At 65.1% G+C, this 56,847-nt stretch carries 48 protein-coding genes and 1 pseudogene (2 of these 49 cut by a window edge); 22 read left to right on the top strand and 27 right to left on the bottom strand.

What is annotated here, in order from left to right; genetic code table 11:
- Positions 1-816 carry the 3' portion of a hypothetical protein gene (locus ACFPFG_RS33275; protein ID WP_380110142.1) on the top strand. It extends 669 nt beyond the left edge of the window, so 816 of the gene's 1,485 nt are visible here — the last part of the coding sequence; the start codon falls outside the window, past its left edge; it ends in the stop codon at positions 814-816.
- Between the two features lie 78 nt (positions 817-894).
- Here ACFPFG_RS33275 and ACFPFG_RS33270 read toward each other — a convergent pair whose 3' ends face one another.
- Both ACFPFG_RS33270 and ACFPFG_RS33265 read right to left on the bottom strand, forming a co-directional pair.
- Positions 895-2,016, bottom strand: a complete 1,122-nt coding sequence (locus tag ACFPFG_RS33270; RefSeq protein WP_380110140.1) for a helix-turn-helix transcriptional regulator — start codon at positions 2,014-2,016, stop codon at positions 895-897.
- Positions 2,017-2,020: 4 nt separating this feature from the next.
- Entirely contained in the window at positions 2,021-3,160 is a 1,140-nt protein-coding gene (locus ACFPFG_RS33265) for a helix-turn-helix transcriptional regulator (RefSeq protein ID WP_380110138.1), read from the bottom strand.
- Positions 3,161-3,282: 122 nt separating this feature from the next.
- Between ACFPFG_RS33265 and ACFPFG_RS33260 the strand changes: the two genes are divergently transcribed.
- On the top strand, positions 3,283-4,083 hold the full coding sequence (locus ACFPFG_RS33260; RefSeq protein WP_374617748.1) for a SprT-like domain-containing protein: 801 nt from the start codon (positions 3,283-3,285) through the stop codon (positions 4,081-4,083).
- On the opposite strand, the gene ACFPFG_RS33255 is transcribed toward ACFPFG_RS33260, so the two are convergent.
- Together ACFPFG_RS33255 and ACFPFG_RS33250 are read right to left on the bottom strand one after the other, a co-directional pair.
- Positions 4,084-5,517: an ATP-binding protein gene (locus ACFPFG_RS33255; RefSeq protein WP_380110136.1), complete on the bottom strand. Its 1,434-nt coding sequence runs from the start codon at positions 5,515-5,517 to the stop codon at positions 4,084-4,086.
- Positions 5,517-6,281 (bottom strand): response regulator, encoded by a 765-nt coding sequence (locus tag ACFPFG_RS33250; RefSeq protein ID WP_183021449.1) that lies wholly within the window; start codon positions 6,279-6,281, stop codon positions 5,517-5,519. Before ACFPFG_RS33250 ends, ACFPFG_RS33255 begins: the two co-directional genes overlap by 1 nt.
- A 152-nt stretch (positions 6,282-6,433) precedes the next feature.
- Between ACFPFG_RS33250 and ACFPFG_RS33245 the strand changes: the two genes are divergently transcribed.
- From ACFPFG_RS33245 to azu, 5 genes are read left to right on the top strand one after another with little or no spacing between them, the layout of a single operon-like run.
- Complete coding sequence (locus tag ACFPFG_RS33245) at positions 6,434-8,764, top strand: TonB-dependent receptor (RefSeq protein ID WP_380110134.1); 2,331 nt, start codon at positions 6,434-6,436, stop codon at positions 8,762-8,764.
- Positions 8,765-8,777: 13 nt separating this feature from the next.
- Entirely contained in the window at positions 8,778-9,989 is a 1,212-nt protein-coding gene (locus tag ACFPFG_RS33240) for an ABC transporter substrate-binding protein (protein ID WP_380110132.1), read from the top strand.
- The gene (locus ACFPFG_RS33235; RefSeq protein ID WP_380110131.1) at positions 9,986-11,074 is read left to right on the top strand and encodes a FecCD family ABC transporter permease; all 1,089 of its coding nucleotides are present in this window, start codon (positions 9,986-9,988) and stop codon (positions 11,072-11,074) included. Before ACFPFG_RS33240 ends, ACFPFG_RS33235 begins: the two co-directional genes overlap by 4 nt.
- Positions 11,071-11,925: an ABC transporter ATP-binding protein gene (locus ACFPFG_RS33230; RefSeq protein ID WP_380110129.1), complete on the top strand. Its 855-nt coding sequence runs from the start codon at positions 11,071-11,073 to the stop codon at positions 11,923-11,925. The genes ACFPFG_RS33235 and ACFPFG_RS33230 overlap by 4 nt, the downstream gene beginning before the upstream one ends.
- 50 nt (positions 11,926-11,975) lie before the next feature.
- On the top strand, positions 11,976-12,467 hold the full coding sequence (azu, locus tag ACFPFG_RS33225; protein ID WP_380110127.1) for an azurin: 492 nt from the start codon (positions 11,976-11,978) through the stop codon (positions 12,465-12,467).
- A 22-nt stretch (positions 12,468-12,489) separates the two neighbouring features.
- On the opposite strand, the gene ACFPFG_RS33220 is transcribed toward azu, so the two are convergent.
- The 5 genes from ACFPFG_RS33220 to ACFPFG_RS33200 form a co-directional block, all read right to left on the bottom strand.
- Positions 12,490-12,927: an OsmC family protein gene (locus tag ACFPFG_RS33220; protein WP_380110124.1), complete on the bottom strand. Its 438-nt coding sequence runs from the start codon at positions 12,925-12,927 to the stop codon at positions 12,490-12,492.
- Positions 12,928-13,084: 157 nt separating this feature from the next.
- Positions 13,085-14,488 carry an MFS transporter gene (locus ACFPFG_RS33215; RefSeq protein WP_380110122.1) on the bottom strand — a complete coding sequence of 468 codons (1,404 nt, stop codon included), beginning with the start codon at positions 14,486-14,488 and terminating at the stop codon, positions 13,085-13,087.
- Positions 14,489-14,608: 120 nt separating this feature from the next.
- Entirely contained in the window at positions 14,609-15,781 is a 1,173-nt protein-coding gene (locus tag ACFPFG_RS33210; RefSeq protein ID WP_380110120.1) for an RICIN domain-containing protein, read from the bottom strand.
- Between the two features lie 122 nt (positions 15,782-15,903).
- Complete coding sequence (locus ACFPFG_RS33205; RefSeq protein WP_380110118.1) at positions 15,904-18,360, bottom strand: hypothetical protein; 2,457 nt, start codon at positions 18,358-18,360, stop codon at positions 15,904-15,906.
- Between the two features lie 65 nt (positions 18,361-18,425).
- Positions 18,426-19,664, bottom strand: a complete 1,239-nt coding sequence (locus ACFPFG_RS33200; RefSeq protein ID WP_380110116.1) for an alpha-xenorhabdolysin family binary toxin subunit A — start codon at positions 19,662-19,664, stop codon at positions 18,426-18,428.
- Positions 19,665-20,151: 487 nt separating this feature from the next.
- Between ACFPFG_RS33200 and ACFPFG_RS33195 the strand changes: the two genes are divergently transcribed.
- The gene (locus ACFPFG_RS33195) at positions 20,152-21,093 is read left to right on the top strand and encodes a restriction endonuclease (RefSeq protein WP_380110379.1); all 942 of its coding nucleotides are present in this window, start codon (positions 20,152-20,154) and stop codon (positions 21,091-21,093) included.
- 342 nt (positions 21,094-21,435) lie between these two features.
- Here ACFPFG_RS33195 and ACFPFG_RS33190 read toward each other — a convergent pair whose 3' ends face one another.
- Positions 21,436-21,555, bottom strand: a complete 120-nt coding sequence (locus tag ACFPFG_RS33190; RefSeq protein ID WP_197956168.1) for a Gp49 family protein — start codon at positions 21,553-21,555, stop codon at positions 21,436-21,438.
- 392 nt (positions 21,556-21,947) lie between these two features.
- Here ACFPFG_RS33190 and ACFPFG_RS33185 point away from each other — a divergent pair, with 392 nt between their 5' ends.
- The 3 genes from ACFPFG_RS33185 (at position 21,948) to ACFPFG_RS33175 (ending at position 23,675) form a co-directional block, all read left to right on the top strand.
- Positions 21,948-22,322: a hypothetical protein gene (locus ACFPFG_RS33185; protein WP_197956167.1), complete on the top strand. Its 375-nt coding sequence runs from the start codon at positions 21,948-21,950 to the stop codon at positions 22,320-22,322.
- Between the two features lie 118 nt (positions 22,323-22,440).
- A complete protein-coding gene (locus ACFPFG_RS33180; protein ID WP_380110113.1) occupies positions 22,441-22,845 on the top strand; it encodes a hypothetical protein in 405 nt (134 codons plus the stop codon).
- Positions 22,846-23,210: 365 nt separating this feature from the next.
- Positions 23,211-23,675, top strand: a complete 465-nt coding sequence (locus tag ACFPFG_RS33175) for a hypothetical protein (RefSeq protein ID WP_380110110.1) — start codon at positions 23,211-23,213, stop codon at positions 23,673-23,675.
- Between the two features lie 173 nt (positions 23,676-23,848).
- On the opposite strand, the gene ACFPFG_RS33170 is transcribed toward ACFPFG_RS33175, so the two are convergent.
- The gene (locus ACFPFG_RS33170) at positions 23,849-24,100 is read right to left on the bottom strand and encodes a hypothetical protein (protein WP_380110109.1); all 252 of its coding nucleotides are present in this window, start codon (positions 24,098-24,100) and stop codon (positions 23,849-23,851) included.
- Between the two features lie 750 nt (positions 24,101-24,850).
- Here ACFPFG_RS33170 and ACFPFG_RS33165 point away from each other — a divergent pair.
- From ACFPFG_RS33165 to ACFPFG_RS33150, 4 genes and pseudogenes are all read left to right on the top strand, one after another.
- A complete protein-coding gene (locus ACFPFG_RS33165; protein ID WP_232245783.1) occupies positions 24,851-25,171 on the top strand; it encodes a hypothetical protein in 321 nt (106 codons plus the stop codon).
- Positions 25,159-26,509 (top strand): annotated as a pseudogene (locus ACFPFG_RS33160) (dihydroxy-acid dehydratase); the annotation flags it as partial. The gene ACFPFG_RS33165 and the pseudogene ACFPFG_RS33160, both read left to right, overlap by 13 nt.
- A gap of 375 nt (positions 26,510-26,884) precedes the next feature.
- Positions 26,885-28,576 carry an aspartate-alanine antiporter gene (aspT, locus tag ACFPFG_RS33155; protein ID WP_380110107.1) on the top strand — a complete coding sequence of 564 codons (1,692 nt, stop codon included), beginning with the start codon at positions 26,885-26,887 and terminating at the stop codon, positions 28,574-28,576.
- Positions 28,577-28,640: 64 nt separating this feature from the next.
- A complete protein-coding gene (locus ACFPFG_RS33150; RefSeq protein ID WP_380110105.1) occupies positions 28,641-30,236 on the top strand; it encodes a bifunctional aspartate transaminase/aspartate 4-decarboxylase in 1,596 nt (531 codons plus the stop codon).
- Between the two features lie 41 nt (positions 30,237-30,277).
- Here the strand turns inward: ACFPFG_RS33150 and ACFPFG_RS33145 are convergent, their stop codons facing one another.
- Complete coding sequence (locus ACFPFG_RS33145) at positions 30,278-31,216, bottom strand: DMT family transporter (protein WP_380110102.1); 939 nt, start codon at positions 31,214-31,216, stop codon at positions 30,278-30,280.
- A 75-nt stretch (positions 31,217-31,291) separates the two neighbouring features.
- Between ACFPFG_RS33145 and ACFPFG_RS33140 the strand changes: the two genes are divergently transcribed.
- On the top strand, positions 31,292-32,179 hold the full coding sequence (locus ACFPFG_RS33140; protein ID WP_197956160.1) for a LysR family transcriptional regulator: 888 nt from the start codon (positions 31,292-31,294) through the stop codon (positions 32,177-32,179).
- On the opposite strand, the gene ACFPFG_RS33135 is transcribed toward ACFPFG_RS33140, so the two are convergent.
- From ACFPFG_RS33135 to ACFPFG_RS33115, 5 genes are all read right to left on the bottom strand, one after another.
- Entirely contained in the window at positions 32,176-32,652 is a 477-nt protein-coding gene (locus tag ACFPFG_RS33135) for a hypothetical protein (RefSeq protein ID WP_380110100.1), read from the bottom strand. The two genes, ACFPFG_RS33140 and ACFPFG_RS33135, sit on opposite strands and share 4 nt — an antisense overlap.
- A gap of 150 nt (positions 32,653-32,802) precedes the next feature.
- The gene (locus tag ACFPFG_RS33130; protein WP_197956158.1) at positions 32,803-34,071 is read right to left on the bottom strand and encodes a TolC family protein; all 1,269 of its coding nucleotides are present in this window, start codon (positions 34,069-34,071) and stop codon (positions 32,803-32,805) included.
- Positions 34,072-34,148: 77 nt separating this feature from the next.
- Entirely contained in the window at positions 34,149-37,265 is a 3,117-nt protein-coding gene (locus ACFPFG_RS33125) for an efflux RND transporter permease subunit (RefSeq protein WP_197956157.1), read from the bottom strand.
- Complete coding sequence (locus ACFPFG_RS33120; RefSeq protein WP_380110097.1) at positions 37,265-38,416, bottom strand: efflux RND transporter periplasmic adaptor subunit; 1,152 nt, start codon at positions 38,414-38,416, stop codon at positions 37,265-37,267. The genes ACFPFG_RS33125 and ACFPFG_RS33120 overlap by 1 nt, the downstream gene beginning before the upstream one ends.
- Before the next feature lie 102 nt (positions 38,417-38,518).
- Positions 38,519-38,935: a hypothetical protein gene (locus ACFPFG_RS33115; RefSeq protein WP_183022066.1), complete on the bottom strand. Its 417-nt coding sequence runs from the start codon at positions 38,933-38,935 to the stop codon at positions 38,519-38,521.
- Between the two features lie 233 nt (positions 38,936-39,168).
- On the opposite strand from ACFPFG_RS33115, the gene ACFPFG_RS33110 reads away from it, so the two are divergent.
- The 3 genes from ACFPFG_RS33110 (at position 39,169) to ACFPFG_RS33100 (ending at position 41,349) form a co-directional block, all read left to right on the top strand.
- Positions 39,169-40,062 carry a nitroreductase family protein gene (locus tag ACFPFG_RS33110; RefSeq protein ID WP_183022051.1) on the top strand — a complete coding sequence of 298 codons (894 nt, stop codon included), beginning with the start codon at positions 39,169-39,171 and terminating at the stop codon, positions 40,060-40,062.
- Positions 40,063-40,191: 129 nt separating this feature from the next.
- Positions 40,192-41,103: a bestrophin family protein gene (locus ACFPFG_RS33105; RefSeq protein ID WP_380110094.1), complete on the top strand. Its 912-nt coding sequence runs from the start codon at positions 40,192-40,194 to the stop codon at positions 41,101-41,103.
- Positions 41,104-41,139: 36 nt separating this feature from the next.
- Positions 41,140-41,349, top strand: a complete 210-nt coding sequence (locus tag ACFPFG_RS33100; RefSeq protein ID WP_380110092.1) for a DUF4287 domain-containing protein — start codon at positions 41,140-41,142, stop codon at positions 41,347-41,349.
- Positions 41,350-41,366: 17 nt separating this feature from the next.
- On the opposite strand, the gene ACFPFG_RS33095 is transcribed toward ACFPFG_RS33100, so the two are convergent.
- The 3 genes from ACFPFG_RS33095 to ACFPFG_RS33085 are packed head-to-tail and all read right to left on the bottom strand — an operon-like array spanning position 41,367 to position 44,341.
- Entirely contained in the window at positions 41,367-42,347 is a 981-nt protein-coding gene (locus tag ACFPFG_RS33095; RefSeq protein WP_374617730.1) for an alpha/beta hydrolase, read from the bottom strand.
- A gap of 2 nt (positions 42,348-42,349) precedes the next feature.
- Positions 42,350-43,246 (bottom strand): alpha/beta fold hydrolase, encoded by an 897-nt coding sequence (locus tag ACFPFG_RS33090; protein ID WP_380110090.1) that lies wholly within the window; start codon positions 43,244-43,246, stop codon positions 42,350-42,352.
- Between the two features lie 39 nt (positions 43,247-43,285).
- Positions 43,286-44,341: a sugar phosphate isomerase/epimerase family protein gene (locus tag ACFPFG_RS33085; protein ID WP_183022047.1), complete on the bottom strand. Its 1,056-nt coding sequence runs from the start codon at positions 44,339-44,341 to the stop codon at positions 43,286-43,288.
- Positions 44,342-44,483: 142 nt separating this feature from the next.
- On the opposite strand from ACFPFG_RS33085, the gene ACFPFG_RS33080 reads away from it, so the two are divergent.
- On the top strand, positions 44,484-45,098 hold the full coding sequence (locus ACFPFG_RS33080) for a TetR/AcrR family transcriptional regulator (RefSeq protein ID WP_380110088.1): 615 nt from the start codon (positions 44,484-44,486) through the stop codon (positions 45,096-45,098).
- A 4-nt stretch (positions 45,099-45,102) separates the two neighbouring features.
- Here the strand turns inward: ACFPFG_RS33080 and ACFPFG_RS33075 are convergent, their stop codons facing one another.
- The 5 genes from ACFPFG_RS33075 to ACFPFG_RS33055 form a co-directional block, all read right to left on the bottom strand.
- On the bottom strand, positions 45,103-46,218 hold the full coding sequence (locus ACFPFG_RS33075) for an acyl-CoA dehydrogenase family protein (RefSeq protein WP_312371815.1): 1,116 nt from the start codon (positions 46,216-46,218) through the stop codon (positions 45,103-45,105).
- 82 nt (positions 46,219-46,300) lie between these two features.
- Complete coding sequence (locus ACFPFG_RS33070; RefSeq protein ID WP_380110085.1) at positions 46,301-47,632, bottom strand: c-type cytochrome; 1,332 nt, start codon at positions 47,630-47,632, stop codon at positions 46,301-46,303.
- Positions 47,633-47,649: 17 nt separating this feature from the next.
- Positions 47,650-49,950: a xanthine dehydrogenase family protein molybdopterin-binding subunit gene (locus ACFPFG_RS33065; protein WP_380110083.1), complete on the bottom strand. Its 2,301-nt coding sequence runs from the start codon at positions 49,948-49,950 to the stop codon at positions 47,650-47,652.
- Positions 49,947-50,534, bottom strand: coding sequence for a (2Fe-2S)-binding protein (locus ACFPFG_RS33060; protein ID WP_183022042.1), 588 nt, complete (start codon positions 50,532-50,534; stop codon positions 49,947-49,949). Before ACFPFG_RS33060 ends, ACFPFG_RS33065 begins: the two co-directional genes overlap by 4 nt.
- Positions 50,535-51,160: 626 nt before the next feature.
- Positions 51,161-51,448 (bottom strand): hypothetical protein, encoded by a 288-nt coding sequence (locus ACFPFG_RS33055; protein WP_197956148.1) that lies wholly within the window; start codon positions 51,446-51,448, stop codon positions 51,161-51,163.
- 513 nt (positions 51,449-51,961) lie between these two features.
- Here ACFPFG_RS33055 and ACFPFG_RS33050 point away from each other — a divergent pair.
- Entirely contained in the window at positions 51,962-52,237 is a 276-nt protein-coding gene (locus tag ACFPFG_RS33050; RefSeq protein ID WP_183022040.1) for an H-NS histone family protein, read from the top strand.
- A gap of 144 nt (positions 52,238-52,381) precedes the next feature.
- Positions 52,382-53,281: an Hpt domain-containing protein gene (locus ACFPFG_RS33045; RefSeq protein ID WP_380110080.1), complete on the top strand. Its 900-nt coding sequence runs from the start codon at positions 52,382-52,384 to the stop codon at positions 53,279-53,281.
- 11 nt (positions 53,282-53,292) lie between these two features.
- Here ACFPFG_RS33045 and ACFPFG_RS33040 read toward each other — a convergent pair whose 3' ends face one another.
- On the bottom strand, positions 53,293-53,988 hold the full coding sequence (locus ACFPFG_RS33040; RefSeq protein ID WP_259649366.1) for a response regulator: 696 nt from the start codon (positions 53,986-53,988) through the stop codon (positions 53,293-53,295).
- Between the two features lie 63 nt (positions 53,989-54,051).
- Positions 54,052-56,847, bottom strand: the 3' portion of a protein-coding gene (locus ACFPFG_RS33035; RefSeq protein ID WP_380110078.1) for a response regulator. 135 nt of this gene lie beyond the right edge of the window; the window shows 2,796 of its 2,931 coding nt (coding positions 136-2,931); its start codon lies off the right edge, out of view; it ends in the stop codon at positions 54,052-54,054.

Genomic DNA, 56,847 nt, shown 5'->3' with positions numbered 1-56,847 from the left:
TATGCCATCGTCAGTTGGCCGTCGGCGCAGGCAGGCAGCGCGCGCAACTCGCTCAAGCTGCTGTCGCCCCGCATCATGCGCGATGCACCCGAAATGCAAGGCGTGCGGGGCAACGCCAGCTATGCGGACACCAACAACTTCCGGCAGTGCCGATCGAACGCCAACAACGACGTGGCCAATGCCGTCACGGCAGATTGCACCAACGCGCAACTGGGTGTGGCCAACGACTATTGGGGCTCCACCGTGCGCAGCGGGTTCGACGCCGCCGCGATGGCGGACGGGGACAACCGCTTCGCAGCCCTGGGCCTGGCAGCGGGAACCCAGGTGCGATTCGACATCCATGCCGACGAGGGCTGGAAAGCCGTCAACGGACAGCAAGGCAAAACACCCATCGCCACCTACCAGGTCACGCTGAAGAACGGGTCTTATCCGTTTGCGCAGATACCTGTCAATGCCTATCCCCAGTTCAACACCATCTCGCCCTCCGAGGCCGAAATCGTGGCAGCCTTCAAGGCCGGCGGCGGCAGCGCGCAGGTTGTCTGGTCGGCTGCGCAACCGCCAGCGGGCAGCATGCCCATGGCACTTTCCGTACTCAGTTCCTACCGGCAGGGAGCTGCGGCGGGATCTGCCTCAGGCCTGCCCACGGTACGCACGCCCAACCTGACCGTGGCCGTGCCCAAAGGAGCCACCTCGGCCACCATACCTTTTGGAGGCAGGCCGGACGGCGCATCGGCGACGAACTATGCCGAGTTCCTCCTCGTCTACGCTGACCGCAACGGCAGGGAGATGTACTACAACCTGCAATACAACCCCTGAGGCCAGGGATGCGTGACCATGCAGCGCCCAATCCATGACCCAGCCCGCAAGTCGCTGAGCGATGGGCAGGGAGACTGGTCACGCAATTGCCCACCCCCGCAGCAGTTGCACCAATTCCACCTGCCGATGGCAACCCGTCTTGCGCATCAGGTTCTTCATGTGGGTGCGCGCCGTGTGCCAACTGCATCCTTCCACCAGGGCATAGTCCTTCACGGTCTTTCCGCCTGCCAGAAGCAACAGAAGGCGGGTCTCGCTGGGTGACAGGCCCAGCATCTCGCCCACCAGGCCTTGATCCCGCAAGACCATGGAGCCGGGCAACGTCAGAAAGATCAGGGCCAGGGGCTGTTGCCATGGCGCGGCAAACGCGTGGCTGGCCGCCAGGGGCAACGCGGTCAGCATGAGCCGGGACTGGCTTGGCTGGCTGCCTTGGAGCTCCAGGGCCGCCGCCTTTGCGGGATTGGCGCAAGCTGCGCAGACCAATCTCTGCAAGCGCGCATGCGCCTCGCCCGATGTGCATTGCAGCCCGCCGTGCACACATTGCAACGCGCCGAATGTCGCGAGCAGGCGCTCTGCCGCCGGATTGGCATGCTGCAGCCGGCATCGGGAATCCACGACGAGCAGTGCCTGCGCCAACGCATCCAGTGCCGCGAATCCGAATGCGGCCTGGCGGCATAGCTGGCCCATGCGCGCGCGCAGGCGGCTGGCCCGCTCGATGTGCGGCATCACATGCTCAAGGAATGCCTTGTCCTGCGCACCATAGGCCCCGGCATCCCTGGGACGCATGAAGCTGATGAAATCACGCGCATTGCCTTCCATGCGAACGCTGGCAGCAGCGGTATGTCGCAGTCCCAGCGGAACCAGCCAATCCGTATAGACACTGTTCTGTGACGCCTGCCTGGCGCTTATGTGCTCGTGGTCCAGCATCACTTGGGCCACGGGCAGCCGCTGCACGGTCTCCATCCGCAGGTCGTTATGCGCGTAGTGTGTCTCGTACTCATGCATCAAGCCGTCATGCAAACCGAAGCTTTCCAGATTGCTTGCGCTTTGCGGAACGGCTGCCTCGCCAGCATTCAGCGTGAAATAGTGGAAGACGCCCGCCTGCAATTGCGCACACATGCCCGCGAGCGCCTCGCTCCAAGCCTGGGGAGCGAGCACCCCCTCATACAGCTGACCGGCGATGGTTTCAACGCGTTGTTGCATGGACTCACCTCGGTTGCAGGGATTGCAGCAGCCCCACCAATTCCACCTGCCGGTGGCAACCGGTCTTGCGCATCAGGTTCTTCATGTGTGTACGCGCCGTGTGCCAGCTGCACCCCTCTATCCGGGCGTAGTCCTTGACGGTCCTGCCCGTGGCAAGCAGCACCGCCAGGCGCGCTTCCGAGGGCGACAAACCCAGCGCCTCCTGCACGAGTCCGGGACTCGGGCCAGAAAATGGCGTACCGGCATCCGCCATTACCAGCAAAGCCATGGGCTGCTGGCGGAACGCAGCGGCATGGCTGGGCTTGAGCGGCAGGACCGTCACCATCAACCGTAACGCAGAGCCTGCCGTCAGGCACAGCGCCCCGGCCAGGCCCTGCGCATGATGGCCGCAAGCCTGGGCCACAAGACGCAGCAGTTGCGCCTGGGCCTGCCCGTCAACGCAGCGCAGCAGGCCGTGGCGCACAGACAAGGCCGCGCAAAAAGCTGCCAGCAGGCAGTCGGCCGAGGGGTTGCTGTAGTGGATGCGGCAATCTGAATCCACAAGTGCGATGCCTTGCGGCAAGTTGCCCAGGGCTGTGAGTCCCAAAGCCGCCTGCCGCGCCAGTCCACCCATCTGCATGCGCAGGCGGGTGGCACGCGCCAGATCGGGCATCAACTGCTGCATGAAGACCCGCTCCTGCGCGCCATAAGGCCCACGGTCCGTGGGACGCATGAAACCCAGGAAGTCCTGCGTCCCCCCCTGGTCGCGCACCATGACACCCAGCGTGTTGCGAAGTCCGTGGGGCGCCAGCACATCGGCGTAGACCGCGTTGCGCGACATGTCCCATGCGCTGAAATGCTCGTGGTCGAGCATGAACTGGCCCTGCGGCAGGCTCGCCACGACGGACATGCGCAGGTCCTCGCCAACATAGTGGGTTTCGTACTCGCGCAATTTATCGGCGTCTATGCCCGCCAGGTCGTGGTTGTGCACGCTCTCGATCACCCCGACATCAGTGCCGCCCAGCGTGAAGAAATGGAAAACGGATGCGCCCAGCGCCTCCCGCATGGCGTCCAGTGCGGACTGCCAATCCTGGGCGGAAAGTACTCCGTCATACAGCAGTCCCGCTACATGGCCCCTGGCATCTTGCTCATGAATGTTTTTCATGAAATGGAATTATTTATTGGCTATGGCTATTCTCAATCAGATCGTTCTGAATTCCGATGAAGGTTTTGCCAAGTCGATCCGGGGCAAATGTCCACTGGTTTTATGTATTGCACAATCCATCAATGCCCGCCGCCCCCGTACGCTCCGCCCCCACGCGCGAAACCTATTCCGAACTGCAGCAGGCCTACGAGCACTTCAACCAGCGCCTGTTCGACGATGCCCTGCCCCATTGCCTGATCACGCTGCAGCGCGAAAAGCGCACCTGCGGCTACTTCTCTGCGGCACGCTTTGCGTCGCTGGACGGCAGCACCACGGACGAGATTGCGCTCAACCCCGCCTACTTCGCGGCCGTGCCCATCATCGAGACGCTGCAGACCCTGGTGCATGAGATGACCCACCTGTGGCAGCACCACTTCGGCAAGCCGGGCCGCGCGCGCTATCACAACGAGGAATGGGCGGACAAGCTGGAATCGCTGGGCCTCATGCCCTCGTCCACGGGCCGGCCCGGCGGCCGGCGCACGGGCGACATGATGGCCGACTACGCCATTGCGGGCGGCCCCTTCCTCGTGGCCTGCGAGCAGTTGCTGACCACGCGCTTCCAACTGAGCTGGTACGACCGCTTCCCGGCCATCGAGCATGTGGTGACGGGCCAGTGGAGCATGGCCACGCAGATCCAGGGCATGCAGGGCACGCAGCCGCCCATGTCCTCCGTGCCCGCCCTGGCCGAAGCCGTGCGGCCCGTGGGCACCTCGGTGGCTGTGCCGGGCTCCACCACCGGCGAGACCATGGTGCAGCCCGTGAACAAGTCGCTACGTGTCAAGTACCGCTGCGGCGGTTGCGCGGCGCCCGTCAATGTCTGGGGCAAGCCTGGGCTGAACCTGATCTGCGGCGATTGCGGCAAAGGCTTCACAGCCCAGGATTGATCAGCGGGCAGGAGTCTTGCGCGGCAGCTCCAGCATCGCCTCCAGCCCGCCCCCCTCCCGATTGCCCAGCACGATGCGCCCGCCATGCGCCTTGGCCACGGCATCGGCAATGGACAGGCCCAGGCCAAACCCGCCCGAGCCCGCGTTGCGCGAGGCCTCCATGCGGTAGAACGGCTCCAGCACCTGGGCCAGTTGCTCCTGGGCAATGCCCGGCCCGCGGTCCAGCACGTCGATGCGCAGCAGATCGTCGCTGTCGCTGATGCGCAGTTCGGCGTCGCGGCCATAGCGCAGCGCGTTCTCCAGCAGGTTCTGCAGGCAGCGGCGCAGGCTGTGGGGATAGCAATCGAGCGGGCGCAGCGCGCGGCCCGTGATGGGGATGTGCACTCCATGCGCCTCGCCCAGGTCCTGGGCCACGCCCTGCACCAGGGCGTTGATGTCCAGCGCCTGGCGCTCGCCGCGCGCGTCGGCGCCGGTGAGCATGTCCAGCGTGGCGGTGACCATGGCCTCCATCTCCTGCAGATCGCGGCGAAATTTGTCGCGCAGGGATGCCGGCTCCAGCATTTCCGAGCGCAGGCGCAGCCGCGTGATGGGCGTGCGCAGGTCGTGCGAGACGGCTGCAAAGAAACGCGTGCGCTCGGCCACGCCATCGGCAATGCGCTGCTGCATGGCATTGAAGGCCTGCGCCGCCTGGCGCACCTCGCGCGGGCCGTCCAGCGGCAGCGGCGGGCTTTGCAGGTCCTTGCCCAGCGCGTCGGCCGCGCTGGCCATGCGGGCCAGCGGGCGCATGGCCAGGCGCACGGCCAGCAGCGCCACCACCACGACCACGACGATGCGCAGCAGGTAGATGCGCAGCACATAGTCGGCCAGCGCCCGGTAGGGCCTGACGGGGTAGCCTGCCTCACCCTCCACGGCCTGCACCTGCAGCCACTGGCCGTTGCCCAGGCCCAGCAGCATGCGCACATGGGCTTCGGGCTCATGGGCGGTGAGCAGGGTTTCCGCGCCGCCGTGCAGCTCCAGCGCCAGCAGGTGGAACGGCACGGCCGCGCCCACTCGCCGCGCCAGCACATCGGCCAGCAGATCGCTGGCCATGGCGTCGGCCGCATCGGCGGGATCGGACGCCTTGTCTTCCATCAGGGGACGAGCACGGGCCGCATCGATCAGGGTCAGCTGATAGCCCTGCGTGCTCAGCGCGCCCACGGCGGCGGCGCGCGCCTCGGGAGGCAGGCAGGACAGCAGCAGCAGCGAGTCGGCCGCGCGCGCGCCCAGCAGGCGCAGCGGCACTTCCAGCAGCTGGCCGCGCCGGCTTTCCCACCAGATGGTGCCCGTCAGCGCCTGGGCCGCCAGCATGCCGGCCACCAGGATCAGGGCCACGCGCCCGGACAGCGTCTGCGGCCACAGGCGCTGCAGCAGCGCGCCGGTCTGTGCCCAAGCCATCACGATGCCTGCGGCACCACGTCGCAGGTCAGCACGTAGCCGGCGTTGCGCACGGTGCGGATCAGGCTGGCCTGGCGGGCGGGGTCTTCAAGATGCTGGCGCAGCCGGCTCACGCAGACGTCGATGGCGCGGTCCTGCGCCTGGCGCTCGCGGCCGAACACATGGTCGGCCAGGTAATCGCGGCTCAGCGTGCGGTGCGGGTTGCTGGCCAGCGCGCAGAGCACGCGGTAGTCGGATTGGGCCAGCGGCACCAGCACGGCCTGGGGCGAGCGCAGCTCGCGCGCACGCATGTCCAGCGTCCAGCCGGCAAAGCGCAGCACGGGCAGGTGCTCCGGCTCGCTGGCCGGTGCGGGCGCCTGCGCCACGCGGCGCAGCACCACCTTGATGCGGGCCAGCAGCTCGCGCGGATCGAAAGGCTTGGGCAGGTAGTCGTCAGCCCCCATCTCCAGGCCCAGGATGCGGTCCAGCAAGGCGCCGCGCGCCGTGAGCATGACCACGGGGATATGGGTGCGCTCGCGCAGGCTGCGGCACAGGGCCAGGCCGTCGGTGCCGGGCAGCATCAGGTCCAGCACGATGAGGTCGGCCGCATGCCGGCCCAGCCAGTCCCACATGGCCAGGCCGTCACCCACGGCGGCCGGGCGCATTCCCGAGGCGCGCAGGTAGTCGCACAGCAGTTCGCGGATGTCGGGATCGTCGTCCACCACCAGGATGCGCGGCCCCTGGGCGGCCGGGGATGCGGCGGTTGGTGCGCTCATGGATTGCATTGGCGCATGGCGTTTTGTAATGGAATGTTGTGGCGGCGGCCTGTGCAATGGAGCATTGCATTTGCCCGGCGGCCGCTGGCCTGTCTGCGCTGTCGCGTCACTAGAGTCCTGCTCGTCAATAAGAACGATTTTCATTCTAGTGATTCGCTGCCATGTCTTCCCGTCACTCCAACAGTTTCCCTCCCGCCCTGTCCACCAGCCTTGCGCTGACGCTGGGCGCCTTCTCCTGCCTGGCCGTGCCCTCGCTGGTCGTGGCCCAGACTGCGACCAAGGCCACGGCCGAGCTGGACGCGATCGAAGTCCGCTCCACGCGTGAGACCCCGGCCTACCAGCCCGCCGCCGTACAGTCCCCCAAGCTCACCCAGCCGCTGCGCGACACGCCGCAGAGCATCAGCGTGGTGCCTGCCGAGTTGATCCGCGAGCAGAACGCCCAAAGCCTGCAGGAGGTGCTGCAGAACGTTCCCGGCATCACCTTCACCTCGGGCGAGGGCAATCTGGGCTGGGGAGATTTCTTCACCATCCGCGGCTTCTCGGCCGAGCAGGCCATCACCATCGACGGCGTGCGCGACGCGGGCATGGCCAGCCGCACCGATACCTTCAACCTGGAGCAGGCCGAGGTCTACAAGGGCACGGGCTCGGTGGAGTCGGGCGTGTCCGCCGTGGGCGGCAGCGTCAACCTGGTCAGCAAGGAGGCCGGGCGCGACACCTTCTACAACAGCTCGGCGGGCGCGGGCAGCGATGGCTACCGCCGCGTCACGGCCGACCTGAACCGCAGCGTGGGCGAGACCGGCGCCGTGCGCCTGAACCTCATGAAGCACCACAACGACGTGGCCGGCCGCGACGTGGTGGACTACGACCGCTACGGCGTGGCGGCCTCCTTCGCCCACGGCCTGGGCACTTCCACGCGCACCGTGGTCAATATGTTCCACCAGGTGGACGACAACATGCCCGACGGCGGCCTGCCCATACAGCGCGGCACGGGCGGCCGGGCCATGCCGGGCGTGCCGCGCCATGCCTGGTACGGCGCGTCTAACCTCTACACCCAGCAGTCGCGCACCGACACGGTGACGGCGCGCATCGAGCATGACCTGTCCCCGGACACCACGGTGCGCAACCAGTTCCGCTACGAGCGTGCCGACAACTGGAGCGTGCTGGCGCCTGCGCGCTTGAACAGCGGCAGCAGCAAGAACTCGCTGGGCTATGTGGGCCTGGGGCCGCTGATCGCCGGGCCGGGCGGCGTGCTCTCGTATGGCGACTACGGCCTGGTGGACACCACGGGCGCCAGCGCATCGTTGCGCCTGGCATCGGTGCCCGTGTCCAAGCGCTACACCATCGCCGATAACCAGACCGATGTGCGCACCCGTTTCGAGACGGCAGGCTTCAAGCACGACCTCACGGCGGGCCTGGAGCTGTACCGCGAGACCTATGGCGACCGCGAGCGCAGCATGGACCTGCCCACGGGGACGCTGGGCTTCGACATGGCCAACCCGTCCACCGTTTTCCCGGGCACGCCCACCGTGGTCGGCGCAGGTAGCGCCAGAGCCTCGGTGCAGAACGCGGGCGTGTATGTGAACGACACCATCACCTTCTCGCCGCAATGGCAGGCCCAGACCGCCCTGCGCTATGACCGCTGGCAAGCCGGCAACGGCAGCGCCAGCCGCACCGACGGCGCCCTCAGCGGCCGGCTGGGCCTGGTCTACAAGCCCGCCAGCGAAGGCTCCATCTATGTCTCGTACAGCCGCGCGGCCCAGCCCTCGGCCGTGGGCGTGACCACCAACAATGGCGTCTATGGCACGGCGGCGCAGCTGGCTTACGCACCGGCCCTGTCGCGCACCTGGGAAGCCGGCAGCCAGTGGGATGTGCTGGGCGGTCGCCTGTCGCTCACGGGCGCCGTGTTCCGCACCGAACTCAGCGACTCCTGGGAGTACAACGCCGACAACGCCTCGCCCATCCGCGCCCTGCCGTCCAAGCGCGTGCAGGGGTTCGAACTGGGGGCGCAGGGCGAGATCACGCCGCGCTGGTCCGTCTCCGCAGGCCTGTCCCACCTCAAGAGCCGCATCACCAAGGGCGCGAACGAGGGCGCCGAGGCCAGGAATGTGCCGGACTGGAGCGGCAGCGTCTGGACCTCCTTCCTGGTGACGCCGGCCGTCACCCTGAGCTGGGGCGCGCAGTACGTGGGCGAGCGCCGCTATGCCGACAACGTGATGGTGGGAGGCCAGAACAACACCTCCAGCACGGCACCCGGCGCCAACGGCGCCCATCCCATCTACGTGGCAGACCACGAGAAGGCACCCAGCTACCTGGTGCAGAACCTGGCGCTGAGCTGGCGCATCAACCGCCAGCTCACGGCCCGCTTCAACATCAACAACCTCACCAACCGCTTCTACTGGAGCCGCATCGGGGCCTCGCTGGACGGCTTCCAGCTGTACGGCGTGCCGGGCGCGGGCCGCACCTACACGGCGGGCCTGGACATGTCCTTCTGAGCCGGGCCTTCCCATGAAATCCATTCCCCGTTTTCCCACACGCCGTGCCCTGCTGGCGCTGGCCGCAGCCTGCGCCGCCGCCCTGCTGTCCGCCTCCGCGCTTGCGGCCTCACCTGCCGGCACCGCTGCCAATGCACCGGCTGCCACGCTGGTCGATATCGTCGGTCGCACGGTCGAGATTCCCGCCAAGGTGGAGCGCATCCTGCTGGGCGAAGGCCGCTTCCTCTACGCCCTGGCCCTGATCGAGGGCGAGCAGCCCCTGGCACGCATCGCCGGCTGGCAGGGCGAGCTGCCCTTTGCCGACCCCAACGGCTATGCCGACTACCGGCGCCGCTTCCCGGCCATAGACCGCATCCCGGTCATCGGCCGCACCTCGGAGGACAGCGTCAGCGCCGAGCAATCGGTATCGACGCGGCCCGACATTGCCATCTTCGGCCTGGGCGGACATGGGCCGGGGCGCCAGAGCGGCCTGGTCAAGGATCTGCAAAAGGCCGGCGTGCCCGTGGTCTTCATCGACTTCCGCGCCCAGCCCGTGCGCAACACCCTGGCCAGCATGCGCATCCTGGGCAAGGCCGTGCACCGCGAAGAACAGGCCGAGGCCTATGCGAGCTTCTACGCGCAGCATCTGCAGCAGGTGCGCCAGCGCGTGGAAGGCATACCGTCCAGCCAGCGCCCGCGCGTATTCGCCGAACTGCTGGCCGGCGTCTGGGACGGCTGCTGCCACACCGTGGGCAAGGGCAACATGGGCGAATTCATCGAGGCGGCCGGCGGCATCAACGTCGCGGCCGGCAAGGTGCCCGGCGCCATAGGCGACATGCACCAGGAAGCGTTGATCGCCGCCGACCCCGAGGTCTACATCGCCACCGGCAGCCGCCCGCAGAGCAACCGCCTCATGCTCAAGGCGGGCAGCGGCGTGGCGCCGGCCGACCTCTCGGCCAGCCTGCAGGCGCTGGCCGCGCGCCCCGGCTTCGAGGTGCTGGGCGCCGTGCGCCAGGGCCGCGCCCACGGCCTGTGGCACAACTTCTACGACGCGCCCACCAACATCCTGGCCATCGAGGCCATGGCCAAGTGGTTCTACCCAGAGCGCTTCCACGACATCGATCCCCAGGCCACGCTGGACGAGATCAACCGCCGCTTCCTGCCCGCCCTGCCCATGCACGGTGCCTTCTGGGGCGATGCACCTGCCAAGGCAGCGGCCACGGCGGCCAGCGGAGCCGCGCGATGAACATGGCCGCCGACCTGCCCATGGAGCTCGCCAGCCCGGCCGCCAGCGCCACGCCGCTGGCCAGGGGCTACCGGCGCCTGACCGCACTGCGCGTGCTGGTGCTGGCCCTGCTGGCTGCGGCCATCGTGGGCGCGCTGCTGCTGGACTTCACCACCGGCCCCTCAGGGCTGGCGCTGGACCAGTTGATCGCCACTCTGGGCCATGCCGACCAGGCGCCGCCTGCGCTGCGCGTCATCGTCTGGGACATTCGCCTGCCCTACGCCTTGATGGCCGTGGCCGTCGGCCTGTCCCTGGGCCTGGCCGGCGCCGAGATGCAGACCGTGCTGGCCAACCCGCTGGCCAGCCCGTTCACGCTGGGCCTGTCCTCGGCCGCCGCCTTCGGCGCGGCGCTGGCCATCGTGCTGGACTGGAGCCTGCCGGGCGTGCCCACGGCCTGGGCCGTGCCTGCCAACGCCTTCCTGTTCGCCATGGCCTCGGCCCTGCTGCTGGACCTGATGGCGCGCTGGGGCGGCATGAGCGCATCGGGCGTGGTGCTGTTCGGCATTGCCCTGGTGTTCAGCTTCAATGCCCTGGTCTCGCTGCTGCAGTTCGTGGCCACGGCCGAGGCGCTGCAGGGCCTGGTCTTCTGGACCATGGGCAGCCTCTCCCGTGCCACCTGGCCCAAGGTGGCCGGTCTGGCCGCCGCGCTGGCCCTGGTGCTGCCGTTCTCGCTGCTCAACGCCTGGCGCCTCACTGCCTTGCGCCTGGGCGAGGACCGTGCCGCCAGCTTTGGCGTGGACGTGCGCCGACTGCGCCTGGGCGCCCTGCTGCGCATCAGCCTGCTGGCCGCGCTGTCCGTGGCCTTTGTGGGCAGCATCGGCTTCATCGGCCTGGTGGCACCGCACATCGCGCGCCGCATGGTGGGTGATGACCACCGCTTCTACCTGCCCGCCGCCGCCCTCGTCGGCGCGCTGGTGCTGTCGCTGGCCTCGGTGGCTTCCAAGACGCTGATCCCGGGCGTGATCATCCCGGTGGGCATCGTCACCTCGCTGGTAGGCATTCCCTTCTTCCTGGCCATCGTGCTGCGCACGCGGGGGCGGACATGAACACCCTCCTGAATACTCCGCACTTCGCACCCACCTGCCTGCCACCTCTCACGGAGGATGGTCTGCAGATCGAGGGTCTCAGCGTCGCCTACGGGCGCCGACGCGTCATCGAATCGCTGGACATCGCCCCGCTGCGCGCCGGCACGCTCACCGCGGTGCTGGGGCCCAACGGCAGCGGCAAGTCCACCCTGCTGCGAGCCCTGGCCGGGCTGGTGCGCGCCCAGGGCAGCATCACGCTGGAAGGCCAGGACCTGCAGCACGCCAGCCTGGCCGAGCGCGCGCGCCGCATCGTCTACCTGCCACAGGCCCTGCCGGCCGCCGTGCACCTGCGCGTCATCGAATCGCTGCTGGCCGCGCGCAAGGCCTCGCCACACACCACGCGCCCGCAGCAGGCCGGCTCCCCGGATGCGGTCACCCAGGCCGCCGCCCTGCTTGAGCACCTGGGCATCGCCCACCTGGCCATGCGCCACCTGGACGAACTCTCGGGTGGCCAGTCCCAGCTCGCAGGCCTGGCCCAGGCCCTGATCCGCGAGCCGCGCGTGCTGCTGCTGGACGAGCCGCTGTCCGCCCTGGACCTGAACCACCAGTTCCACGTCATGCAGCTGGTGCACGAGCAAACGCACCGCCACGGCATGACCACCCTGGTCGTGCTGCACGACCTGGGCGCCGCCCTGCGCCATGCCGACCGCGTCATCGTGCTCAGGCAAGGCCGGCTGCTGGCCGACGGCCCGCCCGCCCAGGCCATCACCCCCGCCCTGCTGTCCCGCGCCTACGGCGTGCAGGCCCGGGTGGAGCCTTGCTCCCGGGGCCTGCCCCAGGTCATCGTGGACGGGCTGGCGGCTGCGGCATGAGCCCGCCATCGCATCCACATTTCCATCCCTTCTTTCCTGGAGATTCCCGAATGCCTATCCGCATCACCGCCGCCGCTGCATTGCTGGCCGCCTTCTGCCTGAATGGCCAGGCCCAGCATGCCCACGCCGTGCCAAGCTCCGAAGCAGCCAGCACCGCCTGCGAAACCACCATCGAAGGCCAGCCCGGCAAACGCTTCAGCCTGGCCGAAATCCGCGTCAGCCCGCGCTGCGACACTTTCACCGTGCACCTGGTGCACACCGGCAAGAAGCCCTGGCAGCAAGCCGGCCACAACTGGGTGCTGGCCCGCAGCGCCGACATCGACGCCGTCATCGCGGACGGCCTGCGCGCCGGACCCGAGCATGCCTGGGTGGACCACAGCGACGCACGCGTGATCGCGGCCACGCAAATGCTGTCGGGCGGCGAGCACGCCTCGGTCACCTTCCCCGTGGCGCGGCTGCGCCAGGGCGAAAGCTATACCTACTTTTGCTCGTATCCATCGCATGCCCTGCCCATGCGGGGCCGGCTGGTGCTGGGGGATTGAAAGGGAAAGGGCCTGCGCCCATTCACTTGCGCAGCGTGGCCACCAGGGTCACCTCGGGCACGCCTGCCAGTGCCTTGGACAGCGGGCACTGGGACTTGGCCTCCTGGGCGATCTTCTGGAACTGCGCCTCATCGATGCCGGGCACCTTGGCATCCAGCGTGAGTGCGATGCGGTCGATCTTGAAGCCTTCGCCATCCTTGGCAAGCCGGACCTTGGCCGTGGTGTCCAGCATCTCGGTGGCGATGCCCGCCTTCTCGCAGGCAAAGGCAAAGGCCATCGTGAAACACGCCGCATGCGCGGCGCCCACGATCTCCTCGGGATTCGTTCCCTTTCGGTCATCCCCGAAGCGGCTGCCGAACCCGTAGGGATGGTCCTTGAGCGCGCCGGTCTCCGTGCTGATGCGGCCCTGGCCGGTCTTGCCTGCACCTTCCCAATGGACGGAAGCGGTTTTCTCGGACATGTGTTTCTCCTGTGCGTTGGTTGGACAAGCCGCCATCACAGCACAGTCGCCACGGGGCAAGGCGTGGTCCCGGGGCGCGCCAGCCCCTGCGCGCACGTCCTACAGAGCCAGGCTTAAACACTCATCCAGCGATCTTTGTGATGGCAAAGCCGGCTCCTCACCCCACAAACACCTGCCGCGTATCCGTTCGCCCCACGATCACCGCCGCCAGCACCGCCGCCCCGGCCGCAACCCCAAAATTCGCCAGATAGGCCGCCTGGGCCGAAGTCTCCAGCAAGGCCGCGAACAGCGATCCGCCAATCGCCAGGGTGGCCGCCACGGCAATGGCCTCGCACAGCTGCAGGGCCGAGCTGTTGGCGCCCTGCTCGCCGGGCGCGGACATGGACAGCGTGAGCACCGACAGGCTTGCCGAGAGCAGGCCCATGCCCAGCCCCGACACGATCCAGCCCGCCACCGCCACCCACACGGGCACGGCCGGCCAGGCCACCGATGCCGTCAGCAGCACGCCCGCCAGCACCGCGCTGGTGCCCACACGAAGGAAGCGGTGACGGCTCCAGCCGTTGCGGCTGTGTCCCTGGTACCAGGAAGCGGAACACCAGCCCAGCGCACCCGCGCTCAGCACCAGCCCCGCCATGGGCGCTGACAGCCCGTGCTCGCGCGCCAGCACCAGCGGCAGGAACGCCTCGGCCCCGAAGAACGCTGCAAACACCAGCCCGCGCAGGGCGATCACGCTGGGCAGCCCGCGCCCGGCGCGCAGCGTGCCGGCCGGCAAGAGCTTCCAGGTGCAGACCAGCGACAAGGCCGCGGCCACCGCCACCGCCCCCAAGGCGCTCGCCGATTGCCTCTGCCCGCCCACATACAGAAGGCAGATGCCCGTGGCCGCGCCCAGGGCCCACAGCCCGCGCCGCACACCGCCCTGCATGCCCCGGCCATGGCCGCCCAGGCCTTGGAGCGCCGGGCGCAGCATCGCCCCGGCCGGCAAGGCCAGCAGGGGCACGCTCAGGAACACCCAGCGCCAGCCCAGGTGCTCCACCACCAGGCCGCTCAACGCCGGCCCCACCAGCGCGGGCACCACCCAGGCCGTGGCAAACGCCGCAAAAATACGCCGCCGCAGTGCCTCGGGATACCGCCGGCCCACCAGCACATACAGCGCCACCGACATGCCGCCCGCCCCCAGCCCCTGAACCAGCCGCCCCGCCAGAAACACCGGCATGGAAGGCGCAAAGCCCGCCAGCAGCAATCCCGCCACAAAACACGCCATGCCAGACCACAGCGGCGCCGCCGGCCCGCGCGCGTCGCACCAGCCGCCGGCCACCGTCATGCCCACCACGCTGGTGGCCAGGGTCACGCCAAACGCAACCGCATACAGCGGCACCCCATCGAGCGCGCGGGCCACCGCCGGCATGGCGGTGGCCACGGCCAGGGCCTCAAAGGCAATCAAGGCCACCAGCGAGACGATGCCGATCGTCGTCATGCGGTAGGGAGAGGACAGGATGGACCAGCTCTCGGCGGTCGTCGGCCGGACCTGATCGTCCAGCGTGAGGGAATCTTGATGGGGCATGGATGCTTCTTGGTTGCAGGGTCTGCGCCGGCCGTGGCGCAGTGCCATGGCGACGAGAAGCCTGGAGCATGCAACCTCAAGTGCGGTTGAGATCAAGGGGGTCCTGCCCCCAAGTACCTCTTACCGCTCGATCACACGCCAATACTGGCCAGAGGAGCGGCTGGTGGCCGGCAGCATGACGGCAATGCCATTGTCATTGGCGGTATCCAGCACGACGGCATCCGACAGGAAGCGGTTGTAGAGATGGAACTGGCCCGGCAGGTCACTGGGCGCACAGCGCCATTGCTGGCCGCTGAAGCGTGGGGAGTCTCCCGCCGACGCCGTCATCTTCAGTTCAAGATGCGGTTTCCCGGCCACGCTGGCGACATCGAGCGCCATGGTGCCCGGTCCGAACGCCGCATTCTGGACAAGCCAGTAGCCCTTGCCGGTGCGCAGGAACCTCCATCTGTCGGCGCCCAGAATCATGGCCGGGACGGAAATCTGCCATGGCTCGAAGTTGAACAACCCGGGAGGCGACACAAGGCCCGTGCCCTGCAGCAGCGCTACCGCGTTGCGCCTTTCGCTCCAATACAGGTTCTGCAGCCCGACCCATTGGCGGTCCTTGAGCATGGGGCATTGGTCGTACAGGGAGTCGCCCGTCTCGTAGCGCCGAAAATCCGCATCGCTGAGCCGCTGGGCCGAGAGTGCGTGCGCCTCGGCGGAGATCCGTGCCAGTTCCCGCATGGCGGCCGTCATGGCGATCAAGGGCGCGGATGAACCACGCACCGGCCTCACCGGCAAGATGCGGCGAGCATTTGCAAGGTCGGAGGCCACGGCCCGCCAGCGCAATGCCAGGGTGCTGAATTCCGTTGCCATCGCCTGCGGCGCGGGCCCAAGGCGGACCACCGCGTTTGCCGGTGGCGGCTGCCTGGCATGGTGCGCGGCGGCCACGCGAAGCAGCGAGGCATGACTTTCCAGCTGCGCAACTACGGGTGCAGCCGCCGCAATGGCCGCATCCATCTCCGTCTCGACGGTTGCGACACCCGCATTCCATCGGGCCTCGTCCAGCGGCGCGTCGGGGGTCAGCGAAACGGCATCCAGCTGGTCGCACAGCTGCTGCAAACGCCCCACGGCCTGCCCCAGCTTTTGCACCGTATCGGCCAACCCGTCGATACGTGCACGCAGCGTGCCCCAATCGGCCGATGCCGCCTTCAGCGCAGGGAACGACGGCATGCTCTCCAGGTTCCTTGACAGCGTCATGCGGCCGCTGGCATCGTCCAGATCAAGCCCGGTCAGGAACGAGAACTCGGCCATATCGGTCCATACCTGCCTTGCGACTGGCTCACGCGCGGGCTCGGCTTCGACGCGGCAGCTTGATGCCAGGGCGCCACCGCAGCACAGCGCCGTGGCAGCGGCGGGCAGCCACAGAAGCCGCGTCATCTGGCGGCAGTGCCGGCCATCAACAGGCGCAGGGCCCGAGGCGCTGCCGGCATCTGTCGGGGCTCCAGCACTTCGATCAGCCACGTCGTGAACGGCGTCGGGCAGACGTCTCCCAGGTGCTGCGAGAACTCGATCTGGTCGCCGGCGTAGGTGAAGTTGATCTTCAGGGGCGAGCAGAAAAGCCTCTCGTCCCCGTTGCCCGTGCTGTCGTGAAAGTCGCTGCCGGTCACCATGTCGATATTGATGCGCTGGGCCGAGGCATCGGCAAACTCCAGCCAGGCCTGCACCGAAGAAAGGCGGATGCGGCGGTAGCTGGCCAGTGCCGGATGGCTGGTGGCAATGGACAGGCTGATGGGCTGCCCATGCGCCAGCTGCTGCAGCAGCGCGGCGTCAGTGACCCGCAATTCCCGCCGCAGATCCCCTTGGGTCCTGGCATTGGCCGCCTGCGCGCTGGCGTGGTCTGCCAGCAGGGTGGCGTGTGCATCTGCCATGGCAGCGGCCGTGCCCGGCATCGACAGACGGTGGCCGGGCTGCTTGCCGGTCTCGTAGGCCTGTGCGGCGCGGGCCCCGAAGCAGTCCACGAAGAAGCCGCGGCGCGCACTTTCTGCCCTGAGGGTGATTTCCCCCTGCAGCCGCGCGCTGCGCACCATCTCTGTCAGCGCCTGCTGCTCCAGCGCCTGCAGGCGCTTGCGCTTGCCGATCACCGCAACGTATTCCAGCTTGAGCGTGGCAAGCTCACGGGCAATGGCATTCTTGGATGCGCTTTGCTCTGCCAGCAGGCGGCCATGGACGGCCACCTTCTGCACCTGTGTCTTGAGGGTGTTGGCAGCGTTGCGCACGGCCGCCTCGGTGCCTTCCGTGGCAAGCACCAGATCCAGCCGGTTGACTGCATCGTTCTCCAGCACCGTCCAGGCGGCCTTGGCTTCATTGGCATCCGGCATGAGCGCAAGTGCACGCATGGTGTCGCCCAGCTCCCGGGAAATCCCCTCGACATCCAGCCCGCCCAGCGGCCCACGGATCACCGGCAGCACCGCATTCAATGCGCCCTTGGCGGGATCCACCAGATTCTTGAGCGTGCTGGAGTTGTGCCTGGCCCATTGCAGCGGAATGGCAAACGACTGGCCCAGGGCCTTCAGCGCCTTGAGCGGGCCGTCTATGCTGCCGCCAAGCGTCTTGGCCTGCCCGTACAAATCCTTCAGGCCGAGCACGCCTTTCTGACCGGTCTCGGTCAACGCCTTCGGGTCGGGCGGCACGCCCACGCACAGGGCGGCCACGCTGCCCGCGACTGCGATGACGCCAAAGGCGATTTCCAGGCTCATCTTCACGGTGCGCACGATCTGGGCAACGTCGCTCGCCAGCTTCAGCCGCAGGGCGGAAAGTTCCGCTTCAAGCTCCTCCTGGCGCACCGTGCGTGCGGCGCGGTCAAGGGCCTCGATCTGCTGAATCAACCGCTGCTCCAGCTCGGTGCAACGTGCCTCCAGCGTCTTGAGGTCCAAGGTATCCCGGTCGGCAAACGCCTGCGCGACGCTGCCCACGGCACCTGCCAGCTCGCCGCTGGCGCGCAGGCTGCGCAGGTGGGCCTCCATGGCCGCCATCACCTCCTGCCGGGCCTTGGCCAGCGACAGGTAGCTTCCGGCGCTCAGATCAGGAATCGGCCTGGCCAGCCCGGCAACGCCCATGGCCGGCAGCAGACGCTGCAGCGAACCCGCCGCCTGGATCAACTCGCCAAACCCGGACTCGACCCCTGACCAGCGCGTGATCCAGCCCAGCGCCTCATGGCACAACGCCAGTTCGGCCGCGCTATGGCCGGGCCTGCCCGCCATGCCGGCGCTCAGGGCAAACAGCGCGGCCAGCACCCTGTGCATCGGCTCGCCATGCTCCAGCAGGCCGGGCGGCACGGGGGTGTGCTTCACCACAGCCCGGTTGTCCTGCCACAGGAAATTGCTGAACTGCGGCCGCGCCACCGTGTCCCAGGCCTCCTCCAGCGCATAAGCGGTGTCGCGCGTGGGGCCGCCGTACAGCGTGAACCGGCCCTCCACGGTTTCCACGAAAATGCGCACCCTGCTGAGCTCGTTGTCCTCGTCATGCAGCATGCGCAACACCGTCGTGCCTTCGGAAACAATGCGGCGGGCAATCACCGTCAGCCGCCGCACCGCACCGTCAAGCCGCCTGTCGAACCCCTCGGGCACCACCACGGTATCGGCATGGATGTCCAGCGCCTGCAGGCCAGCCGCGTCGGCCTCGTCCAGCAACACCTTCAGGTCCACCACCAGATCGGCCACGATGCCGAAGGGATTGAAGCTGCCGTCCGGCGCCCGGCCACCGCTGCAGACCAGCGGCCCTGGCGGCACCAGGCCCTCGGCTCTGTAGCGATCGATCAGGGTTCGCAATTCAATGGGAGTTATCGCGGCAGTGAGCGCGGCAGTGAGCGCGGGAGTCATTGCTGAAGTCATGGCGGGTGGTTCCAGGTAAGGCACTGCACCTGTGCAGCGGTGGGACAAAGGCCGGAGCAGATCGCTCAGGCTGCCTTCTTGCTGGCAAGCTCCACCAGTTGGTCCACGCTCTGCGCCTTCTTCGGCGTGCCGCCAAAACGGCGGAAATGGTCTGCCTGTCCGGCGACACGCGCCCAGCCCTTCTTTGCCGTGCCCAGCACCACCGTCAGGCTGAACCAGTTTTCCCCTTGCAGGGACTTGCGGCCGGTGGTGCTCAAGACCTTGTGTATGTTGCCCAGATCGGCAGAAATCGCGCGCCATGCCTCGCCCAGCGTCTTGAGCTTGGGGCCCAGGTCTTCGATGCTCTTGCTGATGCTGTCAAAGCGATCATTGCTTCGGTTGTAGTAGCCGATGAAGCGCTCGTTCGTGGCCATCGTGGCCTGGATGGTTCTCACCTCATCCACCTTCTCGGCAATCTTCCTGCGCGTGACCGCAAGGTCCGCACCCACACCGATATCCACCCCCGCCAGAATCAGCGGCCCGAAAAGCGGAATCGCCAGATAGGCCGGAGACGTGGACAGCACGATGACTTCATCCTTTTCCTTGCGGCGCAGGGCCTTCAAGTCGTTCTCCAGCTTCTCCACGGCGGCCTTCAGCTTCTGGTTGGCAGCACCCTCGGCGCCCAGATTGGTCGTGAACTTCTGCTTTTGTCCATTGAATGCGGTCTTGCAGGCGTTCAGGCGCACCAGTATTCCGTTGCCGTTGTCAAGAATGGAGTTCTGCAGCGCGAAGGCACGCACCGAGCGCGCATTGGCGTCTTCAATCAACTGCTCCAGCGCGCTGCTGAAATTGCGCTTGATCTGCTCCGACCGCCCGCTGGGCGTATCGCTTTCCCAAACCTTGACCAGGGCCTTCCATTTCGCTTCCACCGCCGGCTCCGCCGATGGGGTGGGCGCCCCCTCCAGATCGAAACGGTCCACCAGCTCGATCAGCCGCTCATAGGTGGTTGCCGCCACATCGTTGTACTGAACGATATCGTCGGCCAGCGTCAGCATCTTGTCCTGCACATCGGCCTTGAACTTCTGGCCGACACCCTTGAGCGTGACGAACAGCTCCACCGCTTCGGAAAACTCCGGCCTGAAAGCATCCTGCTTCTGCATGCCCAGCATCGCGCGCATCAGCTCCGTGGTGGTCGGGTTGTCGGTGACTGCAGACTCGAAGAACGTCGTCAGCCCGATCCAGTCCTCTGAACTGAGAACGGAAATTCCCTTGTAGATATCGGCAGACGGTGTGAAGGCATTCGTTGGATTTGCAGGGTCGGACATGGCGAAGGCTCCTGATGGTGAAAGGCCGGATTCGGCCTCGAATCGGCGTGCAAACAAGCGGCGGCGTTGAAGAAATGGCCGCACCGCAGTCATCGCCCGCCATCCTTTTGCGCTCCAGTCGACCGGATGCTAGGTAGCCGCCATGGCCCTGTATGTCCCCCAAACAAGTGACACAAATTCATACAGCACTGGGGATAAGGACAGCAGCCGGACTGCCCTCTCACACTCCAAGGAGCCTGTCCCCTGCGCGAACCATGGCAATGAGCACGATCAGTCCATTGCCTCAAACGACGAGACAGGGAATTTCGCAGAACAGGCATGCACAACCTGCTACGCAATCAATAGCGCATTGCACACATTCATCGCCAGCCAGAAGACATCACCAGTGTCAATTTCTCTTGATTTCACCGCACCCATTGGCACAGTAATTCGCCTCACCCATAAATGTTGCAAAATGTTCAGCAATTTGAACGATGGAGGAGCGGGAGTGGCAAGAAAACGAAAGACCAGCACGGCAGAAGACCTCATGGATCTGATCGCCATGCTGCCCTGGTGGGCCGGCATTGCATTGGCACTCGCCAGCTACATGGTGCTGCACTCCATTGCCATCCGTCCCCTGCCTGCAGCACAAAGCCCGCAGCAAATCGGCCAATTGGCCACCACAGCCATATGGCAGGGCTTGGCTACTGGTGGCCAGTACATCCTGCCCCTCATCTGCCTGGCCGGCGCGGCCATTTCCGCCGTGCGCAAGCGCCGCCGCAGCCGGTTGTTAGAAACCACCTCGGCCAGCTCCAGCGCGGATGCGTTGAACAACATGTCATGGCGAGAGTTTGAAACGCTGGTGGGTGAGGGATTTCGGCGGCGCGGCTACGGCGTCAGGGAAACCGGTGGCGGCGGGCCCGATGGTGGCGTGGACCTGGTCCTCTCGAAGGATGGCGAAAAGACACTGGTGCAATGCAAGCAGTGGAAAGCCTTCAAGGTAGGCGTTGCCACTGTGCGCGAGCTTTATGGCGTCATGGCAGCTGATGGGGCTGCTGCCGGCTTTGTAGTGACCTCTGGCCGGTTTACTCAGGAGGCTGTGGCGTTTGCTGCGGGAAGGAATATCCACCTCATGGACGGGGTTGCGCTGATGAAATTGCTGAAGGAGGCAAAGGCGCAGACAGGAGCGGCGACAACAACCAAGGCCCGGGCTGCTGCGTCTTTACTGAACCCCGTGCTTGTGGTCGAGCCCGTCAAGACGGAGCCTGCTTTTGACACAGTGCAACCGGCTGCCGCCCCAATACCTGGCTGCCCTCAATGCGGGAAAGCCATGGTTCAGCGGGTTGCCAAGCGAGGGCCTGCTGCGGGAAAGGCTTTTTGGGGATGCTCGGCGTTTTGTGCGGGGTGTCGAGGGACTCGGGAGATGGTTGGAGTTGGGGATGGGAATTGATTTTGTAGATGGTCTGCTTTCGACCTTGAGCCGCCATCCAGCCAGAAACTCCAAAGCCGTCATCCAGTCAGGCTTATACACCGCACAATTTCACAAGCACCCCCTCCCATGCCCGGTGCACAGGTTATAGTGTTTGTAGCTATATATGGCCTGCGGCTTGGTGCAGTCTACATTACGTTAGCTTTTAATAGGTGATACATATGGCGACAGAAGCATGTCCATTTTGCAAAAAACAAATTGACACTAGAGGTTTAAAGGTGCACATCATTTACTGCACAGGCGCCTCTTTCTTTAGGTTCTTATTTAACAAAAAACGTTAAAAAACAGCTTAAAAATCTAGACTTAACTGTCGTGCAGCCGGAAGCCAAGCAGCGGCCAGACCTTCTGCACAGCGTTATCGCGCGCGACGCGGTGGCCGGCGTCGGGCCGTGCTGGCTCAGAACGCGGCGATGTACTCGCCAAGGATGGCAGGCCACTCGTGCATCATGTCCAGCTACCGGCGCAGGCGGGACTACTCGGCCATCTGTGCATGGACTCTCGACGGTCGCCGACCGACCCTGAGCTGCCACCCGGCCAGTTGCTGCAAAGCAGTCATCCAACAGGGCTGTAAATTCAACGCCAATGAGTCCAATGGGCTGGTGGAGGTGCTTCTGCAGCGACTTTCAGGACGTGTGTGTAGATCATCGTCGTGCCCACATCCGAATGCCCCCGGCAGCTCCTGCACCATGCGGATGTCGGTGCCCGACGGCAACAAGTGCGTAGCTGCAGCCAACCGCCGCTCCTTGGCCAGCATGATATGGCCTGCGGGTTGGTGCGGTTACATTACGTCAAATTTATTCATAAACACATCAACCATGGCAAAAAAAGTAAGTACAGAAAAAGAGCTAGGCGAAGCGCTGAAAAATGAGGAAGATACAATTGAGATAACCGGAGATCTAGCGAAAAAAACCATTAAATTACGTGCAACAGGAAAAGTGGCTTGGGCTATTGCTCTTGCAGCAATCGGTATCGCGGTATATGCTGCTATTGTGGCAATACCGACAGGCGGTAGCAGTGCTGCCATCTCTGCTTTTGCAGCTCCTGCAGCTGTTGGCATTCTTGGTGGTGCTGTCACATATACGGCTATTGCAATTGCAGTCGCTGCTGGCGGAGTTGGCGCCCTAACCACATTAAGAAGCTACAAAGAAGTAGCAAGAACGTCCAGCAGCATAACTCTCAAACGAAATTAATCTCTCTCCAGAAACATCATCTAGGGAAGGTCTGCCATCCGAAATTAAAGAGGGAACTTTATGAAAGCATTAGCTCTTGCACTTCTTGTCATATCAATTTCCTGTTTGGAGAAAATTAATGAATGCAAAGGAAAAACTTCTTCAGAAGCTTTCAAGCCTTGATTCATCTGGTGGAATCCATCGCATTCATACTGCGCTGGCAGATGCGGGATTTAAATACAAAGGCCCTGCAAACAGCCAAACTTTGTTGTATTATTTTCGAAGTGGTGGCCAAGAGATAGGTATTGCTGCAATAAGAGGCTCTCCAGCAGTACTATCGTTTCCTGCGTCATTTTGGCGTGGTCGCAGTAGTTTGGGTGCCGCACTTAGCAAGGCATCTTATTTCTATATAGAACCTGAAGACTGCGTTTCATCAAGTCAATATTCTGCGGGGCAATTACGCATTACAACCTCAAGCATTGAAATACTGTTATCAATCATTAATGAGATTATTGTACCAGAGGCTCAGGAAGCTGGAGCGTAGGCATGGGCAAATTGACCTCTGGCGCTTACTCTAATCCGGCATGCAAGCCGATCCTATTTCCGCGATAAGCTTAGCTTTAGCTTTTTTGTTAGACGTTTTTGGAGAGATCGCAGTGCAGTCCCAACGGTTCACCCAGACAACCAGCATATCGTTAACTCAGTGTCCGATATGCAATCAAGTGCACAACTACGACTTCAACGTCCTGATACAGGAGATTGTTGGAGTTATGCACATGATGACAAGTCGCGTTGAGAGTCGAACTTGTGCTGTCACTTGTCCTGCCAAAGGAGGCTCTTTCATGGTTGATGTGCCAGTTACGCTTTGGTCTGGCCAGAAACTTCTTAAGGTTGCCTAATAGCACCACGATGTCCCAACAGCAAAAAACCGATCCCCAACCAGCCGCTGGCAGAATCCCAACATCCACTGAGGCGGCTCTTGTTGAGTATGGAAAGCAGCTTCTCTTGAGGTCTACGGAGACGGCGCTAGACTTCCATAAGACCATGCTCGGCATCAGTGCCACATTCGGAACTCTCGTAGCAACGCTAACGCCAATATTGGTCTGGGGTGACAAGGATGCCAAAATGCCGATGGCAGAGGGGTGGCTTTTAATTCTACCTCTTTTACTCATGCTGCTCAGTTCTGTTGTCTTTGCGTGGGGCTATTACCCTCGCCATGCATCCATCAATATCAACGTGATTGAAGATATCAAGGCCGCAAGAGAACAAGTTCTCAAGTCCCGCAAAATACTAGCTGGGGTCGGTCTCGGTCTGTTCTCGGCATCATTGCTTCTGAGCTTGGGGCTTACCCTTTACTTTAGGACAACCGTCTAACAATTCATTCAAGCCGACGCCGCTTCGCGGCGCGGCTAAATTCAGGTGTTGAGCGTCCGCTTCTACTCGTAGCCATCGTCGGCTCCTGGCCGAGAGCCGTCCTCAAGAGATTGACTGTCCACGTGCTCCAAACCCCGCTAGCAGCTCCAAACCACCCAGAAAGGCCACGCATATCATGCGTAGCCTCCCAGTGCAGCACCCCAGTCAATCTGTCCCCCGCACCACCCCGCGCTCACTAACTCCCCCATCACCCCCTCAAGCGCCTCTTCCTGCGCCTGAATAAACGCAAGCAATTGCCCCGGAGTCACCGGCTCCAAGGCATGCCCCGGGCAGGCGCCCATGATCAAACTGGAAATCAGCCCCAACTGATCCTGCACGCGCCGCAGGCTGTCGTACTCTGGCTCGGAAAGTTGAAAGTACAGCATGGCAACTCCTCAATGAGCGCGCTTGGCGACTGAAGCAAAGGAATGCCCATGCGCTAGAAGCACGGGGCCACGCAAAGGATTGGGAGAGGGTTCGGGCATTGATACGCCCGCAAAGAAAGCAGCCATAAGGCCTCCTGTGAGTACGTCCAACTGCTTTCGGGAGTGTGGCGAGGTCCGCCTGTGAAGGTGTGTTCAGCACCTGGGCGAGATGATACAGCGCTCAGGCGCAGCTCCCGCATCCTTGTGTTGTCCGCCCGCCGCCGCTCAGCCGGCGAGGCGCCTCGCTCAAAGACCCCAGCGCCCTCGGAACACAAGGAAGACTCCCACGCAAACGCATAGCCAGACGCCCACCACCAGGGCGACTCCGGCACGGCTTCGGGGCTTGCGGCCTTGGGCCTGCAGCAAAGCCTTGTCACCGCCCTCTTCCTCATTCCAAGTCCATATCGACTGCACTCAAGGCATGCATCTCGCATATGCATCTAGGAATAATCTGAAAATAATCAGCCACCAGCCTTTCTGCTTGACTTCCAGATACCCAAGAAATCAAATAATGGGACTCCCCCAACGGAATACCCAGGCCACTGATTGACATTGGCCTTGGGAATGATTGCGAACGCGCAATCCCCACCCTCATACATTGATCTGACCTGATTTACCCCAGGCCTGATGGGGGGCCTGCATTTGTGATTTTCTGGCATTTGGCAAACCACCATTTCCTTATTCATTCCACTAACCATTCGCTTGCAGGCCATGGCACCATCCACCGATCTCACCCGCCCGTATATCAGCTATGAAAAGGCCTTCAACAGACAGATTACCCGCGCCATGGACAGCCAACAGGTGGACGTGGTGGTACTCACGCCGCAAGAGTTCATAGGCGTCCTGCAAGACAGGTCACGCCATGACCCGCGCCTGGCGGCCAGCCTGCACGCCATACTGGCCCAAAGCGCACTGGGCCAGTATTGGACGCAGACGGCCAGCCCCAATGCCGGCAAACCCTGGACCATCCCCGCCTCCATGCTGGCCAATGACGCGTACCTGTTCACCAGAACGCTGCCACGCCGGGGCTGACCATGGGGGCGATCTCCATGGGCCTTCCCTTCATCTACCTGCCGGCCGGCCCCATGTTGCGCGGCAACTGGAAGGGGCAGGTGCTGGGTTCGGGCTCGGACGCCTTCAAGTTCTGGGATGAACGCCGCGCCGGCCGCCTGGACGAGCAGGCCTGGCGCGAGATGGAAGCCGGCATTGCCCGCAGCCACGGCACCTGCATGACCATGGGCACGGCGGCCACCATGATGGGCATTGCCGAGGCCGTGGGCCTGGCGCTGCCGGGCGCTTCGTCCATTCCGGCCGCCGACGCCAACCACATCCGCATGAGCGCCGAGTGCGGCCGCCGCATCGTGCAGATGGTGTGGGAAGACCTCACGCCAGCCCGCATGCTCACGCGCGCGCATTTCGGGAACGGCATTGCCTGCGCCATGGCCATGGGCTGCTCCACCAACGCCATCATCCACCTGATCGCCATGTCGCGGCGCGCGGGCCATCCGGTCAGTCAGCCTCGATGACTTCGACGCCTTCAGCCGCCGCGTGCCCGTGATCGCCAACATCCGGCCCAGCGGCGACCGCTACCTGATGGAGTACTTCTTCTATGCAGGCGGCCTGCGCGCCCTGCTGGAACGTATCCGCCCGCATCTGGACACCGGGGCCATGACGGTCAATGGCAAGACCCTGGGCGAGAACATTGCGGGCAGCCAGGTCCACCAGGACGACGTGATCCGCCCCCTGTCCAGCCCCATCTACGCCGAAGGTGCGCTGGCCGTGCTGCGCGGCAACCTGGCGCCGGACGGCGTGGTCATCAAGCCCAGCGCCTGCGCCCCGCACCTGCTGCGCCACACGGGGCGCGCCCTGGTGTTCGACGACTACCCCAGCCTCAAGCAGGCCGTGGACGACCCCCATCTCGATGTGAACGGCGAAGACATCCTGGTGCTGCGCAACGCCGGCCCCAAGGGCGCGGGCATGCCCGAATGGGGCATGCTGCCCATTCCCACCAGGCTGCTCAAGCAAGGCGTGAAAGACATGCTGCGCCTGTCCGACGCCCGCATGAGCGGCACCAGCTACGGCGGCTGCCTGCTGCACTGCTCGCCCGAGTCCGCCGTGGCCGGGCCGCTGGCCCTGGTGCGCACGGGCGACCGCATCACGGTGGACGTGCCGGCCCGCCGCATCCACCTGGAAGTCAGCGACTCAGAACTCGCCACCCGCCGCGCCGCATGGACTCCCCCGCCCGCGCGCTACGAGCGCGGCTACGGCTGGCTGTTCGGCCGCCATATCCTGCAGGCAAATGAAGAATGCGATTTTGATTTTCTGGAGACGGGCTTTGGGAGCGCTGTGCCGGAGCCGGATATTTTTTGAGAGCGTGAATGGCACAGGGTCTGCCCAGGCGCAGGGCGGCCCGTGCAGCCCTGCTTTTCCAGGTCCTATGACATAAGCTGCCTCCAGGCTGACGGCCAAGTCCTACATCGCCACTCCTTTTTGTCATGAATAGTGGCTCTGTTTTCGACAAGATACTGATTCAAGCAAGCCAATGGAAACGCCATATCCAATTGAATATTGATGAATACGGAAACAACCGCATTCATCAAATATCGATAGGCATTTTCTAATAGCGACACACCGTTTCCCCCAGGTCCACGCGCACGCAAGCCCCCCTGCCCTTCGCGGGCAGCCGTTCCCGTTTACCCGTTGCCTTGCGCCGCCGTGGACCTCAACCCAGAAGCAGAGGTGGCTGTGGACTTTCTCAGAAGCATCTTTCATCAGGCTCCGGAAATCGCGCTGTTCGCGGCCTTGGCGCTCGGTTACTGGGTGGGCAAGTTCAGGTTCGGGTCGTTCCAGCTGGGAGGCGTGGCGGGGTCGCTGCTGGCGGCGGTGCTGATCAGCCAGGTGGGGGTGACCATCGATTCGGGCATCAAGGCGGTGCTGTTTGCGCTGTTCATCTATGCCGTGGGCTTCGAGAGCGGGCCGCAGTTCTTCCGCTCGCTGGGACGGCAGTCGGTCAAGGAGATCCTGATGGCCCTGGTGGTGGCCGTGTCGGGGCTGGTCACGGTGGTGGTGATCGCCCGGGTGTTCCACCTGGACAAGGGGCTGGCGGCGGGGCTGGCGGCGGGCGGGCTGACGCAGTCGGCCATCATCGGCACGGCGGGCTCGGCCATCGAGAAGCTGGGGCTGGCGCCCGACGAGGTGCAGCGCATGCAGGCCAATGTGGCCATCGGCTATGCGGTGACCTATATCTTCGGCTCCTTCGGCGCCATCATCATGTGCGTGAACGTGCTGCAGTGGCTGACGGGCCGCAAGATCCGCGAGGACGCGATCCAGGCCGAGCAGGAGTTGCTCAAGGGCGTGCGCGTGTACGGAACCGGCGAGTCACCGGCCGTGCCGGATCTGGTGGGCCGCATTTTCCGCGTGGGACAGGCAGGCCGCACCGTGGCGGAGCTGGAGGCCAGCGCCACCGCCAACGGCGGCACGGTGACGGTGGAACGCATACAGCGCAGGAACGCGCTGGTGGGCGTGGACGGCAGCCTGGCGCTGGAGGCCGGCGACATCATCTTGCTGGTGGGCCGGCGCGCGGCCGTGGTGGCGCTGGGCGCCTCGGTGGGCGAGGAGCTGCAGGGCGCCGAGGGCATGGACGTGGTGATGGTGCGGCGCGACGTGGCCATCTCCAACAACCAGTACCTGAACCGCAGCGTGAAGGACATCCTGGACAGCCTGTCGCAGGAGTTCAAGCACGGTGTGTACGCAGTGGCGCTGATGCGCGCGGGCACGCCGGTGCCGATTGCGCCGACCACCATGGTGATGCCGGGCGATGTGGTGACGCTGTTCGGCACGCCGCAGGATGTGCAAAAGGCTGCGCAGTCGGTGGGCCCCATCATCGTGCCCAGCGACAAGACGGACTTTGTCTTCCACGGCCTGGGCATCACGGTGGGCCTGCTGATCGGGCTGCTGGTGCTGCGCCTGGGCTCCATTCCCATCACGCTGGGCAGCGGCGGCGGGGCCCTGCTGGCCGGCCTGCTGTTCGGCTGGTGGCGCAGCCGCAAGCACACCTTCGGCAACATGCCCACGGCCGCTTCCACGCTGCTGCGCGACCTGGGCCTGGCCGGCTTCGTGGCCATGGTGGGCCTGCAGTCCGGCCAGCAGGCCGTGACCACGGTGATGCAGCAGGGCCTGACGCTGTTCCTGCTGGGCGTGGTGGTGACCATCGTGCCGCTGCTGATCGCCATGCTGTTCGGCAAGTACGTGCTGCGCTATGACAACGTGGCCGTGTTCGCGGGCTCGCTGTCGGGGGCGCGCAGCGCCAACCCTGCGTTTGGCGAGATTCTGGACAAGGCCGGCAACTCGATTCCCACGGCACCGTTTGCGATCACCTATGCGCTGGCCAATGTGTTCCTCACGTTGCTGGGCCCGCTGGTCATCGCCTTTGCCTGATCACCCCTGATCACCCCTGACCGATCCCCAAGGACCACCAAGGACCATCACAAGGAGCTGCGCAATGAGCAAGGATTATCGGAGTCTGGCGAATTTGAGCCCGTTCGAACTCAAGGACGAACTGATCAAGGTGGCCTCGGGCAAGGCCAACCGCCTCATGCTCAATGCGGGGCGCGGCAATCCCAACTTCCTGGCGACCACGCCGCGCCGGGCGTTCTTCCGGCTGGGGCTGTTCGCGGCGGCGGAGTCGGAGCTGTCGTACTCCTACATGACGGTGGGCGTGGGCGGGCTGGCCAAGCTCGACGGCATCGAGGGCCGCTTCGAGCGCTTCATCGCCGAGCACCGCGACCAGGAGGGTGTGAAATTCCTGGGCAAGTCGCTGAGCTATGTGCGCGACCAGCTGGGGCTGGACCCCGCCGCCTTCCTGCACGAGATGGTGGACGGCATCCTGGGCTGCAACTACCCCGTGCCACCGCGCATGCTCACCGTGAGCGAGCAGGTCGTGCGCCAGTACATCGTGCGCGAGATGGCAGGCGGTGCCGTGCCGCCCGAGTCGGTGGACCTGTTCGCGGTCGAGGGCGGCACGGCGGCCATGGCCTATATCTTCGAGAGCCTGCGCATCAGCGGCCTGCTCAAGGCCGGCGACAAGGTCGCCATCGGCATGCCGGTGTTCACGCCATATATAGAGATCCCCGAACTGGCCCAGTACGACCTCAAGGAAGTGCCCATCCACGCCGACCCCGACAACGGCTGGCAGTACTCCGACGCCGAGCTGGACAAGCTCAAGGACCCGGACGTCAAGATCTTCTTCTGCGTGAACCCCAGCAACCCGCCGTCCGTGAAGATGGACCAGCGCAGCCTGGACCGCGTGCGCGCCATCGTGGCCGAGCAGCGGCCCGACTTGCTGATCCTCACCGACGATGTCTACGGCACCTTTGCCGATGAATTCCAGTCCCTGTTCTCGGTCTGCCCCCGGAACACGCTGCTGGTGTATTCGTTCTCCAAGTATTTCGGGGCCACGGGCTGGCGCCTGGGCGTGATCGCGGCGCACAAGGACAACGTGTTCGACCATGCGCTGGCGCAGTTGCCCGAGTCCGCCAAGAAGGCGCTGGACCACCGCTACCGCTCGCTGCTGCCCGATGTGCGCTCGCTCAAGTTCATCGACCGCCTGGTGGCCGACAGCCGCGTGGTGGCGCTGAACCACACGGCCGGCCTGTCCACGCCGCAGCAGGTGCAGATGGTGCTGTTCTCGCTGTTTGCGCTCATGGATGAAGCCGACGCCTACAAGCAGGCGCTCAAGCAGCTGATCCGCCGCCGCGAGGCCACGCTGTACCGCGAGCTGGGCATGCCCCCGCTGGAAAATCCCAACTCGGTCAACTACTACACGCTGATCGACCTGCAGACCGTGACCTGCCGGCTCTACGGCGAAGCCTTCTCGCAATGGGCCGTGCAGCAGTCGTCCACGGGCGACATGCTGTTCCGCGTGGCGGATGAGACCGGCATCGTGCTGCTGCCTGGCCGGGGCTTCGGCTCCGACCGCCCCTCCGGCCGCGCCTCGCTGGCCAACCTCAACGAGTACGAGTACGCCGCCATAGGCCGCGCCCTGCGTCGGCTGGCCGACGAGCTGTACGAGCAGTACAAGGCGCTGGGCAAGGAGTAGGCCCTGCGCACAAGGCCCGCACGGCTCATCGCCCGCACGGCTCATCGCAGCTGTCGGGCCTTGACCACCAGCAGCGCCCCGGCCATCAGGCCCACGCCGGCCAGTTGCACGGCGCCCAGCGCGCGCCCGTAGACCACCCAGTCCAGCACGATGGCCGTCAGCGGATAGACGTACTGCAGCACGGCGATGCGGCCCAGCGTGAGGCGGGCCATGCCCGCAAAGAGAATGGCGTAGGCCAGGCCGGTGTGCAGTACGCCCAGACCGGCCAGCCAGGCCCAGGACGACGGCGCCTGCGGCCAGCCATGAACCAGCGGCACCCACAGCAGCAGCACGGTGCCGACCGCGCATTGCCACCAGGCCAGCGCGAACGGCGTGACCACTTTCTCGGTCTTGGCCAGGATGGTCACGGCCGCATAGCACAGCGAGCCGGCCAGGCACATCAGCAGTCCGGACACATGGTCCGGCCCCCAGGCCGCCGCATCGCCACCCAGCAGCCCCGTGGTCAACACCAGTCCCAGCAGCGCCGCCAGCATGGCCGCCACCTGCCGTGGCGCCACGGCCTCGCGCAGCACCAGGGTGCCGAACAGCATGATCCACACCGGCTGGATGTGGAACACGATGGTGGCCACGCCGATGGAGGTCAGCGGTATGGCCGCAAAGAACAGCGCCCAGTTCAGCACCATCAGGACGCCCGTGGCCACCACCACCGCCCAGCTTCTGCCGCCCACGCGCAACTCCCGCATGCGGCCGGTGGCCAGCCCCCAGGCCAGCAGCGCCAGCGCGCCGAAGGCGCAGCGAAACAGCACAGTGACCAGCGGATGCTGTCCGGCCTCCTGCACGAACACGCCCACGGTGCCCAGCAGCACGCCGCCCGCGATCATCAGCCACTGGCCGCGTGTCTCCTGCGCTGTGGGAGCGGCTTGTGCGGGCGCGGCGGAGGCTACGGATGCGGCCTGTAAGGAATGGGCTCTGTCTTGCATGGCCGCGATCGTCTCGTGGCAGGAAATTCTCGTAAAGCAAATAGTTTGCAGGTTTAGTATTCGATATTCGAATCCATGGAGCGTGCCGTGAACCACCCCGACCTGCAGATCGACTGGCTGCGCGCCCTGGTGACCGTGGTGGATGCGGGCTCGCTCTCGGCTGCCGCGCCGCTGCTGCACCGATCACAGGCCGCCGTGAGCATGCAGATCAAGAAGCTGGAGACCGCCCTGGGCCAGCCCGTGCTGCTGCGCGGACCGCGCCATCTGCAGCTCACGCCCGCAGGCGCCGAGCTGCTGGGCTATGCGCGGCGCATGCTGGAACTGCAGGCCCAGGCCCAGGCGGCGCTGTTCGGCCCCGACCTGTCCGGGCGCGTGCGGCTGGGCGTGCCGGACGACTACGCATCCACCTATCTGACGCCCGTGCTGCGCAGCTTTGCAGGCCGCTACCAGGGCGTGGAGATCGAGCTGACCTGCGAGCAGTCCACCGCACTCATCCCGCAGGTGGTGCGCGGCACGCTGGACCTGGCCCTGGTCTCACGCGACAGGCCCCAGCGCGGGCGCCTGCTGTTCCACGAGCCCCTGGTCTGGGTGGGCGCGCCGCAGCACGAGGTGTGGAGGAAGAATCCCCTGCCGATTGCCGTCTACGAGGCCGCCAGCCTGGCGCGCACGGCGGCGCTGTCCAGCCTGGCGGCCCAGCGGCGCGCGCACCGCGTGGTCTATCACAGCTCCAGCCTTGCCGGCCAGCTGGCCGCCGTGGAAAGCGGCCTGGCCGTGGCCGTGTTCACGCGCTGCAGCGTGCCCCCGCACCTGCAGGTGCTGCAGAACCTGCCGGCCGGCTTCGAACTTCCGCCGCTGGTGTCCATGGAAGTTTCGGCCCTGCGCAGCAAGGCCTCGCAAGGCTCGGCGGCCGTGGATGCCATGTACGAGCAGTTGATTGCGACGCTGGGTGGTGGTCGACCCTAGAGCGGCGCAGTCCACAACCCCGCGTCGCCAGCCCGGGCATGCCATGCATGGAATCTGGCTCTGTAGCCTTGCCAGGGCTCGGCGAGCACGGGGCGCGGGTCCTCGCTGAGGTCGTAGGCCATGCCTTCGGTCCACCATGCGGGCCGCAGCAGCATGCGGACGATGCCGAGTTGCTCGCTCTGCACCTGGTGGATGAGTTCATGGCGGAGGTAGTAGGCGGTCCAGGCCCTGGGGCCTATGACCGTGCCCAGACCCGCCAGATTCATGGCAGAGCGCGCGCCCAGCCCGAAGCTGTCCGCACAGGCCTGGGTGGCGCAGAACACCACCCGGGGCCGGTGCGGCGCAGTGCCCAGGCGCGCCGCCAGGAATCCATGGGCCTCCTCCACCATGGCGCTGGCCTGCTCCAGTCGCGAGACATCGTCCACGCAGATCCGATCCGCCGTACAGGACACGCCGGCCAGCCCGGGAGCCATCACACGCACTGGTTTGACCAGACACCAGGCCAGGGCTGGCACCACCACCGTGACGAGAACAAGCAGACGTTTGAGGGGAGGGATCCTGGGTCTCATGGATTGGCTGGGGTTGGGTCGCTGTACACGGATTGTCGAGGGCTGCAGCCGCACTCAGTCATCAAAATCCCACAGCTCATGCAGATCCAGCCGCAGGCGGCTGTCGCCTTCCAGCGCCTCGCTGCGGGCCAGGCGTTCGGCCAGCAGCGCTTCGGCCAGGGTGCGGCGCACGGCCAGCAGTTCGGTCAGGCCCGATTCGCCGGCGCGGTAGGCGCGCAGTGCGCGGTCGGCGGCGCCCTGCTGCAGCGTGGCGGCGCGGGCCTGGGCCTGGGCGGCGGCACGCTTGCCGGCCAGCAGGCTCCAGAGCACGTCGAACTCCGCGCCCAGGCGGCGCTCGGCCGCCAGGCGGCGGGACAGCGCGGCGTCGGCATCGGCCAGGGCCTGGTCGGCCTGGGCCTGGCGGTGCACCGAGCCCAGGGGCACGGACAGGCTGACGCCCGCAATGCGCTCGCTGCCCCCTCGCTCACTGGTGGCGAACACGCCCACGGTAGGGTCGGGCCGGCGCTCCAGATCGGCACGGCGGGCCTGGCGCAGTGCCAGGGTTTCCTCGGCCTGGGCCAGCAGGTATTCGTGGCTGTGCTCTATGTAGCGCAGGCGCAGCTGGGCCGGTGGCTGCGGTGGCAGATCGGGCAGCGGTGGCAGATCCAGCAGCGGTGGCGCAGCCTCCCCCTCCTTCGTCCGCGCAGCCTCCAGGCCCGGAAAACGCGCCTGCAGGTCCGCCTGTGCCGCCTGGTGCGCGGCCTGGGCCGTTGCCAGCGCGGCCTGCATGCGCGCGTGCTCGGCGGCGGCCAGTTCGGCGTCCAGCCTGGCCGCATCGCCTGCGCGCAGCCGGCGTTCGGTGACGCGGGCCAGTTCGGCGGCAGCGTCGGCATTGTCCCGGGCGGTCTGCTGCGCCTGGCCTGCGCGCTGTGCGGCAAACCACAGCGCCAGCAACTGGCGTGCGGCTTCGTGCCGCACATCCTGGGCAGCCACGCGCGATGCGGCCTGGGTCGCTTCGGCCAGCTGCGCATCGGACTCGGCCTTGCCACCCAGGCGCAGCGGGCGCTCGATGGCGATCTGCCCTTCGGTAAAGCGCTGGCCCGAGCCGTCGTGCACCCAGCGGCGCTGGCCGCTGGCGCGCACCACGGTTTCATGCGGGCCGGCGCGCAGGGCCTGGGCGCGCGCCGCAGCGCCGCGTTGCGCGGCGTCGGCCGCCTGCACGGCAGGAGAGCGGGCCACGGCATCGCGCACGGCGGCCTCGGGCGGCAGATGGCTTTGGGCCTGGGCCTGGACAGCGCAGGCACACAGCAAGGCAGCGGCCCAGGCATGCAGCAGGGGTTTCATGGGCATGTTCCTGAAAGAGAGTCCGGCAAGGCCTTGCGCCCTGCAGTGGGGAGAGGTGGTGGTGGTGTGGGTGGTGCTCATGACCGGGCCTCCCGCTCACGGCGCGGCAGGCCGAAGCGTTCGAACAGCAAAGGCAGCAGAAGCAGGGTCAGCGCCGTGGAACTGACCAGCCCGCCCGCCACCACGATGGCCAGCGGCCGCTGGATCTCCGAGCCCGGCCCGCTGGCCAGCAGCAACGGCACCATGCCCAGCGCGGTGATGCAGGCCGTCATCAGCACGGGCCGCAGCCGGTCGCGCACGCCGTGCCGCACCACCTGGGACAGGGGCTGGCCCGCAGCCAGCAGGTTGTTGAAGTGCGATACCAGGACCACGCCGTTGAGCACCGCAATGCCCAGCAGCGCGATGAAGCCCACCGAGGCAGGCACCGACAGGTACTCGCCCGCCGCACTCAGCGCCGCCATGCCGCCCACCAGCGCGAACGGGATGTTGGCAATGACCAGCAGCGCCTGCCTGGGCGAGCGGAAGGTCAGCACCAGCAGCACGAAGATGGCGCCCAGCGCCAGCGGCACCACCAGCGCCAGCCGCGCGGCGGCGCGCTGCTGGTTCTCGAACTGGCCGCCCCAGACGATGCGCATGTCCTTGAGGCCGGCATCACCGGCGATGGCCGCCTGGGCATCGCGCACAAAGCTGGCCAGGTCGCGCCCTTCGACGTTGACCTGCACCACGGCGAAGCGGGCGCCGTTTTCGTGGTCCACGCGCACGGGGCCGTCGCGGGCCGCCAGCGTGGCCAGGGAGGTCAATGGCCAGTTGCTGCCGTCCGCCGCCGTCACCAGCAGCCCGGCCAGGCCTTCGGGCGACTGGCGCAGCGCCGTGCCGCCGCGCAGGATGAGCGGCGTGCGCGCCACGCCTTCGGGCACGATGCCAATGCGTTCGCCTTCCACCAGGGCGCGCAGTTGCGCCTGCAGGCCATCGCCACTGAGCCCGGACTGGCCCAGCGCCGCGCGGTTGAGCGCCACCTGCAGGTATTGCACGCCGCTGTTGCTGGGCGCGATGACTTCGGAGGCCCCGGCCACCGCGCGCATGCGCGCGGCCACGGCCTGGGCGGCAGCGTCCAGCCGCGCCAGGTCGGGATCGAAGATCTTGATGGCCACGTCGCCGCGCGTGCCGGTCAGCATTTCGGAGACACGCATTTCTATGGGCTGGGTGAAGCCGTAGATGAGCCCCGGAAAGCCCTGCATGACGTGGCGTATGGCCTCGGCGATGTCTTCCTTGCTGCCGCGCCACTGGTCGCGCGGGCGCAGCACCAGGAAGGTATCGGTCTCGTTCAGGCCCATGGGGTCCAGGCCCAGATCGTCGGAGCCGGTGCGCGCGACGATGGAGCGGATCTCGGGCACCTGCTCCAGCAGCGCGCGCTGCACGCGCCCGTCCATGTCCAGCGAAGCGGCCAGCGAGATGGAGGGCGTCTTTTGCAGCTGCACGATCATGTCGCCCTCATCCATGGTGGGCATGAAGGTCTTGCCCACGGACAGGTAGAGCACGGCTGCCCCGGCCAGCGATGCCCCGGCAATGCCGAAGACCGCAGGCCGGTGGGCCAGGCTCCAGCGCTGCATCCGCTCGAAGCCCCGGGCCACACGCCGCATCAGCCAGGGTTCATCGCCACCATGCGGGCGCAGCAGCAGCGAGGCCAGCGCAGGCACCACGGTGAAGGCGATGAGCACCGAGGCCCCCAGCGCCAGCACGATGGTCAGTGCCACGGGCGCGAACAGCTTGCCCTCCAGCCCCTGCAGCGTGAGCAGCGGCAGGAACACGATGGCGATGATGGACACGCCGGCCAGCATGGGCACGGAGACCGCCGAGACCGCCTGGCGGATCAGCACGGCCCGGTACTGCGGCGGGGAGCTGCCCGCCGTTTCGATGGCCGTTGCGCCCGCAGACTCATTCGCCAGCGCGGTCTCTATGTTCTCCACCACCACCACCGCAGCATCCACCAGCATGCCCAGGGCGATGGCCAGGCCGCCCAGGCTCATCAGGTTGGCCGTCAGGCCCGCATGGCGCATCAGCAGGAAGGTGGCCAGCATGGACAGCGGCAGCGTGGCCGCCACCACCAGGGCCGCCCGCAGCCCGCCCAGGAACAGGTAGAGCGTGACCAGCACCAGCACGCTGGCCTCGACCAGGGCGCGCACCACGGTGCCCGCCGCGCGCGAGACCAGGTCGCCCCGGTTGTAGAAGACCTGGGTGCTCATGCCCTTGGGCAGCCGGGGAGCCAGTTCGTCCAGCCGCGCCTGCACGGCGTCCACCAGGCTGCGCGCATCCACCCCGCGCAGTCCCAGCACCAGGCCCTGCACGGCTTCGCCACGTCCGTCGCGGCTGACGGCGCCGTTGCGCGTGGCTTCGCCCAGGCGCACGGTGGCCACATCGCCCACGGTGGCGGCAACGCGCCCCTCATGGGCGGGCGCCACGACAATGGCGCGCAGGTCGTCCAGCCCGCGCACGCCGCCTTCCACGCGCACCACCCAGTGCTCTTCCCCGCGGTCCAGCCGGCCTGCGCCGTCGTTGCGGTTGTTGGCCTCCAGCGCCTGGCGCAGCTGGTCCAGCGTCACGCCGCGCGCCCGCAGCCGGGCGGGGTCGGGGATCACCTCGTAGCCGCGCACCATTCCGCCCAGGGCATTCACGTCGGCCACGCCGGCCACGGTGCGCAGTGCAGGGCGAATCACCCAGTCCAGCACATGGCGGCGCTCGGCCAGAGACCATTGCTCACCGTCGATGGTGAACATGAACATCTCGCCCAGCGGCGTGGTGATGGGGGCAAGCCCGCCTTCGGCCGTGGCGGGCAGCTCGCGCTGCAGGCCGGCCAGCCGCTCGGACACCTGCTGGCGCGCCCAGTACACGTCCGTGCCCTCGCTGAAATCCACGGTCACGTCGCTGATGCCGTACTTGGACACCGAGCGCACCATGGTCTTGTGCGGCAGGCCCAGCAGTTCCTGCTCGACGGGCGTGGAGACGCGCTGCTCCACCTCCTCGGGCGTCATGCCGGGCACCTTCAGGATCACCTTGACCTGGGTGGGCGAGATGTCGGGGAAGGCATCGATGGGCAGGTGCACATAGGCCCAGGCACCGGCCAGGGCCAGCGCGCAGGCGGCCATCAGCACCAGCGCGCGCTGGCGCAGCGAAAAATCGATGAGGCGCGCCAGCATCACTCACCCCCGCCCAGCAGGCCCTTGAGCGCGGCAATGCCCGTCACGGCAATGCGCGCCTTGGGCGGCAGCGTGCCGCGCACCACGGCCGTGGCCTCGTCGCTGGCCTCCACGGACAGCGGCATGAAGCGCGCCCCCTGCCCGGTGGCGACAAAGACGCCGGTGCGGTTGTTCCAATGCGCCAGCGCCGCAGCGGGCACGCGCAGGCGTGCACCGCCAGAGCCACCGGCAGATCCATCGGAAGGCCCGGCGTCCGCACCGGCCAGGGCCAGCAAGGCGGTCACGCTTTCGCCCACACGCAGGTCGCCGGTGCGTTCCAGCGCAACGCGCACCCGCATGCCGGCCGATCCATCGCCGACCGGTGCCATTCCGGCCACCTTGCCCTGCGCACCGCGCGCCGCCACCTGAACGCGGTCGCCCACGCCGGGCAGCGGCACCTCGCGGCCCAGCAGCAGGTCCAGTTCCAGCGCCTTGGGGTCGGCCACGCGCAGCAGCGGCGCCGAGGCCTCCACGCGCGCACCCGGCACCGCCAGCACTTCGGTCACCAGGCCTGCGCGGGGCGCCACCAGGTGCACCTCGTTGCCCACGAACTGCAGGCCGCTGGCGGCCAGTTCGGCGCGCCGCGCCTGGGCCATGGCCGCGGCCTCGGCGGCGCGCGCCTGCGTGGCCTGCCAGCGGCTGGCGGCGATGATGCCGTCCTCATGCAGCGCCTGGTCGCGCGCCAGGGCCTGGCGTGCCAGGCGCGACTGGGACTCGGCCTCCAGCAGCGCGCGCCGCGCCTCATACAGCTGCGGGCTGGTGAACACCGCCACCGGCTGGCCGGTGCGCACCGCCTGGCCCAGGGCCACGAGCACGCGCGGCACCGCGCCTGCATAGGGGGCGGCCACCACGGCCTGGGCATCGGGCCGCAGCACGACGCGCGCGTGGGCCGAGACCTCGATGCGCTGTGCCGCCTGAATGGGTTCGAAACGCACGCCCAGCGCCCGTGCCTGTTCGGCGGACAAGGCAACGGATGCGGATACGGATCCGGATGCGGATGCGGATGCGGGCGGGGGATTGGACGGGCTTGCGGGTGCGGCCTGGGCCTGGGCGGCCATGCCGACGGCTGGCAGCGCAAGTGCGCCGGCCAGCAGCCATGGGGAAAACATCATTCCTGACTCCGGGAAAAAAGACGAACGCCGTCCACGCGCAGGCTGTTCGCGGCACGCGGGCGAAGGAGGACGAAGGCGGGCCTGCGGAGCAGGCCGGGGAGGTCAGGAAGCCAGGGGCGGTGCCTGGGCGGGGGAAGGCCGTATCACGCGCCCGCGCCAGCGCGGACTCAGGCGCATGGGCTGCAGCGGCAAGGCGGGCCGGGGCGCAATGCAGCGCATGCGCGCGGCACGCAGGCCCAGGGTGAGCAAGGCCAGGCCGATGACGGCCAGAAAGGGCATGGGCAGCAGGTCCAGCGGCTGTATGGCGTCCTGCACATCGACCTCGAAAGGCTCGACATGGTCTTCATCCACATCGGCAAAGGAGCCGTGGGCCACGAACAGGTGGAAATGCGAGTCGGCCACGCGCGACGGCGCCGCGTGGATGTGCAGGCCGGCCTGGTTCGGAGTGCCGAAATGGCTGTGCAGCAGCGGTATCAGCAGCTGCGCCACCATGATGAGCAGCAGCAAGGCGCTCCGCATGGAGGGGTTCCGGATGGCATGCAACATGGCTTGGGATTGTAGTACCGGGGCTTGCGCAATCGGTTCAATCCCGTATGAAGGCATGGGCGGCAGGCCCGCAAGCCGCACCAGGCCCCGGTTCAAGCTGGGGTGACGGATTTCATTGTATTTTTTCGGATATAACGAAGCCATTCATGGACCACTCGCCCCCTCGGAGCCCGTCGGAATCCGCAGGGCTGTGCTGGAGAACCGACTTGACGCAAAAATACATCCCCCATCTGCTGGCCCTGGACCACGAGCGCGACTGGGCGCGCGCGGCACAGGCCTGCGGCATCTCCGACAACGAGCTGTTCCTGGCCATACGCTCGGCCGAGGCGGAGTTTGGCCACGCGCTGGTGCGCGCGGGCCGCCCCTTCCAGGGCTTCACGCAGGAGGGCGAACAGGTGCTGGCCTGGGCCCGGCAGTTCGCCCAGGCGGTGGATGCGCTCAAGCACTGCTTTGCCGACACGCGCAAGCGGGCCGGCCTGGCGCCCCTGCTGGCGCGCCGCTCCATCTCACCCAGGCGGCTGGGCCAGCCGGGGCCGGACAGCGGCGACATGGACCTCATGATCGAGGCCGCGCTATGCTCGCCGGATCATGGTGCATTGCATCCCTGGCGCATTCTGGAGTTTCCAGGTCATCAGCGTGCAGCATTGGCTGCTCTGTTCGAGCAGGAAAAACTACGCCGCGACCCGCTGGCCCCCGCCGATGACATCCGTCGCGCCCGCGAGCATGCAACGCGCGCACCGGCGCTGCTGGCCTTCATCGTCTCTCCCAAGCCGCGCTCGCGTGTTCCCGTGCGCGAGCAATGGCTGGCCGCAGGGGCTGCCCTGGGCAACTTCCTCAATGCTGCCCACCAGCTGGGCTTTGGCGCCATCGTGCTCAGCGGCGAGCGCTGCTTTGATCCGGCCATCCACGCCGCACTGGGCCTGGGAGACGGCGAGCACCTGGCCGGCTTCATCAGCCTGGGCCGCATCACCAGCCAGCCATCCCCGCGCGCAACGGTGGCGCCCTCTTCCATGCGCACGGCATGGCAGGCGGAGCAGGCAGCAGGGGTCACGGCACAGGCCCTTCTCCAGCCAGACGGCAACCACGGCAGCGATCTTTGAAGCCGCAGCCAGCGCGCGCCGGGTGGCGCACAGGTGGCGCACTGGCTGCCCAGGGCGGTTAGAGTTGCGGGGCTGCTGCGCCCTCTTGCATCCTCTTGCGCCCTCTTTTCCATCACGGAGCAGGCTTTCATGATCATCCGGCCCCATCCCCACTGGCTGCGCATGCTCTTCGTGCTGCGCGGCTCCGTGCTGCCCGACATCCTGCTCCAGCTGATGGCCGCCACCCTGTTCGCCGTGCTGGTCACGGCATTGCACGGCCAGTTGTTCGCCTGGAAGGTGCCGCTGAACTTCGTGCCGTTTTCGCTGATCGGGCTGACGTTGGCCATCTTCCTGGGCTTTCGCAACAGCACCAGCTACGCGCGCTACTGGGAGGCGCGCACGCTGTGGGGCACCCTGCTCAACGAGACACGCTCCCTGGTGCGCCAGGCCCGGACCTTGGCCGACGCACCGCAGCACGCCCCGGCCCTGGCCATGGTTCTGGCGGCCTTCGTGCATGCGCTGCGCCACCAGTTGCGCGGCACCGATGCCGCAGCCGACATGCGCCGGCTGCTGCCCGCCGCCGACTGCGAACGCCTGGCCACGGCGCGCTTCAAGCCCGCCGTGCTGCTGCTCATGGCCGGCGAATGGCTGCAGGCGCGCCGCCACGACGGCAGCCTGCAGCCCGTGCTGGTGCCGGCCATGGAGGCGCCGCTGTGCAAGCTGGGCGAGGCGCTGGGCGGCTGCGAGCGCATTGCGGGCACGCCGATTCCGTTCACCTACGCGGTGATCATCCACCGCACCATCTACCTGTACTGCCTGCTGCTGCCCTTCGGCCTGGTGGATTCCATCGGCTTCATGACGCCGGTGATCGTGGCCTTCATCGCCTACACCTTCTTCGCGCTGGAGGCGCTGGGCGCCGAGCTGGAGGAGCCCTTCGGCACGGCGCCCAACGACCTGGCGCTGGACGCCATGTCGCAGATGATCGAGGCCACGCTGCGCGAGCTGACCGGCGAGGTGCTGCCGCCTGCGCCGCAGCACAAGGACGTGCTGTTCCTGACCTGACCCATCCGCACTCACCACGCCACGGAAGGAAACACCATGACGGAGACAAGCAAGGTCAAGGGACCGGCCTCGTATTTCCCCTCCATAGAGAAGACCTACGGCCAGTCGATTGCGCACTGGATGGATCTGCTGCAGCAGCAGGACACCCGCAAGCACATGGAACTGGTGGGCTGGCTCAAGGCCCAGCACCAGATGGGCCACGGCCATGCGAATGCGCTGGTGGCCGTGTTCCTGGCACAGGCCTGACCTGCACCCGGCAACCCTCAGCCGATGGCCGTGCCGAAAGCCTGGCGCACGGCGGCACCCGCCTCGTCAAACAGGCGGCGTGATGCGGGAGCCAGCCCCAGCATGTGCATGCAGGCGTGCACCATGCCGGGCAGGCGCACGGACTTCACCGCAACGCCCGCCTGCGCCAGCCGCTGCGCATAGGCTTCGGCCTCGTCGCGCAGCGGGTCGTATTCGCAGCTGATCACCGTGGCTTGGGGCAGGCCTGCCAGGTGTTCCGCGCGCAGCGGAGAGACAAGTTCTTGCCGCCCCGGAGCCGCATCGCCCAGGTACGCGCCATAGCAGTACTCCATGGCCGCACGCGTGAGGTAGTGGCCCTCTGCAAACTGGTGGAACGACGCCGAGTCCATGGCCGCGTCCAGTGCCGGGTACAGCAGCAGCTGGTGGGCGATGGCCGGTGCGCCCGCCGCTCCCCAGCCCCCCTTGTCCTGCGCCAGCAGGCAGGCGGCGGCCGCGAGATTGCCGCCCGCGCTGTCTCCGGCCACGCCGATTCGACTGCGGTCCAGGCCCAGCGCATCGGCCTGCTCAAAGGTCCAGGCAATGGCATCGCAGAAATCATGCAGCGGCCCGGGAAAGCGGTGCTCGGGCGCCAGCCGGTAGTCCACCGAGACCACGACGGCGCCCGTTGCCGCGGCCAGCGCGCGGCAGGGGTTGTCGTAGACCTCCAGCGAACCCAGGCACCAGCCGCCGCCGTGGGCGAAGACCAGGGCGGGCTGGAGCGTGGGTGTGTCCGAGGCCAGAGGCCGGTAGATGCGCACGCGCAGCGGCGCACCGTCGCGCGCGGGCAGCGTGAAGTCTTCGGTGCGGGCCACGGCCTCGGCCGGGCCGTGCAGGGCGCGCAGCCCGGCGTCGGTGGCCTCGCGCAGCGCCGCCAGCGTGGGCGGCGTGGGCGGGGCCACGGCCTGGGTTGCCTGCGCCAGCTCGGCGAGATAGCGCGCAATGTCAGCGTCCAGGCCCATGGTCACAGCGTCCTTTGCAAGAAGGGCAGCAGCTCGGCGATGAAGGGCTCGGCGGCTTCCTCCATGATGAAGTGGCCGCAGCCCGGCACGATCACGCCCGACAGGTCATCGGCATGGCCGCGCAGCGTGGCCAGCGGCGCATCGGCCGTGGCGTGCTCGGCGCCAATGGCCAGCACGGGCATGGCCAGCGAGCGCAGCGCACGCTCGCGGTTCTGGCGAATGGTTTCGGGAATGGCGCGGTAGTAGGCAAAGCCGCCGCGCAGGCCACCGGGCGCCGCATAGGCATCGACATAGACGTCGACGGCCACGCAGTCGCGCCGCAGCGACCAGCGGTTGAACATGAATTCCAGGTAGGCACGCTCGCGCCCCGCGATCAGGGTCTCGGGCAGGTCGGCCAGCTGGTTGAACATGAAGTGCCACAGGAAGATGTTCTGCTCGGGCGGCGCAAAGATGCTGGGCTCGGGTGCCAGGCCGGGGATCACGGCCTCGGTCAGCGCCAGGGACTGCACGGCCTGCGGCTGGTCGCTGGCCAGCGCATAGGCCACCCACATGCCCACGTCGTGGCCGGCGACCTGGTAGCGCTCATGGCCCAGCGCCAGCATGGCGCGGTGCAGGGTCAGCGCAATGGAGCCCGTGTCGTAGCCGGTGTCGGGCCGGTCCGAAAAGCCCGTGCCCGGCGGATCGACGGCAATGGTCTGGAAGCCCTGTGCCGCCAGTGCCTGCATCACATGGCGCCAGGCATACCAGGTCTGGGGCCAGCCCGGGATCAGCAGCACGGGCGCGCCCTGCCCGGCCGTGATGCAGTGGATGCGGCGGCCGTCGATGCGCACGTAGTCGTGCGAGAACTCGTGGGCCTGGTCTTCCTGCTTGCGCAGGGCGTTCGATGTGAAAGCGTTCATTGTTTGCTTCTTTTTGAGGTTCTTTGGCTGCGGGCGTGCTCAGGCGATGCCGAGCATGGCGTTGATCTGGCGCTGGTCCACGGGGGCGCCGGCGAAGTCGTCGAAGATCTTGTCGGTGACGCGGATGATGTGGCGGTTGATGAAGTCCACGCCCTCGCGTGCCCCGTCTTCCTGGTCCTTGAGGCAGCACTCCCATTCCAGCGAGGCCCAGCCCTGGTAGTCGTACTGGGCGAACTTGGAGAAGATGGCCTTGAAGTCCACCTGCCCGTCGCCCAGCGAACGGAAGCGCCCTGCCCGCTCCAGCCACGAGGAATAGCCGCCGTAGATGCCCTGGCGCCCGCTGGGCAGGAACTCCGCATCCTTCACATGGAACATGCGGATGTGCTCGCGGTAGATGTCGATGTAGTCGAGGTAGTCGAGCTGCTGCAGCACGAAATGGCTGGGATCGAACAGGATCTTGCAGCGTGCGTGCTGGCCCACCAGCTCATGGAAGCGCTCGAAGCTGGTGCCGTCGTGCAGGTCTTCGCTGGGGTGGATTTCGTAGCACAGGTTCACGCCCTGCTCGTCGCAGGCGTCGAGGATGGGGCGCCAGCGGCGCGCCAGCTCCTCGAAGGCGGTTTCGATCAGGCCGGCCGGGCGCTGCGGGAACGGGAACAGATAGGGCCAGGCGAACGAGCCCGAGAACGTGCCCATGTCGCTCAGCCCCATGCGGCGCGATGCACTGGCCGACAGCTTGAGCTGCTCCAGCGCCCAGGCCGTGCGTGCGGCCGGATTGCCGCGCAGCGCCTCGGGCGCAAAGCTGTCGCACATGGCGTCGTAGGCCGGATGCACGGCCACGAGCTGGCCAAAGATGTGCGTGGTCAGCTCGCTGGCCACCAGGCCGTGCGAGGCCAGCATGCCGTTGACATCGTCGCAATAGGTCTGGCTGCTGGCGGCCGTGGCCACGTCGAACAGGCGCTGGTCCCAGGCGGGAATCTGCAGGCCCTTGAAGCCTACGCCGGCCGCCCAGCGTGCGATGTCTTCCAGGGAATTGAACGGTGCCTTGTTGTCGGCGAACTGCGCCAGATGAAGGCTTGGGCCCTTGATGGTCTGCATGTGATTTCCTTGCGTTGAGCTATTGTTTGTTGATCGACAAAGAATAGTATCACGCCAATGCAGCTGCTTTTGCGAGCCCGATGCAAGACAGCATCACGGCGCCGCTAAGATGCCGCCCTGACTGTTGAGAAGGATGAGGAAGATGGCCGGAAGACCCAGGGAATTCGACCGAGACCAGGCGCTGGAGCGCGCCATGCTGGCGTTCTGGCGGCGCGGCTACGAGGGCACGTCCATGGCCGACCTGGTGCAGGCGCTGGGCATTGCGTCGGCACGCATCTATGCGGCCTTCGGCAGCAAGCAGGACCTGTTCCGCGAGGCCGTGCAGCGCTACGAGGCCGGTGATGGCGGCTTTGCCGACCGCGCCATGGCCCAGGAGCCGCGCGTGCGCGACGCCCTGGCCCGCGTGCTGCGCGATGCCGTGGCCACCTATACGGACGATGCCCATCCGCTGGGCTGCATGGTGGTCACCGCCGCCACCAACTGCGCCGAGGAAAACGAGGGGGTCGCCGCCTGGCTGGCCGGGCACCGCCGCCAGCGCACGCAGTCCCTGATCGACCGCCTTCAGCGCGCGCTGGATGAAGGCGAGCTGCGTGCCGGCACCGATGTGCAGGCGCTGGGGGATTTCTATGCCACGCAACTGCACGGCATCTCCGTGCAAGCCCGCGATGGCGTGCCGCGCCAGCGGCTGCTGGCTGCAGTGCAAACCGCCTTGCTGCTGCTGGACACGGCGCTGCAGCCCGCAGCCAAGGCGGGCTGAGCCGTCAGGCGTCGTGCTTTTGCAGTTTTTGCAGCTCGGCGCGCAACTGGATCACGCTGGGCGTGACGATGGGGATGAAGGCCGATTCACGCCAGCGGCGGGCAAAGCCATCGTCCGCATCCAGGCTGTAGGCGCGGCCACCGGCCGTCTGCAGTTCCAGCTGCATGGCCTGCTGCACGCAGTCGTGCAGGGCCAGGCGCAGCGCGAAAAGCCGCTCGGGTGCCTCCACGAAATCGCCAGCCTCTACACCGGCCTTGAGCGCGGCCACCGCCTGCTCCAGATGGCTGTGGGTATCGTCCAGCGGCTGCTGCAGCACATGCCCGCCCTGCCCCATGCGCGAGGCGGCCTGCGCGCAGGCCGCACGCGCCAGCCCGATGGACAGGCCGCATTGCATGCCCAGGAAGGCCGGCCGCACACGTGGCAGGAATCCGCCGGCGCGCTCGGCCAGCAGATCGTCTTCGGTGATGGCCACGTCCTTCAGTTGCAAGGCGGCGGTATTGGTGCCGCGCAGGGCGATCAACTCCAGATCCGGTGAGCGCTCCAGCCCGGGGCGGTCGGACGGCAGGGCCACGATCATGGGCGGCGCGCCATCGTCGCGTGCCACGGCAATGGCGGCCAGAAAGCGGGGGCCGCGCAGGTTGGTGCACCAGGGCACGCTGCCGTTGAGCAGCCAGCCGCCGCCTTCCCGGGCCGTGGCGCGGATGTTGAGAGCCTCCAGCCCGCTGAGGAATTTCATGATGTTGGACAGCCCCGAGGCACCGGCCGCCTCGCCCGCCAGCAGCGCGGGCAGCCAGCGCTCGCGCAGGGCCGCATTGCCGGTGTTCGCCAGCATCTCGATCAGCACACGCTGGCCCCAGAAGGCAAAGGCGGCGGACATGGAGTGCATGGCCACCTGGGCAATCGCCTCGATGGCATCGCCGGCGCTGCCGCCCTGCCCTCCCAAGACATCAGCCAAGCCGTGGCCCAGCAGCCCGGCCCGGGCCAGGTAGGGCACGACGGCGGCCGTGGCCTCGCCGTCGCCGGCATCCAGGGCCTCGGCACGTGCGTCCAGCCATTGGCGGTCGGCGTCGGTCAGCAGGGGGAAATCGTGCATGGGGCTTGTCATCTTGCGGGTCACCATAAAAAAAGGGACCGCTGTGGGCACAGCGGTCCCTTGCCATCCTAGCGCAGCGCACAGGCTGCGCAGATGACGCAGCGCAGGCTCAGTGCGCCGCCACCTTGCCGGGGCGTGTTTCCTCGCGCAGGGCCTTGACCTTGTCGCTCAGGCCGGACCATGGCTGCAGGCCGTACTGGCTGCGCATGGTGTTGAGCAGCGTGGCGATCTGCTCGTCGCTGAGGTTGTGGCGGAAGGCGGGCATGGTGCCCAGCTGCGGCCGCGCCGGTTGCGTGATGCCGTTGAGCACCACATGGATGGCGTTGGTCGGCGAATCGCTGTACAGGTTGGTGTTCAGCGACAGCTGGGGACGCACCCCGAAGCTGCTGCCGGCCAGCACGCCGCTGGGGTCGGCGCGGTGGCAGGCCATGCAGGCGCCCTGGTACAGGCGATAGCCCTGGGCGTCGACCGGCAGCTTGGCAACCTCGGTCTTTTCCTTCACCAGCGCCTCGGCGTCACCCGTGCCAGCGGCATCGGCCACAGGCTTGCGGTACGACATCAGGTAGGTGGCCATGGCGCTGATGTCCTCGGTCGACTGGTGGGACAGGCCTTCGATCACGGGCGCCATGGGGCCGGCGGCCACGCCGTGGCGCTCCGAGAAGCCGGTCTGCATGTAGCGCACCAGGTCCTCGCGCGTCCAGGGCAGCGGGGCCACGGCCTTGTCGTTGAGCGCGGGCGCATCCCAGCCGTCGATGAAGGCACCGGCCAGGTGGTCGGCACCCTTTTTCTCGGCGCCGAACTGGTTGCGCGGCGAGTGGCAGGCAGCGCAGTGGCCCAGGCCTTCGACCAGGTAGGCGCCGCGAATCCACTCGCCCGACTGGTTGGCGGGCGCGGGCTGCTCGCCCGGCTCCAGGTACAGCGCATTCCACAGGGCCAGCCCACGGCGCACGTTGAACGGGAAGTTCAGCGCGGTCTTGGGCGCCTCGTTGGAGACAGCCGGCTCGGTGATCAGGAAGGCGTACAGCGCCTTCATATCCTCATCGGTCACGCGGGTGAATGCGGTGTACGGGAAGGCGGGGTACAGGTAGTTGCCCTCGCGGTCCACGCCATGGCGCATGGCGCGCTCGAAGGCCTCGTACGACCAGCGGCCGATGCCGGTTTCGGCATCGGGCGTGATGTTGGTCGAGTAGATGGTGCCGAAGGGGCTGGGCATGGCCAGGCCGCCTGCGTTGCGCTGGCCGCCCGGGGCCGTGTGGCAGACCGCGCAGTCGCCCATGTGGGCCAGGCGGCGCCCCTGGTCGATCTGCTGCTGGCTGAATTCCTGCACCGGGATCTGCTGCAGGGGCGCGATTTCGCTGCGGCCCGTGGCCAGCCAGAAGGCGGCGCCGGCCACGGCGGCCAGGCCGACCACGCCGAGGGTGATTTTCTTGAGTGTGTGCATGTTCCAGTCCTCCGCTCTCAGTTCTGTGCCTTGTCGGCCGGGGCTGCATCGGCAGCCTTTGCCTTGAGTGCGGCCAGCACGCGTGCCGGGGTGAACGGCACTTCGCGCAGGCGCACGCCGGTGGCGTCGAACACGGCGTTGGAGACAGCGGCGGCGCTGGGCACGGAGGCGGATTCGCCCGCGCCCATGGGGTCTTCGCCCGGGCGCTCCACCAGTTGCACGTCGATCTCGGGCAGCTCGTCAAAGCGCAGGATGGGGTAACCGCCCCAGTCCAGCGAGGTCACGCCCTTGCTGTCGAAGGTCACGTACTCCTTGAGCACGCGGCTGGTGGACTGGATGATGTTGCCGTGCACCTGGTGGCGCACGCCGGCCGGATTGACCATCTCGCCGCAGTCATGGGCCACGAAGACCTTGTCCACCTTGATCACGCCGGTCTCGCGGTCCACGGTCACGTCGCAGATCCAGGTGGCCCAGGCCGCGCCGTAGCCAGGGAACTTGCTGTGGTAGTAGCGGGCATAGGCAAAGCCGCGGCCCTTGACCAGGCGCTGGTCGGCCGGCGCGGGGTTGCGGTGCGCCGGGCCGTCCTGCCAGCCGGCCTGCTTGTGCGCAGCGTGCGTCAGGGCCACGGCACGCGGGTCCTTCAGGTAGCGCAGGCGGTAGGCCAGCGGGTCTTCGCCGGCCAGATAGGCGCATTCGTCGATCCAGCACTCATGGGCAAAGACGTTGGGCAGGGCCGAGACGCCGCGCATCCACGAAGCGCGCACGATGGGCGCCGCATCCTGCGAGACCACGCGCATCCTGGGGTACTCGTACTGCGGGATGGCCGTACGGTCGCCCATCTGCAGCACCTTGGGCTTGTTGGGCACCTTGCCCGTCAGGATCAGGGCCAGGGCCGCCGCGTCGTTGGACGGGTAGCAGGTCTTGAGCTCATAGCCCAGCACGGCATGGTTCTCGTCCAGACCGCCGCGCACGCGGATCAATTGGCCCGTGCCCTTGGGCTCCCAGGCGGCTTCCTGCTCGCGCATCAGCTGCACGCGCACCGGGCGGCCCACGGCCTGCGACAGCAGCACGGCGTCGGATGCCACGTCGTCGGCGCAATTGCGGCCATAGCAGCCCGAGGCTTCCAGGCGCGTCACATTGATCTGGTCGGCCGCCATGCCGGTCAGCGTGGCGATGTCCTTGCGCACGTCGTGCGGGTTCTGCGATCCGGTCCAGACCTGGATCTGGCTGGCGGACACCTCGGCCACGGCGCAGGACGGGCCGATGGAGGCATGCAGGTGGTAGGGCCAGACGTAGTCGGCCTCGATCACCTTCCTGGCGCCCGAGAAGGCCTCGTCAATGCCCGCGTCCTCGCGCAGCATGCGGTCGGCCTTCTCGTGCTTGACCAGGGTGTCGTGCATGGCGTTCAGCGACAGGTCGGGCACGCCGGCCCAGTCCTTCCACTTCACCTCCAGCTGGCGCATGGCAGCAATGGCCTGCTCTTCGCGCTCGGCCACGATGCCCACGAAATCGCCCTGCACCACCACCTTGACGATGCCCGGCAGATGGGCCACGGATTGTTCGTTCACCGAAATCAGGCTGCTGCCCAGCGGCGCCGAAGCGTCGGCCCCGCCGTAGGGCGGGCGCACCACGCGGCCGTGCAGCATGCCGGGCACGCGCACATCGTGCACATAGGCCAGCGCGCCCAGCACCTTGGCCGGAATGTCCACGCGCTGCACGGACTTGCCGATGTAGTTGAAACCACCGGTGCGCAGCGGCACCTCCTTGTCCAGCGCAATGTTCAGGTCCTGGCCCTGGGCCAGTTCGCCGTAGCCGATGCGTCGCCCGCCCTTGGCCACCACCGCGCCCTTGGACGTGGTCAGTGCGGACACGGGCTGCTGCAGCTTCTCGGCAGCCAGGCCCAGCAGCAGCTGGCGCACCTGGGCGGCGGCCTTGCGCATGGGAATGGCATCGACCTGGATGGTGTTGCTGGCAATGGTGGGCCCCTGGTTGGGCGTGCGGCCCGTGTGGCCCAGCACCATGGTGATGTGCTCGAACTGCACATCGAGCTCATCGGCCACCAGCTGCGCCAGCGAGGTACGGATGCCCGTGCCCAGGTCCACGTGGCCGTGGTAGGCCGTGACGCTGCCGTCCGCACCAATGGCGATGAAGCTGCTCACCCGGTCGATGGGGGGAATGGGGAAGGCGCCGGCCACGGCGGGCGCCGTACCCGTGCTTTCAGCCACCAGGCCAGCGGCCGCCACCGAGCTGACCATGACCATGCCGCCCAGCTTGAGCAGGTTGCGGCGCGTCAGTTGAAGGGGGGTGGATGCACTCATGCTGCACCTCCCTGGGCGATCAGCACGCGGGCGCGAGCAGCCGCACGCATGATTTCCACATGCGTGCCGCAGCGGCACAGGTGGCCAGCCAGGGCCTGGGTGACTTCCTCGTCGGTGGCCGTGGGCTTGTGGTCGAACAAGGCCACCAGGGCCATGACCATGCCGTTGGTGCAGTAGCCGCACTGGGCGGCCTGCTCGTCAATGAACGCCTGCTGCACAGGGTGCAGTCGGTAGACAGCCTTGCCCTGTGCATCGGCTGCGGGCTTGCCGGCAGGCATCCCCGGCACGGCGGCCGGATGGGCGGCCTCCCAGTCACGCGCCACGCGGGCGTGCTCGGCCTGGGTCGCGTCCTGGGACAGGCCTTCCAGCGTCGTGACCTTCATGCCCTGGACCACGCTCACGGGAACGGAGCAGGAGCGGGCCACCTTGCCGTCGATCAGCACGGCGCATGCGCCGCATTCGCCCAGGCCGCAGCCGAACTTGGGGCCGTTGAGCTGCATGTCGTTGCGCAGCACATAAAGCAGCGGCGTCTCCGGGCTGACGCCCTGGATCTCGACCTCTTGTTGGTTGAGAGTGAATTTCATCGTGTGCAAACCTTGTGGTTGACAACAGGTGCAAACCATAGGTGCGCACTGAAAAATCAGGCGACGGACTCGCCGCGGCCAAGCCCGAAAAAGAAAGCCCACCGCCAACGGGGTGGGCTGTTTTCAGGTGGTTTTTAGAGGCAACTCTGATAGATGACTGCCTGTTGTATGCAAACGATTCTATGCCTGGGGCTTGCCTATCACTGCCAGTTCGCAGCCATCCAAGGACCTGCACAGACCAACAAACTCCGTGGCTTTTTACTCACAAAACCAAGCACGAAAATCGGAAATATCCAGAAAGACACAGCGCTACCAGCCGATCTGAAAACCTGCACCAGGACCTGAAAGATGTGCACCACCGCAGTGCACAAGCGGCAGGAATCCCTGCATCATGGCCCGGCCAAATCTTGCAGCCATGCACGGCCGGGCATAAAGACAGCAGACCATCTCGGCAGCCGGCGCATCGGCGCGGCCCTCACACCAACCGAGCAAAACACTCGGCTTTTATCTGCATCAAATTCCAGTGAGAACGCTTGAAATTTTCGAACGCGCCATGCGCAGCATCCACAAAACACGCGCCCGCCTGCAGCATCGATGAACACAAGGCGCTGGCCGGCAGCCAGCTGTCAACGGGTGCCCGGCGTGATCTGGATGGTGCCAAGGCCCGAGCCCATGGCCTCACGCCGACGAGGTGTCAGCCAATGCACCCAAAGTCCCTTGAGCCAGCCCAGCGCAACTGCGCCTGCCAAGGCCAGCATGCCCCATTGCCCGGCCAACAGGGCAACATATATCCAGTAAGGAATGCATCCCAGGCCAAGAAGGCAGGCCCACCGCCGCAGTGCGACGGAACGGGACTGCGACAGCCAGACGGCAAGGACTGCGGGGAGTGCGAAGGCGATCTGATCGATGCTCATGCATGCATCATACTGTATGAATAAACAGTTTTCCAGGCAAGAACAAGCGTCTTTTGCGAAGGATGTCACGGGACGACAACACCTCCGTTTTTTGCTTGCAGCCTGCTCGCTAACCTTCGCCTCACCCCATCCACCCACCACGCAACGCCGTTGGCAAACAGCGTACAGGCTGGACTTCAAGGTTTTCCAATGTGCGGCGCAGTCTGATCGCAGCATCGCTTTTCACACCAGCTTTCAATAGGCCCGAATCCTTCGCAGCCGATCACACGCCCGGCTCAAGCATGGCGCTTCAAGCCTGAAAGCGAGGACATGCAGGATTTTGAAGCGCGCCGTAGCATGCAGCACTCCACAACTGCCGGCTCTTTGCATGGCCTTTACCTGGCGTTGACTGATCATTTTGGACACGGTCAGGACGGCCAATGGCAGTCATCGGAGAAAATAATCGAAAGCATGCAAACTTGTTCTTAAAAAACCGTTAATATTCGCGCTTCAATCCATGAAAGGCAAACCACCGTGAGCAACACATACAAAGAACTTCTGGCACAGCGCGAAGCACTTGAAGCCCAGATCCAGACAGCACGCAAGCAAGAAGTCAGTGATGTGATCGCCAAGATTCGCGGTCTGGTTCAGGATTACGGCCTGACTGCCGACGACATCTTCACAGCACGCCGCGCCCCCTCTACCGTGGCCCCAAAGTTCCGCAATCCCGAGACCGGTGACACCTGGACCGGACGCGGCAAGCCCCCCGCCTGGATCAAGGACAAGGATCGCGCCCAGTTCGCCATCTGAAGTCCTGGACAAACGCCTCCATGAAAACAGCCTGCAGTTCTCTGCGGGCTTTTTTCATTGTGGCGTTACTTCCCTGCCGCACCTGAATTCCTGGGCCTCGGGCTTCTACGGTCAGACGCCGCGCTGGTGAAACAAGGATGCTCCATGGACATGCCCTTAAACATGCACCATGGATGGATGCCGTGGTTCAATCTTCCAGCCTTATCTGAAGCGAATGACTGGCTGCAGATGCCGGCTCCAGACGCTCGGCCACCCATGAAAAAACAGACATCCACCTTGGACAGTGCATCCACACCATACCGTTCTGAAAAGTTGTCGACTGCCACTGAATCGATAGTCGTCACAGAAGAGCCACCCGCCTCCGCTTTGTCATTTTCAGGCGAGCAGGTTTTGTTCATCTCGTCATCCGATGAACTGCACGCCCATCTACTGCCACACCTCAAAAGTTGGGGCCTGGAAACCACCGCCTGCCACCATCCCACGGCCATTCGCCAGGATCGCCTTCAGAAATTCCGGGTTGTCGTGCTTTGCGGACCGAAAACCTCCTGGAACCCCAAGGATGAAAACCGCCTGGTGGCGGCAGCCGCAAGCATCATCGAATGCGAAGCTGAGCATCCCCTGCGACCCAAGGTGATCAACGCCCGCATCATCGAAGTTTCCTGGCGTTCGCTGCAGGGCGTCTTTGATGCACTGCAACTGGCCGTCCAGTCCCGGCCTGCCAACAGCAGCCGCGTTTCATCGACTGATGACGTCGCCCATTTTCAACAAATCCCAGCCCCCATCAGAATGGCCTTTCTGGAGTCTGCTTGTTCTTCGCTGGCGATCATCAAATCCAGCAAAAATCGCAAGGATGTGCAAAGGGAGCTGCACAATCTTTCCGGTTCACTGCGATTTTTTGACCTGACCGAGCTGTCGATACGCTGCGCTAGCCTGGAAAACGGCATCAACCATGATGGACTGATGCAGCACAGACAGTCGCTATGGGCGCTGGAGCTGCAGCTTGACCAGCTCCTGGAAGAAATCTGGACCTTGAACGGCAGATAAAGAACCGGTCATCATTGAGATCTTGATGAGGTCACCCATCCGCACTCGAGGGCATACTTCATCAGGTCAATGTCTCGTTCAATTCCAAGCTTGTGCATGGCCTTGACTTTCTGGGTGCTGATGGTTTTCTTGCTTCTGTTCAGTTTGGCTGCAATCTCGTCGATACGCAGACCGGCCGCATAGAGTCTTACCACCTCAGATTCCTTGGGACTGAGCACCCCCGGCGATCTTCCTTCGCCTCCCATGACACTCGCATTCATCTTTTCCAGCCGCTCGGAAATGGCGGGGGAGAAGTATGTCCCTCCTGTATAGGCGGCGTGGATGGCTGGAACCAGATGCAACACAGGGTCCGCCTTGCTCACGATGCTGATGTTTGACACCTTGCCCAGCGCCTGGAGAATGGCTGAATTGTCCAGCATGGTCAGAACCACCAAACCCAGGTTTGGAAATCTTCTGGATATATAGCCAAACAGATTCAAGCCATCCCCGTATTGACCCGTAGGCATGGAGTAATCCGACACAAGCACATCAAAACCACCCTCATCCAGCTTTTTCACCAGATCGGTTGAATTTGAAACACTGGCCTTCAAGAGGATTTCCAGTTCAGAAGACAGCTCATGCCTGATGCCGGAGATGATTCCAGGATGATCATCGGCCAGCAATACGGATATATTCAAATCTTTTCTATGATTCATAATGGAAAACATGCTATATCACCATCAACGGAATAAACACAATCGTTCAGTGCAGCATCATTGCACCGCGGCTCATCAGATATCTCCCAGGTTCTCCAGCAGTTCATTCAAAGCACCATCGACTGCGCGGAACTGCCGCATACTGACAAGCGATGACAATCGGTCCATATCTTCCACCCTCTGCTTCAACCCAGCCACCGCAAATGCCCCTTTCATGGCGTGAATTTCACGGTGCACAGCCATCAAGTCACCTTGCAGCAGATGCTTTCTCAATGCATCCAATGAGCTTTTGGTTGCTGAAATCAGTACGTCACGATAAGGCAATCTACTACCCAGAACTTTCTCGGCTTCAGCGAGGCAATTGCCAGACTTTGCTATATTTTTTTCAATGAATTCCTTGATGCTCTTCAAGGAGGCGGGCTTGACAAGAATATCCACGATGCCAAATTGTGCACATTTGAACTTTTCCTGCTTGCCTGCATGTGCCGTTATTGCTCCCACAGGAATTTCCGGATGATTTTGCTTGATGCGCTGGGCAAGCACGTAACCGCTCATGCCGGGCATTTGCAGATCCGTAAGAACAAGGTCATAGATATTCTGAGACATCATGTGCAAAGCGGACTCTCCACCTTCTGCAGAATCCGCCTCGAAACCGATGATTTCCAGCTGATCCAGAAGCAGCAGCCTGTTGACCGGGTGATCATCGACTATGAGAATCCTTGCGCAGTGACTCTCGCCTTTATCGCCCGCAAGCACGACTTCACCATCGCCCCACCCCAAGGAAGCAGGAACAGGCTGGACGTGGCATGCGGGCAAGGTCAATTCAAAAATGCTGCCTTTTCCCAGCACGCTGAAGAACCTGATTTCCCCGCCCATGAGATGTGCCATACGCTGACACAGCGTCAGGCCCAACCCCGTACCACCAAATTCCGCTGCTATATCCGAGCCTGCCTGCTTGAATGCATCAAAGATGAAAGCATGCTGCGAGGGATGAATGCCTATCCCGGTATCTGACACTTTGATCTTCAGCTCACCCGCCCTGTCTGATGCAAATACATCAATCTTGCCAGCCTTGGTGAATTTCAACGAGTTGCTGAGAAGATTGTTCAGTATCTGTTTTATTCTTTCACCATCTCCTATATATCCATCCTTCAGTGAATCATCAATGATCAGGGAAAATCCTATTCCCGATTCCGCAGCCAGCGGCTTGTAAATGGCAGCCACCTGCCGAATCACAGACTTGATATCAAAGCTGGCCAACTCCACACTCATCTGACCAGACTCGATCTTGGAGAAGTCCAGGACGTCATTCAACAGGGTCAAAAGAGAATGAGATGAAGATGATATGGTGGCGAGCCTGGCTTGCTGCTCTTCTGACATAGAGCTTCTTCCCAATATTTCCAGATTACCCAATATTGCATTCAGTGGCGTACGTATCTCATGGCTCATGGCGGCAAGAAAAGAAGATTTTTCCTTGTTTGCCTCTTCTGCCGCCTTTTTGGCATCTTCCAGATTTCTTTGCACCTGCTTGTGCGCAGTGATATCGGCAAAACCACATAGCAGGACATGCCTCCCTTGATATTTTGCCTTCACCATGATCATTGAAATCTCTGCAATCGTTCCATCGCAAGAAATCACGACCTCGCTGACTACTGGAAAATAATCATTCCTCTTCCCATCCAGATATTTCTCACCGTAGAACCTGAGAAAATATTCAATCAACCGCTCACCAGAGGTCTTTTCGTCCAACACCATGCTTTCTTTGTACTTGTACATCATGCTGTTTTCCAGCAGCATCTTCTTTTCCTTGAAGTCAAGAAGACCAAGTCCATAAGGTGCCATGGCAATGATGGTTCGACTCAGATGCTCCGAGTCGAATACATCCTTGGCCTTCCCATATATTGGAATAAACACCTTGCCATAGAAATATATCAAAAAACACCAGAAAAAAATGATGAACAACAATGAAAACAGCAAATATACAAGAGACTTCCCATTCAAATACACAGCATCTTTCCAGGAAAAAATCTGGAGAAGAATCATGTTCGTATTTGATATCCTTGAATAATAATAAAAATATCCACCCCTGTAGATCGCACCATACTTGCTCAAAATATATCGACTCATCAATCCGCCGTTAAATTTCGACGCCTCGATAGCAAAAAAATCATCTACGGCATAGCCGGTTTCCTTCCCACCCAACGCAACGTGGCCTTGAGAATCAACAATAAAGAAGGAGTTCCTGTCTTCTCCCTGTTGCATCAGGCTCTCAATATACTGAGTAGGCATGTCGCTCACTACAGTGAAAAATGGCTTGCCGTCGTGGAAAGCCGAGACAACAATCTGAAATGACATCTCCCCAGTCAGAATGCTTTTTCCCGGAGGCAACCATATGGGATGGCGCAGCTGGCCCGACGGAACTATGGTACGTTCAGCTTCAGGCAAAGTCGAAATCTGCGCCCTGATTCTCACCAGCATGTTTTCCCGCTCATGCTCGTTCGGCACCTGCGGCACAAGGACGCCTATGAACGATCTGTCCGGGCTGAAGACATAGGCGGATATTGCTCTCCCATTTTGAAGAAATCTGGAATTTGCCAGATATGCCAACTCCCCCAACATATCCCTGTAATGCTTGTGCAAATTATTGCCAGTATTATCCTCAAGCAACACCACAGGACTCACACCTGCCATCACGGCATCTACCCCGCCAAAGACACCAGGATGAGATGTATGTGGCTGTCTCCAAAGCAACTCTGATGCAATTATTCCGCTCATCATAATTATTTGCTTTGTTTCTATTTCCGCCAGAATTCTGGTTCTCTTGCTCTGAAATACCGCTTTTCTTTCCTCTATGAAGTCATTGAACTCAAA

The organism is Delftia deserti (genome assembly GCF_042653485.1).
Classification (GTDB): Bacteria; Pseudomonadota; Gammaproteobacteria; order Burkholderiales; family Burkholderiaceae_C; genus Comamonas; species Comamonas acidovorans.
This window is presented reverse-complemented; position numbering and strand designations above follow the sequence as displayed.

Excerpts from the sequence above, each read along its gene's own strand:
- ACFPFG_RS33270 (WP_380110140.1), bottom strand. The coding sequence starts at position 2,016 with ATGCAACAACGCGTTGAAACCATCGCCGGTCAGCTGTATGAGGGGGTG.
- ACFPFG_RS33265 (WP_380110138.1), bottom strand. The coding sequence starts at position 3,160 with ATGAAAAACATTCATGAGCAAGATGCCAGGGGCCATGTAGCGGGACTG.
- ACFPFG_RS33260 (WP_374617748.1), top strand. The coding sequence starts at position 3,283 with ATGCCCGCCGCCCCCGTACGCTCCGCCCCCACGCGCGAAACCTATTCC.
- ACFPFG_RS33255 (WP_380110136.1), bottom strand. The coding sequence starts at position 5,517 with ATGGCTTGGGCACAGACCGGCGCGCTGCTGCAGCGCCTGTGGCCGCAG.
- ACFPFG_RS33250 (WP_183021449.1), bottom strand. The coding sequence starts at position 6,281 with ATGCAATCCATGAGCGCACCAACCGCCGCATCCCCGGCCGCCCAGGGG.
- ACFPFG_RS33245 (WP_380110134.1), top strand. The coding sequence starts at position 6,434 with ATGTCTTCCCGTCACTCCAACAGTTTCCCTCCCGCCCTGTCCACCAGC.
- ACFPFG_RS33240 (WP_380110132.1), top strand. The coding sequence starts at position 8,778 with ATGAAATCCATTCCCCGTTTTCCCACACGCCGTGCCCTGCTGGCGCTG.
- ACFPFG_RS33235 (WP_380110131.1), top strand. The coding sequence starts at position 9,986 with ATGAACATGGCCGCCGACCTGCCCATGGAGCTCGCCAGCCCGGCCGCC.
- ACFPFG_RS33230 (WP_380110129.1), top strand. The coding sequence starts at position 11,071 with ATGAACACCCTCCTGAATACTCCGCACTTCGCACCCACCTGCCTGCCA.
- azu (WP_380110127.1), top strand. The coding sequence starts at position 11,976 with ATGCCTATCCGCATCACCGCCGCCGCTGCATTGCTGGCCGCCTTCTGC.
- ACFPFG_RS33220 (WP_380110124.1), bottom strand. The coding sequence starts at position 12,927 with ATGTCCGAGAAAACCGCTTCCGTCCATTGGGAAGGTGCAGGCAAGACC.
- ACFPFG_RS33215 (WP_380110122.1), bottom strand. The coding sequence starts at position 14,488 with ATGCCCCATCAAGATTCCCTCACGCTGGACGATCAGGTCCGGCCGACG.
- ACFPFG_RS33210 (WP_380110120.1), bottom strand. The coding sequence starts at position 15,781 with ATGGCCGAGTTCTCGTTCCTGACCGGGCTTGATCTGGACGATGCCAGC.
- ACFPFG_RS33205 (WP_380110118.1), bottom strand. The coding sequence starts at position 18,360 with ATGACTTCAGCAATGACTCCCGCGCTCACTGCCGCGCTCACTGCCGCG.
- ACFPFG_RS33200 (WP_380110116.1), bottom strand. The coding sequence starts at position 19,664 with ATGTCCGACCCTGCAAATCCAACGAATGCCTTCACACCGTCTGCCGAT.
- ACFPFG_RS33185 (WP_197956167.1), top strand. The coding sequence starts at position 21,948 with ATGGCAAAAAAAGTAAGTACAGAAAAAGAGCTAGGCGAAGCGCTGAAA.
- ACFPFG_RS33180 (WP_380110113.1), top strand. The coding sequence starts at position 22,441 with ATGAATGCAAAGGAAAAACTTCTTCAGAAGCTTTCAAGCCTTGATTCA.
- ACFPFG_RS33175 (WP_380110110.1), top strand. The coding sequence starts at position 23,211 with ATGTCCCAACAGCAAAAAACCGATCCCCAACCAGCCGCTGGCAGAATC.
- ACFPFG_RS33170 (WP_380110109.1), bottom strand. The coding sequence starts at position 24,100 with ATGCTGTACTTTCAACTTTCCGAGCCAGAGTACGACAGCCTGCGGCGC.
- ACFPFG_RS33165 (WP_232245783.1), top strand. The coding sequence starts at position 24,851 with ATGGCACCATCCACCGATCTCACCCGCCCGTATATCAGCTATGAAAAG.
- ACFPFG_RS33150 (WP_380110105.1), top strand. The coding sequence starts at position 28,641 with ATGAGCAAGGATTATCGGAGTCTGGCGAATTTGAGCCCGTTCGAACTC.
- ACFPFG_RS33145 (WP_380110102.1), bottom strand. The coding sequence starts at position 31,216 with ATGCAAGACAGAGCCCATTCCTTACAGGCCGCATCCGTAGCCTCCGCC.
- ACFPFG_RS33140 (WP_197956160.1), top strand. The coding sequence starts at position 31,292 with ATGGAGCGTGCCGTGAACCACCCCGACCTGCAGATCGACTGGCTGCGC.
- ACFPFG_RS33135 (WP_380110100.1), bottom strand. The coding sequence starts at position 32,652 with ATGGCTCCCGGGCTGGCCGGCGTGTCCTGTACGGCGGATCGGATCTGC.
- ACFPFG_RS33130 (WP_197956158.1), bottom strand. The coding sequence starts at position 34,071 with ATGAAACCCCTGCTGCATGCCTGGGCCGCTGCCTTGCTGTGTGCCTGC.
- ACFPFG_RS33125 (WP_197956157.1), bottom strand. The coding sequence starts at position 37,265 with ATGCTGGCGCGCCTCATCGATTTTTCGCTGCGCCAGCGCGCGCTGGTG.
- ACFPFG_RS33120 (WP_380110097.1), bottom strand. The coding sequence starts at position 38,416 with ATGATGTTTTCCCCATGGCTGCTGGCCGGCGCACTTGCGCTGCCAGCC.
- ACFPFG_RS33115 (WP_183022066.1), bottom strand. The coding sequence starts at position 38,935 with ATGCGGAGCGCCTTGCTGCTGCTCATCATGGTGGCGCAGCTGCTGATA.
- ACFPFG_RS33105 (WP_380110094.1), top strand. The coding sequence starts at position 40,192 with ATGATCATCCGGCCCCATCCCCACTGGCTGCGCATGCTCTTCGTGCTG.
- ACFPFG_RS33100 (WP_380110092.1), top strand. The coding sequence starts at position 41,140 with ATGACGGAGACAAGCAAGGTCAAGGGACCGGCCTCGTATTTCCCCTCC.
- ACFPFG_RS33095 (WP_374617730.1), bottom strand. The coding sequence starts at position 42,347 with ATGGGCCTGGACGCTGACATTGCGCGCTATCTCGCCGAGCTGGCGCAG.
- ACFPFG_RS33090 (WP_380110090.1), bottom strand. The coding sequence starts at position 43,246 with ATGAACGCTTTCACATCGAACGCCCTGCGCAAGCAGGAAGACCAGGCC.
- ACFPFG_RS33085 (WP_183022047.1), bottom strand. The coding sequence starts at position 44,341 with ATGCAGACCATCAAGGGCCCAAGCCTTCATCTGGCGCAGTTCGCCGAC.
- ACFPFG_RS33080 (WP_380110088.1), top strand. The coding sequence starts at position 44,484 with ATGGCCGGAAGACCCAGGGAATTCGACCGAGACCAGGCGCTGGAGCGC.
- ACFPFG_RS33075 (WP_312371815.1), bottom strand. The coding sequence starts at position 46,218 with ATGGTGACCCGCAAGATGACAAGCCCCATGCACGATTTCCCCCTGCTG.
- ACFPFG_RS33070 (WP_380110085.1), bottom strand. The coding sequence starts at position 47,632 with ATGCACACACTCAAGAAAATCACCCTCGGCGTGGTCGGCCTGGCCGCC.
- ACFPFG_RS33065 (WP_380110083.1), bottom strand. The coding sequence starts at position 49,950 with ATGAGTGCATCCACCCCCCTTCAACTGACGCGCCGCAACCTGCTCAAG.
- ACFPFG_RS33060 (WP_183022042.1), bottom strand. The coding sequence starts at position 50,534 with ATGAAATTCACTCTCAACCAACAAGAGGTCGAGATCCAGGGCGTCAGC.
- ACFPFG_RS33055 (WP_197956148.1), bottom strand. The coding sequence starts at position 51,448 with ATGAGCATCGATCAGATCGCCTTCGCACTCCCCGCAGTCCTTGCCGTC.
- ACFPFG_RS33045 (WP_380110080.1), top strand. The coding sequence starts at position 52,382 with ATGGACATGCCCTTAAACATGCACCATGGATGGATGCCGTGGTTCAAT.
- ACFPFG_RS33040 (WP_259649366.1), bottom strand. The coding sequence starts at position 53,988 with ATGTTTTCCATTATGAATCATAGAAAAGATTTGAATATATCCGTATTG.